We start from the raw sequence: 57,671 nt of genomic DNA on the forward strand, positions 1-57,671 counted from the left end.
AATAGAGATTCATTTCATCGAGTTGCCTAAACTAAAGCAAGAAATAGCGAGTTATACCAACCCGTTGGATAGATGGGTGGTATTTTTGAAAGGAGGATGGGATATGGAACTTATTGACAGGTTGGCTGAAGAAGATCCCGCCATCGGGAAAGCGAAACGGGTGTTGGAGCAAATGGCTTCCAATCCCAGGGAAAGAGAACTCTACGAACTCAGACGAAAAGCCATATTAGACAGAAATTCAGCCCTTTACGAAGCAAAGATGGAAGGTATAGCAGAAGGCAAAGCAGAAGGCAAAGTGGAAGGCAAAGTGGAAGGCATAGCAGAAGGCATAGCAGAAGGCCAGGCCAGCTTACTGCTGCGACAGTTGAAAAAGAAGTTTGGATATTTGCCGGTTGAAATGGAAAACAGGGTGATGTCTATGCCGGTGGAAAAACTGCAGGAATTGGCGGAAGCAATATTTGATCTGGAGACGATAGACGATGTCAATAGTTTCATAAGCAAATAGTGGGACAAGGGGACAGGTCCGCTGTCCCGCACTGTCCAATTGTCCACCAAAGCCGAGAAATGAGCTAAGTAAAGGTTAAATAAGTCTGGGGTCTGGCTCCGGACTTGTTGTCTTTTTTTAAATAGCTATTTACGATAAGATAAAACTATCGAGACTAACCCCGGAACTGAATTTCAAACAATTGTTCTATTTTATATGGATAAAAATGATAAGCTATGATACAATTCACCATAGGAACAAATGTTTGACAAATAGGAGGATACAAGTGTAAAGGGGTGGGGGGTTAGTTGTTGCCGGGTAGTACCCATAGCAGTATTCACTTACCCGGAGAAACGGAATGAACCGGACCGGTTTAAGCTATCAAGTTCTTGCAGCAGGAAATGTTTACGGATGTCACAAGGGGCGATAAACACAGGATAGACATCCTGGTGGAGACCAGGCTCAAAGGAGAAAGCGGAATAGTTCTGGTGCATGTAGAGAATCAGGCTAGCGCTGAAAAAGATTTTGCCGAGCGCATGTTTATCTATTTCAGCAGGCTTTATCAGAAGCATCGCTGTCGGGTAGTACCTATAGCAATATTTACTTACCCGGAGAAACGGAATGAACCGGACCGGTTTAAGCTGTTGTTCCCGTTTATGCCCGTGTTGGATTTTCATTTTTTAACCCTGGAGCTGAATAAACATAAGTGGCAGGATTATATCCAAAGCAATAACCCCGTAGCTGCAGCTCTGCTGAGTAAGATGGGTTATCAGAAGAAAGAACGGGTACAGGTAAAGCTGGAATTTTTGCGGATGTTGGTCAGGATGGAGCTGGATCCAGCTCGAATGACCCTGCTGACTGGATTTTTCGAGACCTACCTCATCTTAAATGAGGAGGAAGAGAGAAAACTGGAAGAAGAGATAGGCAAGGTAGATGAAAAGGAGGCCAAGAGAATGATAGAAATAACTACTTCCTGGGAAGAAAAGGGCAGAGTGAAAGGTAGAATGGAAGGTAGAATGGAAGGTAGAGTGGAAGGCAAAGCAGAAGGCCAGGCCAGCTTACTGCTGCGACAGTTGAAAAAGAAGTTTGGATATTTGCCGGTTGAAATGGAAAACAGGGTGATGTCTATGCCGGTGGAAAAACTGCAGGAATTGGCGGAAGCAATATTTGATCTGGAGACGATAGACGATGTCAATAGTTTCATAAGCAAATAGTGGGACAAGGGGACAGGTCCACTGTCCCACACTGTCCAATTGTCCACCAAAGCCGAGAAATGAGCTAAGTATAAGGTTAAATAAGTCTGGGGTCTGACTCCGGACTTATTTTTTTTAAAAATAGCTATTTACGATAAGATAAAACTATCGAGACTAACCCCGGAACTGAATTCCAAACGGTTGTTCTGTTTTATATGGATAAAAATGATAAGCTATGATACAATTCACTAAGGAACAAATGTTTGCTGATGTTCCCGTTTATGCCCGGGTTGGATTTTCATTACCTTGTTAGTAATTAGATATCCTATGATAAAATAAGATAATAAGGAAAGGGTGCTGATAGATGTGCCAGAGATATTAGACCCTAAGGTAGACCTGGCTTTTAAGAAAGTATTTGGCTCCCAGGAAAATAAAAGCATCTTACTCAGTTTTCTTAATGCAGTGTTAAACTGGACCGCAGAGCAAAAGATTGCAGACGTAAAAATCCTGAACCCTTACCTTGAACCGGAGAATATTGATGATAGTGTGGGCATACTGGATATCAAACTGCAATTAGAAAACGATGACCTGGTGGATGTAGAAATGCAGATTGGCAACCTGGGCAACATGGAGAGACGCAGCAGCTATTATGCCTGTCGCATGTTTGGCGACCAGAACATAAGCAGCGGAAGATATCAAGACCTTAACCGGGTAATCGCCATAAACATATTGGATTTTACCAGGATAAAACTTACTAAACGTTATCACACAATATTCAGGTTGCGAGAAACACAGGAGAATATAGACCTGACTGATGCAATAGAGATTCATTTCATCGAGTTGCCTAAACTAAAGCAAGAAATAGCGAGTTATACCAACCCGTTGGATAGATGGGTGGTATTTTTGAAAGGAGGATGGGATATGGAACTTATTGACAGGTTGGCTAAAGAAGATCCCGCCATCGGGAAAGCGAAACGGGTGTTGGAACAAATGGCTTCCAATCCCAGGGAAAGAGAACTCTACGAACTCAGACGAAAAGCCATATTAGACAGAAATTCAGCCCTTTACGAAGCAAAGATGGAAGGCATAGCTGAAGGCAAAGCGGAAGGTAAAGTGGAAGGCAAAGTGGAAGGTATAGCTGAAGGCAAGGCAGAAGGTAAAGCAGAAGGCAAAGTGGAAGGCCAGGCCAGCTTACTGCTGCGACAGTTGAAAAAGAAGTTTGGATATTTGCCGGTTGAAATGGAAAACAGGGTGATGTCTATGCCGGAGGAAAAGCTGCAGGAACTGGCGGAAGCAATATTTGATCTGGAGACGATAGATGATGTCAATAGTTTCATAAGCAAATAGTGGGACAAGGGGACAGGTCCGCTGTCCCGCACTGTCCAATTGTCCACCAAAGCCGAGAAATGAGCTAAGTAAAGGTTAAATAAGTCTGGGGTCTGGCTCCGGACTTATTGTCTTTTTTTAAATAGCTATTTACGATAAGATAAAACTATCGAGACTAACCCCGGAACTGAATTCCAAGGTGCGGAAGTCCGTTCTGCCGGTTTAAATCCACCTGGCTGATTAACAATGCTACGCCCTCGGTTTTAAGATAAGAAATTTCTTTTTGCGGCGTTTTCTTGACTGGAATACCAAGTATCCTTTGATATTCATGTAGATGTTCAGGAAATTCGTACATAAGGAAGCGGATGAAGCTGTTTAAGGCTGCCTGTCGCTGGTTCCTTGTTGACACGCCGTTTGACCGGATTTCCTTAAGCCAGTTTAGATAAGAAACTATATTTTCGTAAGTGAGATCGGATATATCCACCCTATCAGCTGTTTTATTTCCAGCTCTATCATAGCGAATTTGGAGGATTGTGGTAAATACTGTTCATTCTTATTTGTTGTTTTCTGTCCATTTTAGTTTAGCGCTTACAAACGGTTGAACAATAGCGGAAATGGTGGATAAATACCGAGCTGAAAGGCTATGTTTACTTCTTATTTGACCAAGGGATAGATGGCTTTTTAATGTAATTGTTAAATCTTAAGGCAGAAGTATGAAACGCTGGGGCAATAGCCCCCGCTTTTTTTAAAAAACACTTGCCAAATTCAACATTATGAGTAAAAATAGTACTCATAAATACATAATACTATGAAAAGGCACAAGAGGGTAGGACAACGGGGATGAAGCCGGCAATCATGAGGACAAAGCCGATGGCAAATGGAACAGAAACATAACATTGCCAAAAGAATACAATGTATTGATGATGTAAACTGATAGTAGTATAATCAAAGAAAAAGGAGTTGATTATATGGCTAAAACACCTACGCAAATTAGAATAGATGAAGATATAAAAAGACAAGCCGTTGCACTTTTTAGTGATTTAGGACTGGATATTTCTAGCGCAGTTAATATTTTTTTACGGCAGGTTGTTTTGCATGGAGGGCTACCCTTTGATGTAAAAATGCCACAGTATAAACAAGAAGTTATTGAAGCTATGAATGAAGCAAGGGAAATAAGTAGAGACACAACAGTTAAAGGATATACAGATATAGAAGAAATCTTTAGGGAGCTAGATAGTTGATGGAATATCAAGTCAAATGGACATCCAAGTTTAAAAACAGCTATAAATTAGCAAAAAAGCGAGGACTTGATATTTCACTGTTTAAAAGTGTCATACGTAAATTGCAACATGGAGAGCAATTAGATGAAAGATATCGTGACCATGAATTAAAGGGCGAGTACAAAGGACTCAGGGAATGTCACATTAAACCGGATTGGCTGCTGATTTATTTAATAGAAGATGAAATGCTAACACTAACTTTAATTGATACAGGGAGTCGATTTATTTAATATGTAATAAATCACATTAGAATGAAAAAGGGATAAGAAAGATGGAACCGTCCCCATGTCCCCATCCAAAAAGCGTAAAAAATAAACCGAAAGGAAGATAAAGAGGAAGAGACGGCTGAAGAATGAGGAACCCCCCTCACTTCTCACCCCTCACCCCTCACTAATATTGCTCGAATCATTAATAACATCAAAAACCCGTCTGAAACTAATACTGAAATTCTTTCTGAATCCCGAGACCACGGCTCACCTGCGCGGGCTGGCCACGGAATTCGGGGAATCCACCAATGGCGTCCGCGTGGAGTTGAACCGCCTGACCGAAGCCGGTCTCCTGGAGAGCAAGCAGAAAGGCCGCAGCATTAATTATAGAGTAAACAAGAAGCACACCCTATTCCCGGATATACAGAACATAGTCAAGAAGTACCTGGGCATAGATGAAATAGTGGAATCCATCATCAAAGAACTGGGCAATGTCGAAGTAGCCCTTATTACCGGCGACTACGCCCAGGGCATCGACTCCGGGCTCATAGACCTGGTACTGGTAGGGGACATAGACAAACCCTACCTCCAACAGCTGGTAGAAAAAGCAGAAGAACTGATAAACAGGAAAATACGCACCCTGGTGCTGGACCAGGAAGAATTCGCAAAACTTAGAGATAAATTCGAAAAAGAAAAAACCTTACTGTTGTGGAGAAGTGAGGAGTAAGTTGGAGACCATGGGCGATCATGGGTTACGGTTCGAAGGTCCAGCAGGGAGGGTAGATGAAGCAAGATGTAGATTTACCCAACTACTCGAATTTTTCGATGAGTTGGAATCCCTGATTTAAGGTGCGCCAATGTATTGCGGATACGGATGATGGCAGAATAGAAATAGTGGATGAAGGCACAACAATAGAGATTAGGCAGGTAATATTCAAAAGGATAAACACTGGTGGTGAATCGCTGATACCCTCTGAAAGTAGACGAGGTTCCTATCAAGGAATATTTAAAGATTTTCTAGAGAAATGTGTCAAAAATGAGTTATTTAATTCATTGGCACCAAGAACTGAATTAACAGAAAGAAGATATGAAGGTTTTGAACTTGTTACCAGGTTTTTTACATACTTAAATAATTATGGAAATCAATATAAATGATAACTTTAAAAAGCGTCAAGAGCTTGAAATCCAATATTACAAAGAAAAATGCAGAACTGGCTATGTCTAATAGTCTTGATACACCTAATGCATCTATGCAACATTTAGAAGAGCAGACTTAATAAACACAATTTTAATGTAGCCGAATTCGAGTACATTAAAAGTCAAGCGGGATTAAATAGTTTTGTTCATATATCAGGAAATTGAATTAACGAACAAATGATTGAAAATAAAGTATAATAGACATGGAACTGCAAGATTAAATTTCAATTACGGAAATATATAGAAAGGCGGTGCGATATTATGATGTCTATTAGAAAAAAAATTGGAAATGATGGAAGTATCGTAATTGAAGAGGCACTTAAAATAGCAAAAATAAGGCCTGGCGATTGGGTAAAAATTACCCCTACCGATAATAAAATAATAATAAAACTGACAACACATAAAAAACAAAAAGGGGTAGTTAGAGCAGCAGCAGGGATTTTAAAAGATAGTAATTTAGTTGAAGATATGTTGAGAACTCGGGAGGTAGAGGATGATAGACAGGGAAGTATCATATAAAAAGAAATATCTAGTTGATACAAATATCGTCATCTATACTCTAAAAGGTGAAAAAGAAGCCGTAGAGGCAATGGAAAGTTTTGAAGATGAAATGATTGAAATATTCTATTCGACAATAATTGAAGCAGAGCTATTTTCGTTTCATCAACTAACAAAAAATCAGAAGTTTAAGATCGGGCAATTATTAGACCTGGGAGAAATAATTGATGTTGACTCAGAAATAGCATTAAAAGCAGCGGAGCTAAGAGCACTAAGTAGTAAGCAATATAATCGCAAACTTAAACTACCGGATGCCCTAATTGCAGCAACATTCCCGAGGAGATAAATTATGAACCTAAAAAACAAAAAAATTTTAATCACCGGTTCAGATGGCTTTATCGGCTCTCACTTAACTGAAGCATTAGTAAGAATGGGCTGTAATGTTAGGGCTGTAGTTTATTATAATTCCTTTAACTCCTGGGGATGGCTGGATGATTCTCCTGAGGAAATCAAAAAAGAACTAAATGTATTTGCTGGAGATGTACGTGATCCCCACGGGATGAAAAATGCCATGCAGGGGTGTGATGTAGTATTCCACCTGGCAGCCTTGATCGCCATCCCTTATTCGTACCATTCCCCTGATACTTATGTGGATACAAACATTAAAGGAACTTTAAACATTTTACAGGCGGCTCGGGAACTGGGCATAGAGAAGGTTATTCACACTTCTACCAGTGAAGTCTATGGAACGGCCCGCTATGTTCCCATTGATGAGGAGCACCCATTACAGGGACAGTCACCTTATTCCGCAACCAAAATTGGAGCTGACCAGATTGCATTATCATTTTATCGTTCCTTTGATACCCCTGTTTCGATTATTCGTCCATTTAACACCTATGGACCGCGTCAGTCTGCCCGGGCAGTAATACCTACCATCATTACTCAGATTGCTGCCGGACAAAGGGAACTGCGTTTAGGTTCACTGCACCCAACCCGGGATTTTAGTTATATAAATGACACCGTCAAGGGATTCATAGCCGTAGCAGAATCGGAAAATTCACTTGGAGAAGTAATCAATATAGGAAGCAATTATGAGGTCTCCATCGCTGACCTTGTTCAAACCATAACTGCTATCATGAAGGCTGATATACAAATTAATACTGATGATAACCGCATCCGTCCTGAGAAGAGCGAAGTGGAACGCCTGTGGGCAGATAATAAAAAAGCAGCTCATTTAACCGGCTGGCAACCGCAATATGCAGGTATGGAGGGTCTCAAACGAGGCTTGCAGGAAACCATAGATTGGTTTAGCGATCCAAATAATCTAAAGCGCTACAAAACCGGGGTATATAACATATGAACGGCGCAGTTAAGGAATTTGTCCATAGTATAATTAATACTTTAGAATCCGTATTGCCAAGTAAGGAGTATATTCCGCTTCACGAACCTGAGTTTAGCGGCAGGGAATGGGAATATGTAAAAGATTGTCTGGACAGTGGCTGGGTTTCATCGGTTGGAGCTTATGTAGACCGATTTGAGCAGATGCTATGTGACTACACCGGTTCGCCTTATGCAGTGGCAGCAGTCAACGGAACTGCAGCTCTGCATATATGTTTGTTGCTGGCCGGAGTAAAAGCAGGAGATGAAGTCCTGGTTCCTGCCGCGACCTTTATTGCGACAGCCAATACCGTTACATACTGTAATGCTATACCTCATTTTGTAGATGTTGAAGAACGAACCCTGGGGCTAGACCCCCATAAACTTAATGATTATCTCAAGGAAATCAGCGAGTTCAGGAGAGGTATTTGCTATAACCGATTAACAGGAAGGCCGATACGTGCAGTAGTACCCATGCATACCTTTGGTCATCCGGTGGATTTAGACCCGCTGCAGGAACTGTGTGAGCGCTATCACCTGGTAATGGTGGAGGACGCTGCAGAATCCCTGGGTTCTTTGTATAAGGGACAGCATACCGGCACAAGGGGTTTGGTATCCAGTCTCAGTTTCAATGGTAATAAAACCATTACCACCGGCGGGGGAGGAGCCATCCTGACTAATAGTAAATCTATAGCCAAAGTGGCCAAACATATGACGACTCAGGCCAAGACTCCGCATAGATGGGAATTCAATCATGATTTGATAGGCTACAACTATCGTATGCCGAACATCAATGCCGCTCTGGGATGCGCTCAGTTAGAACAACTACCAGGTTTTATTGAAAAGAAAAGAAATCTGGCCAGGTGCTATCAGGTAGCCTTTCAAGATATTCCCGGTATCAGATTTTTTACCGAACCGGATTTTGCTCGCAGCAACTACTGGTTAAATGTACTGATTTTAGACGAAGAATTTGCCCGTGAACGGGACAATCTCTTGGAGTCAACCAATAACGCAGGCATCATGACCCGTCCACTCTGGACGCTGATGCACAAACTAAGTATGTATCACGATTGTCCGAGGATGGATTTAAGCGTAGCCGAGGATTTGGAAAGCAGGGTTATAAATATTCCGAGTAGTGCTTATTTAGGAAAATAGTATAATTTTATCATCAGTATTTATATTAAAAAATTCGGTTAATATGGGAGGCAATAATGACTAAGAATTTATCTTATAAAGAAAGGGAAAACGCCTTAAGAATAAGGATTGAAGCTCATAAAAAATATTCAACTAATCCACTGGATAAATGGCTTGAAATAAATTTAAATCTTAAGGAAGGTGGATATTTATTAGACTTGGGATGTGGTACAGGTAATTTTTTCCCTATTTACGCAGATAAACTACAGAATAATGGTCTTATTGTTGGAGTTGAAAAGGAATTATCATTAATAAAAGGTGCACAGAGTTTAAATTTGCTTACTCCTAAAATACTACTGAATATGGATATGGATGGTTATTGGCCATTTACTGAAGGTACGTTTGATTACGTTATATCTACCTTTGCAATTTATTATGTAGATAGCTCGAAAAAAGTACTTGAAAACATCTATAAAATATTAAAAAAAAGAGGGGAAATACTTTTAATTGGTCCTTCTGTTAATAATGCAATTGAATTATATGATTTTAACCATGATTTATTTGGTATAAAACATACAGAAGAAGCAATGGAAAGGAGCAAAAGACTAAAAGATGAGTTTTATCCTTTAATTAAGCAATTATTTGGTGAAGTTACCTATTCATTAATTGACAATAAAGTTGTTTTCCCAAATAAATTCGAATTTATTGAATATTATAGAGCTACCCCCTTATTTGAGGGAAGTTGTGAAATAAACAAATATAAACCTCAATATAAAGAAATGTTAGAAGCAGTTCAGGCTGAAAGTCCTATTATAACCAAGGAGATGTCTGTAGTATGGGGGAGAAAATAAATATCTTAGTGTTTACTGGAAATAGAGCTGAGTATGGATTATTATACCCGATTTTGTATAATTTGAAACTTGATAAAACTTATAGAGTATCATTGATGATATCAGGAAGTCATACAACTGAATTATTTGGTAGTACTTTAGATGAAATTGATAAAAATGGATTTGAAAGTATTGAAATAATTGATTTAGGGGATTTTACTTCATTCAATAATATTAATACTATAAAAGTAATTAGTAAAATAATAGAAACTAGTTCAGCTGTTTTTAACAATATCAAACCAGATATTGTTTTAGTTGCGGGAGATAGATATGAAACATACGCAGTAGTAACTTCAGCTTTTTATAATAATATACCTATTGCTCATTTTTTTGGAGGAGATTTATCACAAGGTGGTCATTTAGATGATTCAGCTAGACATGCAATAACAAAGCTATCTCATCTTCATTTTGCTACAAATGAAGATTCATATAATAGAATAATAAAACTCGGTGAGGAAGAATGGAGAGTTTTCAATGTTGGATCAACTTTTGTGGAAAATATTCTTAGAAACGATTATTCAACACCAGAAGAATTAAAAAATGATTTAAACATTGATTTAGAAAAAAAGATAGTATTATTTACGCAGCACCCATTAACTACTGAGCCCCAAAAAGCCTATGACCAAATAAAGATAAGTCTACAGGTTTTAGCTGATTTGGGAATACAAAGTATAATAACATATCCTTGTAATGATAATGGAAGTGAACAAATGATAAAAGCTATTAATGAGTTTTCGAACGTATCTCATTTTAGAATTGTAAAAAGTTTAGGAATGAAAAAATATTTGGGATGCATGTCAATAGCTTCATGTGTAGCTGGAAACTCTAGTAGCGCTCTAACAGAAAGCATTCCCTTTGGCATACCGTGTGTCAATATTGGAAAAAGACAAGAGGGAAGATTACAATCAGAAAATGTTTTAAATGTAGAGCAAGATTATATCCAGATTAAAAAAGCTATTCAAAAGGCATTATATGACGAGGAATTTATAAGCATTGCAAGAAATTGTCATAATCCATATGGCGATGGAAAAACATCGATTAAAATAGTGGAATTGATAAAAATATTAATGAGCGACAAAAAACAAAGCCTATTAAAAAAAAGGATGACTTATTAACAATGCAAGAGATAAGAGCTAAGAAATGCCTGGTTGTAGCACCTCATCCCGATGATGAAACACTCGGGTGCGGAGGCACACTTTTAAAGCATAAGGCATCAGGAGATAAGATTCATTGGCTGATTATTACCGGAATAGATAAAGAAGCTGGCTATAGTGCTGAAAGAATTAGTGCTCGAAGCCAGGAAATTAAGGCCGTATCGGAAATGTACGGCTTTGAGTTGGTTGTTAACTTAAACCTCCCTACAACAAAATTGGATATTATACCCATGCAGCAGTTAATTGAAATGATTGGTGATGTCATAATAAAAATCAAGCCGGAAATTCTCTATGTTCCCTTTCCGGGGGATATACATACAGATCACAAAGTTGTTTTTCAGGCAGTTGCTGCTTGCAGCAAGTGGTTTCGGTTTGAATCGATTAAGAGAATATTAGCGTATGAAACCTTATCCGAAACGGATTTTGCTATTAGTCCTGATATAAATGATTTCACTCCTAATGTTTTTGTGGATATTAGTGAATTCTTACAAGAAAAATTACAAATAATGCAGACTTACAAATCGGAGATGGGCTTATTCCCCTTTCCGCGAAGCGAAAAAACAATTATAGCACTATCGCAAATTCGGGGTGCAGCTGCAGGTTGTGAAGCAGCAGAGGCATTTATGTTGCTTAAGGAGATTATTTGACAATGAATAATGTATTTATTATTGCCGAAGCCGGTGTAAATCATAATGGCTCTTTGGACATGGCGCTCCAACTAATTGATGCGGCAGTAAATGCAGGAGCAGATGCTGTTAAGTTCCAGACTTTCAAAGGGGAAAAATTGGTCAGCTGTTTTGCGTCCAAAGCCGAGTATCAAACTCGGAACACAGGAACTGCAGAATCGCAGCTAGAAATGATTAAGAAACTCGAACTTGACGAAGAACAACATATGATATTAGCAGAACGCTGCATGGAAAGCGGTATAGAATTTATGTCCACTCCCTTTGATTCTGATAGTGTTGACTTTCTCGCCAATGTGGTAAATGTCTCCCGGCTTAAGATATCGTCAGGAGAGGTAACCAATGGGCTTATACTTCTAAGATTTGCCCAAACCGGTAAGTCGCTCATATTATCTACTGGTATGAGTACCCTGGATGAGGTGGAAACGGCTTTAGGGGTATTGGCCTTTGGTTTTATAAATAGTAAAGAAAAGCCTTCCATAGGAGCTTTTACAGAAGCATATTCATCCAGAGAAGGACAATCATTTTTAAAGGAAAAAGTGAGCCTCCTACACTGTACAACTGAATACCCGGCACCATTTGAAGAGGTAAACCTTAAGGCCATGGATACATTAAGAGATAAATTCTCATTACCCGTAGGGTATTCCGATCATACTATGGGGATTGCAGTTCCCATAGCTGCAGTTGCCAGGGGAGCAGTAATAATAGAAAAGCACTTTACCCTGGATCGCAATCTGCCCGGGCCGGATCACAAGGCATCCCTTGAGCCAGGAGAGTTAAAGCAAATGATCAGTTCAATTCGCCAAATTGAACTTGCATTGGGAAACGGGGTCAAGCAACCAACCACATCAGAAAGAAAAAATATGGTTGTAGCGCGAAAAAGCCTGGTAGCCACTAGAGATATTAAGAGTGGAGAAATGTTTACAGAGGCTAATTTAGGCGTTAAGCGGCCGGGTACAGGACTTTCACCATTTGAATACTGGAGTCTATTAGGAAAAACAGCTGATAAAGACTATAAAGCCGATGAGGTGATAAAGTGAAAATAGGATACTTTGCTGATGGCCCATGGTCTCATTATGCTTTAGAAAAGATTATAAAAGATCCTCGATTGAAAATTGTTTTTATTGTAGCACGATATCCACAACCTGACGAAAAACTCCGTTTATATTCAGAACAATTGAAGGTACCATTTTTAGTAGATTTAAATGTTAATTCCGTAGAATTTATTGATATTATAAAAGGCTGTGCGCCTGATATTAATGTATCTATGTCATTTAATCAAATATTGAAAGGGGATATTTTGAAGGTTGCGCCTCTTGGCTTTATCAACTGTCATGCTGGACAATTGCCGTTTTATCGTGGCCGTAATGTTTTAAACTGGGCATTAATAAATGGAGAATCGCACTTTGGGGTTACAGTACATTACATTGATATAGGAATTGATACAGGAGATATTATTTTACAGAAGTTAGAACCTATAGAAAATACGGATGATTATCAAAGCCTATTGAATAAGGCATATAGGCTTTGCGGAGAAACGCTTTATGATGCATTATTAATGCTACAACAAGGTGATAATCAAGTTATTAAACAATCGTCCATACACCCGGTGGGATTTTATTGTGGAAGGCGTATTATTGGTGATGAATATATTGATTGGAATTGGAATAGCCGCCTTATCTACAATTTTGTTAGAGCTATTGTTCCTCCTGCTCCCGGCGCACGAACATTTTTGAATGATTCGGAAATAGTAATTCTTAAGACTGAGTTAATTGATAATGCACCTACATATATAGGTGTTCCTGGTGAGGTTATAGGAACTAATGATAAAGGAGTTGTAATAAAGACAGGAGATTCAACAATTCAGATTACCCAAATCGGAGAGCTGGATCAAAACGGAGAATTAATTAATATAAGAATACCTTTAATGAAAATAGGAACTCGATTAGGATTTTTTAATCCCTGGATAGAGTTAAGAAACCTAAGACAAAAAGTTAATCAACTACAAATTATGTTAAATACTGAGGAATAGTATAGATTTCAATTTTGTATTGCAAAAGGGCTCATGTAATGGCCGGGGCCGTAATACAGGCATTAGTAACTATAGGGGTTAACACCATAATAAATACCAGGGCCAGTGTAGATCACGAATGTTTAATCGGTGACCATGTACATATTGCTCCGGGTACTACCATATCCGGTGGTGTAAAGATAGGGGATAATGTTTTGATTGGAGCAGGAGCTACTATAATTCAGGGAATTCATATTGGAGCTAGTAGTATAGTAGGAGCCGGAGCGGCGGTAACTAAGGATGTTAGGGAAGGGGTTATTGTGATGGGTATTCCGGCGAGGGTGGTGAAATATAGTTAAACAGAGTAATTAGGGTTGTTTTTCAAAAACAAATAATATATAAAGGGTGATTAATTATGAGGTATTGCACAAAATGTATTCTTCCCGAAACCCACCAGACCATCAAGTTTAATCAAGAAGGCGTTTGCAGTGTTTGCGAACAAATCGATTATAGAGATACCGAAATTGATTGGGACGAGAGACGTTGTATGCTTCAGGAATTGGTAAATGAATACCGCGATAAGGGCGAATATGATTGTATTGTTCCATTCAGTGGCGGTAAAGATAGTACTTTTCAGCTCTGGTATGTAGTTAAGGAATTGGGATTAAAGCCACTGGTGGTTCGTTTCGACCATTGGGGTTATCGCCCCAAGGTAGCCGAAAATAATACCCGCACTTTCAAATTACTGGGGGTCGATGTTCTTCAGTTTACACCAAGCTGGCATGTTGTAAAAGAACTAATGTTGGAAGCCTTAAAGAGAACTGGAGATTTTTGCTGGCATTGCCATACAGGAGTTTATGCCCATACAATGCAGATTGCTATCCGTTATAATACCCCTTTAATAATTTGGGGGGAAACCTTGGCTGAGTATGCTTCGTGGTATTCTTATGATGAATTTGAAGAAGTGGATGAGACGCGTTTTAACCGGGTTATGAACCTGGGAATTACAGCAGATGATATGTATGAGTTCCTGAACGGTAAAGTAAGCAAGAGAGACCTTTACCCATTTGCTTATCCTCCCCGGGATGAATTAATGAAAATTAAATGTCGGTCGATTTGTCTGGGTAATTATATCAAGTGGGATATAAAGAAACAGGTAGAAATTATTAAGCGTGAAATAGGTTGGGAAGGCCAGGAGGTGGAAGGGATACCTCGAGAATATGAATATGAAAAGATAGAGTGCCAATGGCAGGGTATTAGGGATTACTGCAAATATATTAAGCGGGGATACGGTAGAACCAGTCATTTGGTGTCCATTGATATACGCAATAAACGTCTAACCCGGGAAGAAGGATGGGCCTTGGCTGAGAAATATGATGGTAAAAGACCTGCTTCTCTGGATATTTTTCTGGAAAAACTAGGTTTGAGTGAGGAGGAGTTTGTTAATATATTATCTCGTCATCGGATAGAGCCGTGGCAATTCGACCAGGAACAAGTAGAACCAGGGCAACCATTACCTGATATGGGTCAATGGACTCGTGGTTAAAATCGTGAAACAGAAGGTGTTTTAAATGCGAATGTCATTGACCAGGGAAAGGCTATTATCTTATTTGTGTGCCCAACTAAACAGTTTTTTCCCGGATGGTAGCCTGGTAAAACCAGAACATATGGAGAATTCATTTGATCACATATTAAAAAGAGTGGAATATTGTTTTTCGCAAGTTAATAACAAGTACTTTCGCAGTGATGGGAAAGCGGTATTTAATCATCTGAATGGTGATCAGTATGCCATGTTTCTATACTTTGCAGCTAATACGGTATATAAGGACAATAATCATGTAGAACTGGCTACTAAGATTTTTTTACTTAATAAGTATCTGCACGGTATTGATGTTTTTTACGAGGTCGAGCTACCGAACATTTTCATTTTTGTTCATCCCCTGAGTACCGTTTTGGGCAGGGGAAACTATTCAAATTACTTTGTTGTCTATCAGAGGTGCAATATTGGCAGTAATCACGATATTTACCCCTGTATGGGCGAAAATCTTATTATGCATCCTGGCTCGGCGATTCTTGGAAATTGCAAGGTTGGGGACAATTGCAGGCTAGCTACCGGTTCATTGTTGCTAGATATGGATTTGGAAGAGAATAGCATCTATATCGGTAATCCAAGCAACTACTTTATTAAGAAGGCAGAAGCTCTGCCCAATATCTGGCTATAATCCTGAATGTTGTTATCATTTTTGGATAAGGATGATTATCTGATGAGCAAAAAAGAGTATGGAAAATTCCTGATTCCTAAAGGTACGACTTTACTTAAAGCAATGGAGCAATTAGAAAATGCTGCATCACGTAATTTGTATGTAGTAGACGAAAATAATTGCCTGCAAGGATCATTAAGTGATGGTGATATTAGGAGAGCATTGCTTAACGGTGCCAACATGGATGCTTCGATAGATGCTTATATGAATAAAACCCCTCGTTTTATTGAGTACATAGATAGGGAAAAGACGAAACATATCAAAGCACTTATGCTGGAACTGAACATTGAAACAATACCAGTTTTGGACAATAACCGTGTAGTAGTTGGTATCATTACGTGGATAGACTTATTTTCTTCTCACAAAGCAGTGGCGTATCAACCGAAATCCAACCTTGTTTTCATACTTGCGGGCGGAACTGGCTCCAGGCTTGATCCATTTACTAGGATACTCCCGAAACCACTTATTCCGATAGATGATCAACCTATTATTGAGAAAATAATGGATAAATTTTCTTTCTATGGTTTCGATAGTTTTATTTTGTCTTTATTCTATAAATCGGACATGATCAGAGCGTATTTTAGTGATAAAGATGTGATACGCAAGTATCAGACGGTTAATTTTATCCAGGAAGAGTTTCCTCTGGGAACCATAGGTAGCATAGACTTTGCCAGGAGCAAATTAACTGATAGCTTTTTTATTAGTAATGCGGATATTCTTATTGAAGCCGACCTGAACAGTATTCTTCATTATCATCAGGATTCGGGGGCAATATTAACCGCAGTTGGTTGTGTAAAAAACAGCGTTATTCCTTATGGGGTTCTACAGACTGATGAGAGGGGTTTGCTGGTAAATATCCGGGAAAAGCCCTCTTGTAAGAGCATTATTAATACGGGGGTTTATGTAGCTGAACCAACATTCTTGAGTTATATAGAAGCAAATACTAAACAAGATATGACCGATGTGCTCAAGTCTATGTTAACTGCTGGTGAAAGAATCGGAGTTTATCCAGTATTAGAGGAACAATGGTTTGATATAGGTCATTGGCTGGAATACGAAAGAACCCGGAAATATTTTGAACTTAGAAAATAGAAGAGGTACGTTCAATGAATACTCTTTTCCTAATTACAGCCCGCGGTGGCTCCCGTGGTGTACCAAAGAAAAATATCTGTAAAATCGGAGGGTTGCCTTTGCTCGCATACAAGGCAATAGCAGCCCGTAAATCTAATTATTGTACAAGACTTATTATAAGTACAGATTCAGATGAAATTGCTGCTGTAGCAAGGGAATATGGTGTTGAAGTTCCATTCACGAGACCTGCCGAACTTGCTACTGATAGTGCCAACAGCATGGATGTAATACTTCACGCTATGGATTGGATTGAAAAAAATGACCCGGTTAAGTACGATGCTCTTTGCCTGCTTGAACCCTCAACACCTTTTTCAACTCCGGATGATGTGAACCAGGCTATTCTCTTATATCAAAATAAGAACGCCCTTGGTGTACTTGGCGTCAAACAGGTTAAAGACCATTCTATTTTTGTTTCACCTATTGGTGATGATTTAAATATGGCTCGGCACTATGAAAAAATGCGGGGGAATTATCATACTCCCCGCCAGGTTTTAATCCATGAATATACAATGAACGGAGCTATATACCTGGCAGCATGGGATTATTTAAAGGAGTATCATACTTTCCATAGTCCTAGAACTTATGCTTATATCATGCCGGAAGAACGGTCAATTGAAATAGATGAAATGAACGATTTATATTATGCTATTTTTTTGGTTGAAAAAGGATTGATAGATATAAATATTTGGAAATGAGGCGTATGATTTTATGAGTATCAATCGGTATTATCAAGAAATGGCTCATCGTTACATTCCAGCTGGAGCCCATACCTATAGCAGGGCAGATGATGGATACCCGGTAAATGCTCCTCCTGTACTGGAAAGGGGAAAAGGGGCTTATATATGGGATTTGGAGGGTAATCGCTATTTGGATTATGGCATGGCTCTTAGAGCTGTTACAGTTGGATACGATTATGAACGAATATCTAATGCTGCTATAGAGCAGATACATAACGGCAATAACCTGACCCGGGCCTCCAAGATTGAAATAGAGGCCGCGCGAGATATTTGCGAGTTAATACCCTGGGTTGATATGGTTAAGTTCGCTAAAAACGGTTCCACCGTTACATCTGCGGCATTAAAGCTTGCACGTGCTTATACCGGTAAAAAATACGTTGCCAGGTGTTTTCAGCATCCATTTTTCTCCTATGATGATTGGTTTATCGGTGATACGGTTATGAATGCCGGCATACCGGAGGAATACAAATCACTCACATTAAACTTCAATTTCAACGATTTGGCATCAGCTGAACAACTTTTTCAAAAATATCCTGGGCAAATAGCTGCTGTTATTCTTGAACCTGCCACTACGGAGGAACCGAAAGACAATTACTTGAATCGATTGAAGGATTTATGCCATAGGAATGGCGCGGTGTTTATTCTGGATGAGATGATTACCGGGTTCAGGTGGCATCTACAGGGAGCATCGGCTTACTATGGGGTTCAACCGGATATGGTTACCTTTGGTAAGGGAATGGCCAATGGGTTTTCTGTTGCTACCCTGGGTGGCAAACGGGAGATAATGGAACGGGGAGGTCTATTTAGCGACAAGGAACGAGTCTTTTTGATTTCTACCACGCATGGAGCAGAAATGTGTGGATTAGGGGCCTTTGTTGAAACACTCAAGGTATATAAGGAATTAGATGTAATCAGCCGGATATGGCAATCAGGTAGAATGCTGGTAGATGGTGCAAACGCTATAGCGAAGGATATGGGGATAGGCGAATATTTTGAGTTCATAGGAGTGCCGTGTTCGCCTAATTTTATTACTAAAGATAAAACTGGAGAGGCTTCCCTGGAATTTAGAACCTTGTTTGTACAGGAAATGATAAAACAGGGAGTGCTAATGCCCTGGGTAGCTATAAGTTATTCACATGGGGATGAGGAGATTAACATAACGCTGGAAGCTATTAAACATAGTCTGCTGGTCTATCGCAAAGCGCTGGATGATGGTGTTGGCAAATATCTGGAAGGAAGGCCCATAAAACCAGTATTTAGGAAGTGGAATTAGAGTCAGACAGGCCATACTTGAATAAGATTTAAAATAATGGGGTGAACAGGTGAACAAATATATTAGCAGATTTTCCCTGGATAATAAAACTATAATTATCACGGGAGCATGTGGTCTATTAGGCCGGGAAATATGCAAAGCCCTGGCCGAATTACATGCCCGTATTGTGCTTGCAGATATAGACATAATGGCTGCTGAGAAGTTACAGGAGGAGCTGCGGGATGTATACGGAGCATCAGTAACAGCTTTTCCGCTGGATATTAGCTCGGAAGATTCCGTTAATAAATTAGTCGATGAATTATCCAAACAGGAAGTTAGTATTGATGGCCTGGTAAACAACGCCTATCCTCGGAACATTACTTATGGAACCATTTTTGAAAATATTACAATGGATAGTTGGCGAGAAAATATTGATATGCATCTTAATGGTTATTTTAATGTAAGCCAAAAAATAGCCCGCGTTATGATGCAGCAGAGGCAGGGTAATATTGTAAACATTACCTCGATTTATGGAATGCTAGGTCCTGATTTTAGTATCTATGAAGGTACAACAATGACGATGCCGGCCGAATATGCAGCAATAAAAGGCGCTATCATTAATTTCACTAGATATTTGGCCACCTACCTGGCAGCATATAATATTCGTGTTAACTGCCTTAGTCCAGGTGGGATATTTAACGAACAACTGGTATCGTTTGTTGAAAAATATAAGCAGAGAACCCCGATGGGTAGAATGGGGAAGCCGGAAGACATTGCCGGGGGGGTTCTGTTCTTGCTCAGTAACCTCTCCAGCTATATGACGGGACAGAACCTGGTAATTGATGGGGGATGGAGTGCGTGGTGATTGACAAGAATTCTAGGATGAACAAAATAAACAAGATAATTTTTTTTATTTCATCACCATTTAATCAGAGAGATTATTCGCGCTTTGGTATTGAAACATTAGAGAAAAATGGATTTGATGTGGAAGTTTGGGATTTTACGCCTATAGTTTATCCGCAAGTAGAGGGTGTAGTTATTCCCAATGATCCAGTAAATTATGATAAACACCATAAATTCGAATATAAAAAAGATGTTATATTAGCTGTCGGCAAGTTAAAAAACGTATTTGTAATTAACTTTTGTCCTTATACCCCTGCTGCCCTGTTCATTTACCGAGCACTATCTAGATTTAAGATTCCATATAGTGTATTTATGGCAAATGCAATTCCATTTGGACAAAAGAGAAAATTAAATATCGCATGGTTTTATTCAAAAATAAAAAAATTTACTTTCAGAAAACTGTTTGGTTTTATTTTCTCCTTAATTCCAAGTTCCTATTTAGGAGTACATCCAGCAACATTTATTTTAGCTGGAGGAGAAAAATCACTAATTTATAAATACCCAGTATCTAAAAAGACAGAAATTATTTGGCTACATACGTTAGATTATGATATTTATTTGGAAGAGAAGGAGTACGTTGAAACTTCTAATAATACTGCAGTTTTTTTAGACGAATACTTACCTTTTCACGAAGATTATTTTTTTCTTTCCATGACCCCATATAGTACGGCTGATAAGTATTACCCAGCACTTTGTAATTTCTTCGATTATGTCGAAGATAAATGTGATGTAGAGTTGATTATTGCTGCTCATCCACGTTCTCATTACGAACAACTACCCGATTATTTTAACTCTAGAAGTGTTATCAGGGGAGATACAATAAATTTGGTAAAAAAATCTAGATTTGTTATAGCCCATGCCAGCACTTCAATCAATTTTCCAGTTTTATTAAGGAAACCTATTGTTTTTATAACAACGAATGAGTTGAATAATTCACCTGAAGGTTATGCAATAAGATCATTTGCAGGTTTATTAAATAAGAAAACAATTAATATAGATGAGGAATACAATATTGATTGGGAAAAAGAGCTTTGTGTAGATGAACAAGCTTATAATAACTATATTAATTCCTATATTAAGATAAAAGGTAGTAAGGAAAAACCCTTCTGGGAAATAGTAGCCGAAAGGCTGAAAAACTATGACAGAACATAATGATTCTCTGGGGAAAAGGTACAAATATAAGCTCTTAACAAACCTTTTGGGGCTACTAATAAACCTGTTTACCCAGGCTATCATTCCCCGTGGTTTAGGGCCGAAGGCTTACGGAGACTTTAATTTTTTAACAAATTTCTTTAACCAGATTATCGGTTTTTTGGATATGGGAACATCAATCGCTTTTTATACCAAGCTTTCCCAGAGACCGAAAGAAAATGGTTTAGTAGTTTTCTACTTATATTTTTCAGCCCTGGCTTCTGGCATTACGTTAATATTTGTATTAATCACTCATCTTTCTAACAGTTATTTTAGTATATGGCCGGGACAAGGAATCTTTTACATATACCTGGCAGCGATTTGGGGAATTCTGACCTGGTTTATTCAGGTTCTAAATAAAATGACAGATGCTTATGGATTAACGGTTCCTTCAGAAATAGCCCGGATGATACAAAAGCTGTTAGGTCTTATTTTGATTGTAATATTATACTTTATTCATAGGCTTAATCTGGTTAATTTCTTTTATTATAATTTTGCAATTCTCATTTTCTTGGTAATAGGGTTTATTTGGATAATTGAAAAAAGCAATTATTCAATCGCGGAAAATTGGAGAATTAATTCAGAGCAGGTCAGAAAATATTTTTATGAGTTTTATGAATATAGTGCACCATTAATAACTTTTGCTCTAGTAGGGTTAATTGTAGGAATTTTGGACCGATGGCTCTTACAGCAATTTGCCGGGAGTGAGCAGCAGGGATTTTTTAGTCTATCTTTTCAGATTGGTACTGTTTGTTTTTTATTTACCAGTGCAATGACGCCGTTACTTATGCGAGAATTTTCCATTGCGTATGCCAATAGAGATATTATTTTAATGGTCCATTATTTTCGCAGGTATATTCCGATGTTGTATTCTATCGCGGCTTACTTTTCCTGCTTCATAGCGGTACAGGCCTCAACAGTTGTTCATTTTTTTGGAGGGGGAGAGTATCAGGGAGCAATTATAGCTGTCATGATAATGGCCTTTTATCCGATTCACCAGACTTATGGGCAACTAAGTGGTTCGGTATTCTATGCGACCGGGCAAACCCGGCTTTATAGAAATATTGGAATATTGTTTATGGTATTGGGATTACCTATTACTTATTTTCTTATTGCTCCCGAAGGATACTTGGGGTTAAATGCAGGAGCAACCGGGTTAGCGATTAAAATGGTGGCCCTGCAACTAGTCGGAGTAAATGTACAGCTTTATTATAATGCTAAATTTTTAGGCTTAAACTTCAAGCGTTATTTAGGACATCAGGTAATAAGTGTGGGTTCTATGCTGGTAATTGCATGGGGAACGGTTGTATCCATAAATCAGATAAGCTGGATGAATCAGCATATGCTAGTTAGTTTTTTGACTACGGGCTTTATATATTCGTTAATGGTTATGGGATTAGTATATAAATATCCTATCTTATTCGGATTAAACCGGGAGGATATTGTTGCTTTAGTCAAGTCAGTTAGAGAACAGTTAAATAATTGAGGGGAATGAGCCATTTTGCTAAAAGAAAGACTATCGAAAAATCAGTTTACAATCGGTTCCTGGCTTACCCTGGCACATACAGCAATTGCCGAGATAATGTGCCAGGCAGGTTTTGATTGGCTTACTATTGATATGGAACACAGTGTGATTGAATTAGCGCAGGCACAGGAGTTAATTAGGACAATTGAGTCTTATGGAGTAACACCATTAGTAAGGGTAGGGGAAAACAATCCTACCATAATTAAAAGGGTTATGGATGCTGGTGCTACAGGGATTATCGTACCTATGGTGAATTCACGGGCAGATGCCGAAAGAGCAATTGAAAGTATTCACTATCCTCCATCTGGAAAAAGAGGTGTGGGGCTAGCCAGGGCGCAGAAATATGGCCTGGGCTTTGAAGAATATAAACTCTGGCTGGCAAAAGAGAGTATAGTTGTGGTTCAAATTGAACATATAAAAGCGATTGAAAATCTAAATGAAATCCTAAGTATACCGGGAATTGATGCCTCCATTATTGGGCCTTACGACTTGTCGGGTTCCCTGGGCTGTCCGGGAGAATTTGGAAATGAACGGGTTGTCGAGGCCATACAGGAGTATGAAAAAGTGTGCTATAATCTGGGCAAACCAATGGGGTTTCACCTGGTTGAGCCGGATATTTGCCAAGCGAATGTAATGAAAAAACAGGGATATAACTTTTTAGCAGTTGGATTAGATACTTTATTTTTAGGTTTAAAGTGTAGGGAGACCCTACATGGAATATATGAATAATTTAAAAACAAGAAGGGAAGCGATTAATTTGAATATAGTTGGTATAATTCCTGCCCGTATGGCATCTTCTCGTTTTCCAGGTAAACCAATGGCAGATCTGCAAGGCTTACCCATGATTGCTCATGTTTATTATCGCAGTAAAATGTCCAGCACACTTGAGCAGGTATATGTAGCTACCTGTGATGAGGAAATTGTTGATTATATTGAGTCTATTGGTGGACAGGCCATTATGACCAGCGATTTGCATGAAAGAGCCAGTGACCGTTGTGCCGAAGCTATGCTAAAAATTGAAGAACAGACAGGGAGAAAGATTGATATAGTAGTGATGATTCAGGGAGATGAACCCATGCTGTTCCCCGAAATGATTGACGAAGCAGTTAGCCCATTGACCGAAAACAAAGACATTCAGGTGGTTAATTTGATGGCGCCGTTGAGTAATCGAGAAGAACATGAAGACCCCAATGAAGTCAAGGTTGTAGTTGACCTCTATAATAATGCACTCTATTTTTCGCGTGAACCAATTCCTTCCTGGAAAAAAGGTGCCAGTAGCCTGCCCATGTTTAAACAGGTTTGCATCATTCCATTCCGAAGAGATTTTTTACTAAAATTTAACGAATTAACGCCCACTCCCCTTGAGACTGCTGAATCTGTAGATATGCTACGTGTCTTGGAGCATGGTTATAAGGTACGGATGGTACCCAGCAATTTTGAGACTTACAGTGTGGATACTAACGAGGATTTACTGAAAGTACAAGAATTAATTAAGAATGACCCGTTGTTGAAATTATATATAAGGAATTATGGAAAGGGTTAATTATGCGAGAAGAAGATATTAGAAAAAGGGACGTTTTTAACCGCTATCTTGACTTATCGAGAAAAGATGCCGAAAATTTTTTTGCAAACCACAACAGGTTTATTGATATTCAATGTCCAGCCTGTAATTCTGGAAATTACCAATATGAGTTTGACAAGTATGGTTTTACTTATGTTTCATGCCCGGTTTGTCATACTTTATTTGTTAATCCCCGACCAGCATTTGATGATTTAATTCGTTTTTATGCCGATTCTCCGTCTACTCATTATTGGGTGGAAGAGTTTTTTAAACCGGTTGCTGAAGTCAGAAGGGAAAAAATATTTCGCCCCCGGGCTGAATATGTTACCGAGGTTCTTCCAAACTTGAATAATGGTGTTATTGGGGATATTGGAGCAGGTTTTGGAATATTTTTGGAGGAAATTAGGAGATTATGGCCAAGCAGATTAATTGCTATTGAACCATCTATAGATCAGGCTGAAATTTGTCTAGGTAAGGGAATAGAAGTACAATGCTGTGCTTTGGAGGAGTTGCAGGGATTTGAAAACGAGTTTGATTTACTTACCTGCTTTGAATTATTTGAGCATTTACATACTCCAGTCGATTTTGTTCAAAGAGTATTCAAGCTTTTAAAGCCGGGGGGCCATTTTTTAATGACAACTCTTAATGGGCAGGGTTTTGATATCCAATTACTGTGGGATAAGTCAAAAAGTATAAGCCCTCCCCAGCATATAAATTTCTTTAATACTACATCAATAACATTATTATTACAAAGATGTGGTTTTCAAATAGTTGATGTATCAACACCTGGAAAACTTGATTGGGATATCGTAGAAGGCATGATTAAAAACGAAGAGACAAGTCTTGAACGCTTCTGGCACCTTTTATCTCGGCAGGGCAACGAGTTATGCAAAAATGAATTCCAAGATTGGATAGCCAGGAATAAGTTCTCATCTCATATGCGAGTATTAGCGAGGAAATAGGTTCTTTAAAATATTATATAAAAATTTCAGAATTCTCAGAGTCCCCTAACATTATGAAAAAAGTGCAGCTATTGGAAACAATAGTCTTATTCTTCGGAAACGGAGTTGGTTAATAAAAATGAAAGTGTTAATTGCCATATATCCGTTCCTCAGCCAACTTGAAGGGTTTGATAACATTCAATTTGTTTGTAATCCCTGGGGGAGGGATCCATTGGCTGAAGAAATCGAAGAGGAAATGATTAATGGACAGTATGATGCCCTTATAGTTGGAACTAAGGAAGTAAGAAAATCCATAAGCTATAAATGTCCTTCATTAAAGGTCATTTCCCGGGTCGGAGTGGGATATAACAATATTGACGTAGAATATTTTAAAAAGCATGGGGTTATTACTACCTATACTCCTTTTGGGCCTACCGATTCAACCGCAGAAATGGCTCTGGCCTTTATTCTGGCTGGGACAAGAAAACTGAGAAATTATGATAGTTTGATGAGGCAGGGAATTTGGAGGCGGGAGTTTGGTTTACGCTTAAAGGATGCTACGGTTGGGATTGTGGGGTTTGGCAGGATAGGAAAAAGGTTGGCAACCCTTCTTTATGCGTTTGGTTGTACAATTTTATTACATGATATTAAGCCCGATTTGGCTACTGCACATGCTATGGGTTGGGAGTTTGTTGGAAAAGAAGAAATATTAGAAAAATCAGATATTATTTCATTTCATGTTCCCTTAAAAGACAATACCAGGGATTGGCTGTCATATGATGAACTGCAGTTATTGAAGCATCCTGTTACCCTTGTTAATACAGCCCGGGGTGGAATAGTAAATGAACAGGCTATTTATGAATACTTAAAGGAACAGCCTGATAGTTATTATTGCTGTGATGTATTTGAGGACGAACCCTATAAGGGAAATCTAATAGAATTGGGAAATACACTGTTGACCCCGCATGCTAGTTCCTTTACAGAAGGCTCCAGACGTCAAACCGAATTGCTGGCTATCGATAACTGTATAAGGGTACTAAGGGGCGAACCCTGTGAAAACATTGTGGAGAGGAATGAATGAGGCGTATAGAATATTTATCCTACCCCTTGGAACAGAATAATCCTGTTTATGGCAAACCCGACCAACCTATGACAATAAACCCGGTAAAATCCATAGAATCAGGTGATAGCTGCAATGTTTATAGTTTTGCCATGGAAAACCACTGGGGAACTCATGTAGATGGTCCGGCCCATTTTTTTTCTAATGCTCCCGGAATAGCGGATTATCCAGCTGAGTTCTGGCTTTTTAGTAATCCCCAGGTAATAAATATTAAAGTTAAAGCCGGGCAGATTATTTCGCCTGGTGATTTACTGGAAATAGTGGCGGAAACCACGGATTTATTAATACTCAAAACCGGGTGGTATAAATATAGAAAGAATTCCTGTTATTGTTTGGAGAATCCGGGTATATCCCCGGAGCTTGGAACATTGCTGAGAAAAAAAAGGAAGAATATTAGAGCTATAGGGTTTGATTTTATTTCGCTATCATCTTATGTCAATCGAATGATAGGCAGACAAGCCCATCAGGTTTTTCTTAATCCAGATAGTGAAGGAAACCCGATATTGATTATTGAGGATATGTGTTTGGGGGCTGACTTAAAAGGATTAAAAGAGGTATGGGTAGCTCCTTTACGGCTTTCATCGGCAGATAGTTCTCCTTGTACAGTGATAGGAGTTTTTAATGATTAATACCATTATTTTTGATTTTGATGGGGTAATACTGGAATCAGCAGAAATTAAGACCGTTGCCTTTAGAAAGCTATTTGAGAATGATTACCCGGAAGAGGTCGAGGAAATTGTTAACTATCATATTAACAATATGGGAATATCACGCTATGTAAAATTTAGACATATATTCAACAACATTATCATGCAGCCGCTAACACTTAAACAGGAGGAAGAACTGGGTCAACGGTTTTCCACCATAGTATTTGAAGAAGTCCTGAAAGCTCCCATAGTATCAGGATTGCTGGAATTCTTAGAGGAATACTATAAAACAATCCAGCTTTTCATTGCTTCGGGAACACCGGAAGACGAGCTGCACACTATAGTTAAACACCGTGGATTGGGAAAATATTTTCAAGGAATATTTGGGACCCCTAAAACTAAGGCCGAGATTATTTTTCATATAATGAATACGTGTGATTTGTCTATGGCAGATATTGTTTTTATTGGTGATGCCAACAGTGATAAACAGGCTGCCGAAGAAACCGGGGTGCATTTTATCGCCAGGATTCATTCCGGGGGCAATGAACTGGACTCATGTCCGTATAAAATAAGAGATTTTTATGCATTCAGTGAAATCCTCAAACACTTGTAGTGCCATTTTACTTAAGGGGAGAGATACATATCATGAAAGCGATCGTTTTTGGCGGTTCGGGATTTTTGGGAAGTCATGTAGCCGATGTTTTGAGTGGCAGAGGCTATGAGGTTATAGTTTTCGACTTGCAGTCATCACCATATCTGAGGGATGGGCAAAAGATGATTGTAGGAGATATTTTGGACGAAGAAGCAGTTAAGGCTGCTACGACCGGATGTGACTATATTTTTAACCTTGCCGGCATAGCGGATCTGGATGATGCCACTACCAAGCCATTGAAGACTTTAGAATTAAACGTCAAGGGCAATTTAAATATTATGGAAGCTGCCCTGCAGGTTCCGGCTAAAAGGTATGTGTACGCCAGTACTATTTATGTATACAGTCAAAAAGGCGGATTTTACCGGTGCAGTAAGCAGGCTTCGGAGATATATATTGAAGAATATAATAATCGTTACGGGCTCGATTATACTATATTGCGCTATGGCACCCTCTATGGTCCGCGGGCCGATAACCGGAATAGTATCTATAGATATTTAAAACAGGCTTTGGAAGATAATGTGGTTCGGTGCGATGGTACTGGTGATGAGATGAGGGATTACATACATGTACGGGATGCAGCTCGTCTGAGCGTTGACGTATTAGGTGAAGAATACCGTAACCAGCATATAATCATCAGCGGGCAACATACCATGAGATTCAGAGATATGCTGTTGATGATTAAAGAGATAACAGGTAAGGATATGGAGATAAGGTTCAGTAATAAAAAAAATGATGACCATTATGCCTATACCCCATATTCCTATGCGCCTAAAATTGGCTCCAAACTGGTAAATCACCTTTATGTAGATATGGGGCAGGGGCTTCTGGAGTGCATGCTTGATATGGACCCTAATGGCAAGGTTGGGATAACATAAGAAGCTTGATACTTAATTAATGATATAGAATATTTATAATTAATTGTATTGATTTTTATCAAATAAAGTGAAAAGCGAGCTATAATGAAGGTTTTGTTGGTATTTGATTCACATAAAATTTTATATCCTTGGGATAAGCTTGAATGTAGGCATTTAGATGTTTTTCCTCTTACGTCCAATTCAGACATTAATCAAGTAGTGTCAGAATTGGGTGAGCAGTTAAATATACCGATTAATCTTTTGGATTCTGGAGAAATCGTAAACTATAAAGCCCAGAATCTGCGTGACGAATATATTGAATGGGCGGCGGAGATTGGTAATTGTAAGATTGGGTCTAAGAAGCTTAGAGAATTATTAATGCTTTCTGATGGGAATGTATCTGCTTGGTGGTTCAGCCTTTTAGCAGATAAAGATCCAGCCAAGAGTAATGCGTTTTTTCGTATAGTACAAACTGCGGCAGTAATTGACCAAGCTCAAAATGGCCATTATGACCTGGTTATTTTGGCACTGAAGGACGGAAATTTTGGCGAAAAGCTAAAATTAGTCCTAAGTTCAGAATGTATTAAATGCCAGTTATGGAGAGTCAACAAAGAGCGCTTATTTTATAGGGTTAAAGATAAAGTTAAACAAAATGGATTTATCCGTGCAGCATGGGCTTTGTTAACAATATGTGGTAGGCTACTTCATTTAAGAATAAAATTACCATCGCTAAAACAACGAAATTTAGAAACTGAAAATGCTTTGTTATTTATATCATATTTTCCTTATGTGTTGCCAAAGGAGGCTCAAGAAGGGATTTTCAGAAATAGATACATATTGCCGCTACAGGATATATATCATGAGCATGGGAAACCAATAGTTTCCGGACTGATTTATACATATATTGACAACTATTCTTTCGCAGATGCTGTAAAGTTAGCGAAACGATTCATACATAATGGTGAACCGTTATTTTTTTATGAAGAATTTCTTTCGTTAAAACTGATTGCTAATGCATTTATAGAATACATGCGGATCAGAATAGCTTGGAGCAAGGTTAGCAATAAACTATCAGAACTGGTTCTGGAAAAAAAACCAGGAAATGATTTCGCACTACCGTTTTTGTTGGAGTTATTGAATCAATCTTTTACAGGCTTTTATCTGATTCAAGGCATACTCCAATATTATGCTTTCAATAATATGTTTAGAAAACTAAATAATCAGACTTATTGTTTATATTATTCCGAAATGATGAACTGGGAATATGCTTTAATTGCTGCCAAAAGGTATTCTGATAGTGGGATTACTACAATTGGATATATGCACTCATCCCTTTCAAGAAATTATCTCCAGATGTATCATTCTCAAAAGGAACTTGAGGATAAAAACACCCCTGCCGGCATTCCAATGCCTGATATCTTCGCATGTAATGGGAAGGGGCCTAAACGTATGCTTTCCCAATATTATCAGGATATCGTAGAATTAGAGGCTCTGCGGTATCTGCACATTTACGAATATCTACAATTCGATCATTCTAAGCAACAACCGCAAAGAAAAGATAAGTTTATTCTATTAGTATGTACTACTATTGATGCTAAGGAATCAATTACAATAGTAGACCTGGTAGTTGCGACTTTTTGGGGTAATCAGGATGGTGTGGAGATATGGTTCAAAGGGCATCCATCACTTTCAGTAGATAGTTTTATGCCTCAAACAGGGGCAGGATATGATTTCACGAACTATGAAATTAAGTATGAAGCAATAGCAGATCTGATGCCAGAATGTGATGCTGTACTTGTAGGAGCGAGTACGGTTGCAATTGAGGCACTTGCGTTTGGCCGGGAAGTTCTAGTGTATATCAATGCAGGAACACTTAACCAATCACCACTTATAGGATATAATGAGTGCTACCATGAAATATATGATCAGGCCAGTTTTCGCGAGGCAATTGATAATATTCGAACACAGAAAGAACATGATACACTTATACAAAAGCTAGAATTTGTTAAAGAATATTGGAGTTTAGATCCTCATCTGAATGCTTGGAAGCAGTTGTTAGGCTTCAAAATAATGGATTCATAGCATAGAGGTCTGGAGGGTTTAGTTGTTTGGGTAAGGTTTTGGTCACCGGCGGAGCTGGATATATTGGCAGCCATGTCGTAAAGGCATTGGGAGAAAAAGGTTATGATATTATAGTATATGATAATCTGTCTACCGGGAATCAATGGGCGGTTCTTTACGGTGAATTGGTAATAGGAGACATTCTGGACCTAATTATGATGCGTAAAGTTTTTATTAATAATAAAATTGATGTGGTCATTCATTTGGCCGCCTGTATAATTGCTCCTGAATCGGTAGAACAACCTTTAAAATACTATATGAATAATGTGTGTGGGACCCTTAATCTTCTGCAAGTTATGGCCGAAACCAAAGTTAATAAGTTTATTTTCTCTTCTACTGCTGCAGTCTACGGTATACCTCAAGAAATACCTGTTACAGAAAATTCCGCAATTGCCCCAATTAGCCCTTACGGCCAAAGTAAGGCAATCATTGAAAAAATAATTAACGATATAGCAAAAGCCGCTGATTTACAATACATAACGTTACGTTGTTTCAATGTTGCTGGGGCCGACTTATATGGACGTATAGGCGAAGGAAAACCCCAATCCACTCATTTGATTACGTCCTGTGTAAGAACTGCATTAAACCCAATATCATGTCTAAATGTTTATGGTAATGATTATCCAACTACAGATGGAACGGGAATCAGAGATTATATTCATGTGGACGACTTGGCTTCTGCATTTACTATGTCTTTACAATATCTTCTAGATGGTGGAAAGAGCCTGGTTTGTAATTGCGGTTATGGCCGGGGTTATTCAGTACTGGAAGTAATGGAGGCCACAAAGAAGTTAACCGGTGTAAATATTAACGTAGCCTTCAAGGAGCGACGACTGGGTGACCCTCCAATACTTATTGCCGATTCCCAAAAACTAAAACAAAGTTTAAACTGGCAACCTCGGTATAATGATTTACACTGCATTATAGAAAGCGCCTTGCGATGGGAACAGAAGATTATGAAGAATGGAAATTTTATTGTAAAATGTTAAAAGAGGGTTCAACGTGATAGTGTTGGGTGTTAACTTTGAGACTCACGATAGTTCAGTGGCTTTAATAAAGGATAATGAAATTTTATTTGCGGCTGCAGAAGAACGTTTTTCCAGAATTAAAATGGATGACTCAGCCCCTATTTTGGCTATACAAGAGTGTTTGAAACAAACTGGATTAAAACCAGACGACATTAATATAGTTGCAATATCTGGCTTCCCTCCAATGAGAAATTGGTGGGTTTATGCAAAAAGTTTTATTGTGCGGAAAACCTTTTGCAAGGGCAAGGACTTCAAAATATTTGTACGAAGAATCAAAGGTGAAAAGTTAGTATTTAAACGAGGCGGGGCATTAATTGTCAACAGCCTTTTCTGTACAGGTGTACCTCAGTTTTTGTTTTTGTATTTAACTAAACGTATACGGGTGGGACACTTATTAAAAGGCTTTAAAGGAAAATTTGTATATACACCACATCATTATGGTCATGCAGCTAGCGCCTGCTTTACATCTGGTTTTAGCGACGCCTTATCAATTGTTATTGAAGGATATGACTGGGAAAACAGCATTGTAATTGATGAGTTTGAAAATGGCAATTTTAAGCAATTAACCAAAACTTCGTGGCCTCATTCTCCAGGAATGTTCTATGAATTGGCTACAACAATACTTGGTTTTGATTATCTTAAACACGCAGGCAAAATAACCGGTTTGGCTGCATTTGGAGATCCAAATGTAGCCTACGATAAGGTTGCTGCATTAATATGGTCAAATGGCGTGACATTAGAAGTAAATCCGCTTATCTACGGTTTTATACAAGACTATTATTTGAGTAATCAAATTCCTGGATACTTCGCTAATTGCTTAAAGGAAGATATAGCAGCTGCTTTTCAAAAACGTCTAGAAGATGTGCTTATTGACTTGCTTAAGAACGCCCTTAAGATCACTAATAAAAGAAAAATTGTCTTATCCGGAGGGGTTGCTGCTAATGTTTTGTTAAATCAGAAGATACACGAAATAGAAGGCGTTGAAGAGATCTATATCCACCCTGCCATGAGCGATGCGGGCCAGGCATTGGGAGCGGCCCAATATGCATATAACCAGGAGTTAAAAAAGCAAGGAAAATATTTGCCATCGAAATGTCTTAAAAATGTATACTTTGGATCGGGGTACTCTGATGAAGAAATAAAATATTGTCTAGATAAACAGAACATAAAATATTGTTATTATGATGATATCGAAAGGAAAATTGCTAGATTATTGGCTGATAAAAAAATTGTTGCGAGATATAACGGACGAATGGAATACGGGCCTAGAGCATTAGGCAACCGTTCAATACTCTTTCATGCAGGTGATAAAACAGCTAATGATTGGTTAAACAGCAGACTAAAGAGAACTGAATTTATGCCCTTTGCGCCCTCGGTGTTAATGGAAGACCGTTTTGAATATTTCCTGAATATACAAGGAGCCGAATACACAGCTGAATTTATGACTATAACATTTAATTGCACTAACAAAATGAAGCAGGAATGTCCTGCTGTGGTGCATATTGATGGTACTGCCAGACCAAACTTTGTTAGTAAGGAAAACAACCCTAGTTATTATAGAATAATAAAAGAATATAAAAACATAACAGGCATAGGTGTTATTTTAAATACAAGCTTTAATATGCATGAAGAACCAATAGTATGTACACCCGAGGAAGCTATCAGAGCGTTTAAACAAAGCGGTCTTGATTATCTCGCGATAAGTCGCTATCTTGTTCAAGCACAATAAATTGCGGCAAGTTGATTCAATCTTGTGGAGAGTCTTATGAACTTAAATTTGAAGTTTCTTCTAATTGTACAAGATGAGTCTGAATTAGTACCAATAATGCTCTCACGTGTTTTAGATGAATTTAGAGAAAATATTGTTGGAGTAATGATTATATCACCCTTTAAACATCTGCCTCATCCATTAAGGACAATAAGACATGCCTTTAATCTTTTAGGACCAGTTGAATTTGTTAGGACAGCTGTTAAACAAATATTTTCCAGTAAATCAGTTAAATCAATTTGTCTAAAGAATAATTGCAATATTACCAGTTATATATACCCTAATAGTCCTAAGTTCAGAGAGATTATAAGAAATTATGAAGTTGATATTTTGATTTCTCTGGCTTGCCCTATAATATTGTGCCGGGAAACAATTGAGGCTCCAAATTTATGTTCCATTAATGTGCATGGCTCCTATCTGCCAGATTTCCGAGGCGTTTCCACTGTCTTTTGGGCAATGTTAAAAGGAGCTGATAGGACGGGGACCACGGTCCATAAGATGACCACTAAAATTGATTCAGGTGATTATTTTTACCGCGAATCAATTCCCATTACCCAAGAATCGACTCTGTTTGGTTTATATAAAAACGTAGCCGATAAGGGAGGAGAACTCCTTGTAAGAACATTGCATGATGCATGTAACGATAAGATGAAAACTTACCCGATACCTCATGGGGGACAATATGTTTCTTTTCCTCAATGGACTGATGGTTTGGAGTTTAGACGAAAAGGACTAAAATACAGATGATGATTCGAGGGCAATATGATTAATGCTTTATCTATAGATTTCGAGGATTGGTATCAAGCTTCTTTTGTTAATATACCATCTAAAGAATGGGTTAATTGCAGACCTGCAATTATAGAGGCAACTGATTTGATCCTGGATTTCTTGGCTATTCATGCGATAAAGGCAACATTTTTTGTTTCGGGATATATTGCTCAGCGTCATGCTGATTTAATAAAAACTATTCATAGGGCTGGACATGAAATTGAATCTCACGGATTTTGGCACCAACTAGCGTATAAACAAACTCTTGAACAATTTGCTGAAGATATCTCTATGAGTAGTACTGTAATTTATGAAATAGTGGGAGAAAAACCAATTGGATACAGGTCCCCCTCCTGGAGCACCACGCATATTCCTGATCAAGCAGCAAAAATATTGTTGGAAAATGATTTCATTTATGATAGTAGTCTTTTTCCGGCAAAAAACTTTTTTTATGGCAATAACAACTTCAAAACCGATATTCATTATTATAAAGATACTAATCTGCTTGAGGTGCCGCCTTCTACATTATCATTAGCAGGCTTAAGGATTCCTGTAACTGGGGGGTTTTACCTGCGATTTTATCCAATTCCGGTAATGAGAAAACTCATTGAACTAGTCAATACTAGCAAACCAGTACAATTATATTTTCATCCATGGGAGGTTTTAAATTCATACCCCAAGCGATCGATGCCTTTGACGCAACGATTTATACAATATTACCGTTGCGGGTCAATGCTCGTAATACTGAATGAACTTAGTAAACGTTGTCAGTTTGGAAGTCTTAGACAAGCTTACCCTGAAATCAATCAAGCTATTATTAACAGGCATAATTAACCTATACCAGTGAGGTGTTTTTGGGGTTATATGGGATATACACCGAGGAGTAAACAACAATTAATTAAAGACTTTATTACTTTTCCTATTCGGGCTGTCCATATTTTTGAAGATGATAAATGGGGATTAACTTCTCTAGCTTCGGAAAGATTTGATTATGTAAAGCATGAAGTACAGGGATATTGTCTTGATGTGGGATGCGGAAGATATAACAGATTTATAAATAAATATTTAGAAGGACATGGAATCGGAATAGATGTATTTAAATATGAAGGATTAACCGAGGAGAATCTTGTTGAAGATATTAAAAAGTTTCCTTTCCCAAATGAAACATTTGATACAGTAACTTTTATTGCAAATATAAATCATATACCACCTTCAATGAGAGATAATGAACTATCAGAGGCTTATCGATGTCTTAAATACGGGGGAAATGTTCTGGTTACTATAGCTAATCCAGTTGCGGGAATAGCTGTTCATAAAGTGGTACGTTTCCATGATATAGTATTTGGTACGAATTATGATATGGACCATGCTCGAGGTATGGCAGAGGGAGAAGAGTACTATCTGAAAGATAAAGAGATAGTAAGTCGATTAGCAAAGGCGGGATTTATCAACATACGAAGGAAATACTTTTGGACCCAGTGGTTTTTAAATCACATGTTCATAGGTTACAAATAGATATTATTAAGAACAGGATTTATTGGATAAATGGATGATATTATTATAATTATCCCTGCTTATAATGAGGCCAAGAATATTTTCGAATTGGTTAAAACCATAAAAGAATATGGCTTAAATGTACTTGTCATTGATGACTGCTCCAGTGATAAGACTGCTTCATTAGCCTTGATGGCTGGCGCAATGATTGTAAAACACCCTACCAATATGGGTTATGGAGTTGCATTACAGACCGGTTATAAATATGCCCTCAGCTGTAAATATAAGTACTTAGTCCAGTTGGACGGTGATGGACAACATAATCCTCAGGATATATTAACTGTGCTTCAGCCAATACTTGATGGAGAAGCTGACCTTTGTATAGGATCTAGATTTTTAGATTCACAAGAATATAAACCCCCATATTTGAGAAGATTGGGCATGAAGCTATTTAAGAAAATTCTCAAAGTGTTGACAAAAAGCATTATAACTGATCCTACGTCAGGTTACCAAGCTATGAACAGTAAAATATTTCGTTATCTGTCTCTAGATACTTTCCCGGACGATTACCCGGATGCTGATGTTATTTACATGTTGCTGTGTGCTGGTGCCAAGATTAAGGAAGTACCTATTAAAATGAATTATAATAATGAAAAATCAATGCACGCAAATCTCTTTAACAATATATATTATGTTCTAAAAATGAATCTACTCTTGTTAACTTACTGTTTTAAAAATATAAAGAAGATTGAGGATGAGTAATGAACAATAATCAGTTTTATATACCAATTATTGCTAGTTTGATATTCATAATCATTAATATTGAACTTATTAAAAGAGAAAAACTTAAAGAAAGCTATGGTGTATTTTGGATAGTCATTAGTATAGGTATGCTAGTCGTTGCTTTAAATATAAAATCATTCTATATCATGGGAGCTTTTTTAAAAGCCGGAAACATAGCTTGGGGATATGCATTAGCTACATTTATGCTATTTCTGTTAGGATTGTTTTTTTCAGTTAAAATGTCTTTATATGCAAAACATATTAAGAACTTAAATCAACAGGTTGCAATACTAACACTTAAAATAGAGGAAATAATCAATCAATCAAAATAAGAGAGGTTTTTTTCAATGGATAGAATATCCGCTATAACAGCAGTTATTGTTATTCTTATAACAGCTCATTTTTTGGGATATTTTACCTTAAAACCCGTCAAAAAATATTTCAACTCAGAGTTTTTTTTAAATTTATCGTCTATAGTTTTCGGTATAGGGATAATCGGATTGTTAACTGCAATAATTGGAGGAACAATTGGTTATTCAATTATAGGGTTTAGGATATTTTATAGTGTTGCCGTTTTGGGTATATGCCTCTATTGGATTTTTAATTATAAAAAGCTAAATCTTAAATTTAATCACATCAAAATCGACTTAATATTTATATTAATACTACCTGTTCTTTTATACCATTTCATAAGCTATCTACTGATTGGATTGGCATATCCTAATGGATCTGATTCTTTTAGCTATTTGTTAGTTGCTCAGGAATATCTTCGAAAAGGTCATTTTTTTCCAATGCTATTAGAACCACTTAAAGATATTATGCCAATGCAAGATACAACCTGTTTATTCGAAATGGTATACATTAATTTGCTGTCTATATCTAATCTAATAGCAACTTCACTTTTTGCAAAACTCCAATTTCTTATTGCTGTCCTTATTACTTTTTTTATTTCTAAGGAGATGGGAAGTAAGAAAGCTGCTTGGATCGTAGTAGCAATAATACTTACCGCACCTATTCTTGCATATTTTGCATCGGAATCAGCAGATAATTATTTTATTGCAATATCTTTTGAGATCTTATGTATCTATTTTCTGTGGCTTTTTTATAAGAATAGAGACTTTATTTTACTATTATATTCCGGTATATTGGCCGGCATGATGGTTGCCGCAAAATTGACCACTTGCTATTATGCGGTTGCATTAATAATTGCTTTACCCTTCCTATTAAATTTGCGATTAAATGAAACAAAAGAATTGATAGATAATAAGAATAAAGGTAAACATTGGAGATTATTTAACTATAGTTTAATATTTATGATACCTGTATTGATCATTTGTAGCGTATTTCCTATACTAATTTATTTAAAAAGCGGCCAGCTCATTTACGGTTTAAATTGGGTTCCAGCTGATGCAACAGTAAGTTCATGGTATGGTCCATACCAAAAAATGATGTTCAACCATTATCTAAGATACAGTGATATATTTATTAAATATACTGAATTCCCTTACTGCTTTGCTGGAATTTTGTCATTATTTAAATACTATACCTTTAACCCGTTTATTGTTGGTAACATTTGGAGTTTGCAGTTCTTTCACTCACCTTTATCATTATTAGTAATACTATTTTCACTAACCATCATATTTAGTCGGAAGGTAGAGCCTTTTTATAAATGGCTCGCCTCTGTGATTATGCTCGGTTATGTAGCAAAACTAATAAACTATCCGTTTTTACTTCCTCCGAAAAGCGAGGTATTTCAGATAGTACCTGCAACAATATTGTTTGCATGTGTTCTCAACAATAGCCTAACCATTAATACAAATAATAAAAAGAAATTAAATAAAAATAATAAAAAGCTTGAAAATAAGCAATTTTTGAACAAGTTAACCAGCAATAATCGATTACTGGTTAACTTGTTCATTGTGTTGCTTTTACCATTAATCTACATAAACGCTTTTCGTGTTTGGCCTATGTATTCTTATGTTATCGACAGATATTCATTCGCAAGTAAGAAGGAGGTAGCCTCAGACTTTCGTCAGCAGTGGTATAATGATAACCTTACTAATAAAAACGTAGTCTTCGGCAGAGGACAAAATGAAATATGCTATATTGTTAAATCTAAGGCAATACCATTTTTCTGGGAGTCAATGTATTTCGTTTCCTGGAATGTAATTGAAGAACGGATGAATAAGCTTCATGTTGATGTAATCTATGATTCGAGTGCTGAACCGAATAGTATTAAGCCAAGCTACGAAAAGATACTTCCTGTTATAAAGAAAAGGGACCATAAACTATACATGGAAATCAATAAGGCGTTATTATTATACGAAAAAAACTATGGCCTCAAACAAGTGTACTTAAACAATCATTACAAACAAGTTACCAGTGATGGTCTGGGATTGATTTATGTTAAAGAATAATAATTTTTTATAGTTCTATGCACTCATTTGTTATTAAATATTTTAGGAGGGGGATTAATGAATATATCAGTTATTGGAACGGGATATATCGGATTAGTAGCTGCCTGTTGTTTGGCGAATTCAGGTCATCAGGTTTTTTCAGTTGATAAGGACCTGGATAAAATAGAAAAACTGAATAGAGGGGTAATACCTATCTACGAAGAAGGTTTGGAGACACTATTAAATAAGGCACAACAATCAGGTAAAATCACATTTTCTTCCGAGATTGGGCCAGCACTTATTAATACCGATATGGTAATAATTGCTGTGGGAACACCAGCAACTGCTGACGGACGGGTTGACATGAGCTATGTAAATGATGTTGCAGAGTCCATTATTGATTTAGCTGCTTATCCATTAACAGTAATAATGAAAAGCACTGTACCGCCAGGTACGGGTAAATTGCTCTGTAAACGTTTTTTTTCACGGGCTAAAGTGCCTATAAGTTATTCGTCTAACCCGGAATTTTTAAGAGAAGGAAAAGCAGTTTGGGATTGGTATAACACGGATAGAATTGTTATCGGGACTGAAAACCAGGAGACAGCAGAAAAAGTAATGGAATTATACCGTGATATAGATGCTCCCAAGATATGTATGGATATAACCAGCGCGGAGATGGTTAAGTATGCTTCAAATGCTTTTTTAGCCACAAAGATATCTTTTATTAATGAAATTGCTAATCTATGTGAACGTGTAGGAGCAAGCATAGATGCAGTTGCGCCAGCTATTGGTATGGATCAACGAATTGGTCCCCATTTTTTACAAGCCGGATTGGGTTATGGTGGTTCTTGTTTTCCCAAAGATACTACTGGTTTAGATTATATTTCATCCTTTAATGGTTATCATTTTAGTCTTTTAAAGTCGGTAATAGAGGTTAATACCAATCAACGGGTAATGATTGTTCGGAAGATTACACAAGCTTTGGATGATTTGCATGATAAAAAAGTAGCAGTCTGGGGACTTTCCTTTAAACCTGACACTGATGATGTTCGAGAAGCCCCTGCTGTTGATATTATAAAACACTTAATTGCTGAAGGAGCTCATGTTGTTGCCTGTGATCCTGTTGCTATTGATCAAGTAAAAGGAGTATTTACTCATAATCGCTTAGATTTTAATACCAATCCTTATGAGACATGTAGGGAATCTAATGCGATACTGTTAGCTACTGAGTGGTCACAATTTTTGAACCTGGATTGGATTAGGATTAAAGGTTTGATGAAGTCACCTTATCTAGTTATTGATGGGCGTAATGTTTTGGATGATAAGACTCTACAAAATATGGGATTTTCTTATATCGGAGTAGGGAGAAGCTGATAAAGTGTTAGCGATGAATAAAATTGCTTACTATATTTCCCGGGCATTCAAATTAATAGTTGATCCTGATTTCCGTGCATTTATTGGCTACTTTTTAAAAAATAGAGCGGGGGCGATAAACAAACTACCACAATCAAATTGCCAGCAGTATTTATTAAATATGGATATAGATTTCCCATTTTTTAATCCCACAACACCTTCAAATTTGTTTTCTGGATGGAATCAAAAGAATACCGAATGGCCGAAGAAAGTAAATGTTCATTTAGCTTCAGAATCGCTTGACATGGAAAATTTGGGGACTATACCCTGGAATAAAAAATTTAGAGATATGGAAGACACTGCAGCTTTGCATAGATTTGCCTGGTTACTTCCATTAATAATTAGCAATGCATCAGCGGGAGTTAATAAGGATGTGATTTGGGAGAAAATATGTATTGCAATAAATGACTGGATTTTTTTGCATCCTAATCCTATAAAAATAGAAGAGGCGTGGCATCCGTATACCGTATCAGAGCGTCTGGTTAATTGGATTTTTGCATCCCTTGCTTGTGGCAAACAACCAGCGCAATGTTCATTCTTAATTGAGAGTATTGGTTTGCAAGCTAATTATCTGAGTAGTCATTTAGAATATCATGGAGAAGTGTTCACCGGCAATCATTTGAGTAATAATGGAAGAGCCCTATATATTGCTGGTTTAGTTTTGAAAAATGCAAGGATAGTAAATATAGGACGGTATATTTTATTGAATGAACAAGAACGAATTTTGGAGGAGAGAGTTTTCCTTCGTGAAGGATCCAGTCATTATCAGTTTTTAATTACACGAAATTTTTGTGAGGTATTGTGGTTTGCTCAACAATGTGGAGACCAATATATGGAAGAAAGGTTAACCAAAATAGTTGAGCAGCTTACCAGAGGTTGTATATTTTTTCTTATTAATAAGGAAACAAAAAAATGGGATTTACCGCTTATTGGTGATATTTCTCCAGATTGTTCTCCACATTGGCTATTAGGGGTACCTTGGGTGGGCTCCTTATTGACAGGAATCGAAAATTATCTTGGAGAACCTCCCGATGATGGTTGGCACCAGTTATTTTGGCCAGCTAATAGACAGAAAAAGATTTCAGATTTTGATTCAGGACACAATATAGACAGAGTAGTCTTCGGGAGAGAATGGGCGCGTATAACTCATAAAAAATGGGCAGTATTTTCGCATATAAATCCAAAGGGTTATCCAATTGTTGCAGGTCATGCCCATCAAGATACTGGCGGAATTACTGTTCATTATGATGGTTTCCCTTTACTAGTAGATTGCGGACGAAAACACTATTTGGATGATGCAGAAGGGAATAGAGGTAGAGATTGCTGGTCTCATAATATTTTAGTTGTGGATAATTTGAATCCAGCACCTTACTATAGAAAGGTATATACAAACGAGTTTCTTGCATTGCGGACTGGTACTATACCTGAATATGTTAACGAAAATGGAACCCAAGACCTGGAGATTAGACATGGCGGATATGCACGTTCAACAGGAGTGGGTTTATACTCTCGTAAGATTACATGTAATGAAAGATATCTGCAAATAGTTGATAAAGTGGCCGGTCAAGGTTTTCATAATATAACTCTTATATTCCATTTGGACATTAATGTTGATGATATTCTTGATCCAGGTGAAGTAATAGTATTTCGTTCTGGTTTCAATAGATTTAAATTAAGCATATCGAAAGACTTAACAAGTAGAAAGATTTGGCATAATCCATCAGCTGACCTGCTATATGGATGGGGTTCACACCGCTATGGAGAAAAAAATCCATTGTGTTCTGTTGTATATACAGGACTTGTAGAACTGCCATGGATGGGAATAACAACTTTGGAATTGGAGATATAGCAATGTGTGGTTTTTTAGGGAATTATCATGGAGATAATGGTACCAATATTCCACTAAGATCACTTTTACATAAAGTTTTCCGTAGTTCTGATTGTGAATCATTCTATTTTGATAAAGAGGGGCGACTTGAGTTAGCTTATGTAAGCTCCTCTCTTATAGATATTAAGTCTGAAAAACAGCCTATATTAAACGAAACAAACGATATAGTTACAGTCTGTAGCGGAGCGATTTATAATTATATTGAGCTTACTAAGCTACTTAAGCAAAAAAATCATAAATTTAAGTCTGAAGAACAACCGGAGATAATTCCCCACCTATATGAAGAATATGGGAAGGGTTTTCTGGATTATCTAAATGGAATGTATGCCTTAGCATTATGGGATGAAAAAAATGGACGGCTTATTCTTGCTCGTGATCGCCTGGGTATTAAATCGATGTACTATTCCATAAGCAACGGAAATGTTAGATTTGCCACTGAAATTAAACCGTTACTTCGATTCCCGGATATTTCTCTGGAAATTGACGTAATAGGACTTACGCAATATTTGTCCTATGGTTATACACTGGCACCGAGAACTGTGCTTAAAAATATACATAAGCTTCCGGCAGGGTGCTGGATGGCTATTGAAAATGGTACTATTACCAATGGAACCTACTGGGATTGTAATAATCCTGGGGAGCGGAAAACTGCATTTAAGGAGATTCAGACTGAATTACTAGAAGCATTTGATGCATCCATACAATTACATTTGAGAAGCGATGTTCCTGTCGGAGCTTGTTTATCTGGAGGCATCGATTCAGGATTGCTTGTAGCAAGGGCTTCATATTATTACCCTCACTTGAGGACATATACGCTAAGATTCACAGGTAGTCAATTTGATGAAAGTCCACTTGCTGAGCAGGTGGCCAGGAAATATGATACGAAACATAAAACATTTTCTGTTGATTCGGATGCTTTGATTAGTCTTCTGCCAAAAATGGTATGGTATTGCGATGAACCATTGGCTGATTCAGGATTATTACCCAATTTTATAATTAATCAGCTTGCGGCTGAGGATGGCGTAGGAGTAGTCTTGAATGGTGCCGGTGGGGATGAATTATTTGCGGGTTATACTTATTATTTTCCTAGTTCAATCGAAAAAAAGCTCTTGCAATTTCCATTGATGACCAAAGTATTATCCAACATATTTAAATTGCTTAACCCTGAAATTGCTAATAAATTAAACCGGGCTGTAGCATTCGAAACTAATCAAATAGAACATTATCTTGGGCATATAACGGTAATGTCAAAGGAAAAAATAAATAAAATTATAAAAGGTATTGATTTAGAACAGGAATTACATGAAACGCGAAAAGCCTATGCAGAAAATTTTAGGGGAGATAGATTGAATTCCCTTCTATATGCCGATCTTAAGACTTACCTGACGGATAACTTAATGTTATTGCTTGATCGGACAAGTATGGCGCATTCTATTGAAGCAAGGGGACCTTTTTTGGATTACTTGTTTGTAGAAAAAGTTATGGCAGTGCCAGGGAGTATTAAGACACCCGGCGGGGAACGCAAAGCGTTACTTAAAGAAATATCCCGTCCTTTCTTACCGATGGCCGTGATTGAACAATCAAAGAGAGGTTTTAATTCACCGATCCAACAATGGATTAGAGGAAGATTAGGAGATTTAAGTGATAGAATCCTTCTTAGTAAAAGAACACTGCAACGACCATGGTGGAATGGCGATTATTTGAAAAAAATTGTTATGAACCCCAAGGCGAGAACGTTATATTTTCACCAATTGTATACAATTTTTATGTTGGAGATCTGGTTTCGCATACACATGGATAACAGTTTACCTGAACCGCCAGATGTTTGGCTAGAGGATTTATAAATGAAAGATACGAGTATTTCTGTGGTAATTCCTGTTTATAATCTTGAACACTATATTGGGACAACAATTGATAGTGTTTTAAATCAAACAGTTCTACCTGATGAAGTTATCATTGTAGATGATGGTTCAACAGATAATTCAATTAGTGTCATAGAGGAATATATTAACAAGAACCCTGATAACTTTATCCGATTAGTTCGTCAAAAAAATTCCGGTCCAGGGGCTGCTCGAAATCGAGGAATCGAAGTAGCTCAAAGCGAGTGGATTGCGTTTTTAGATGGAGATGATATTTGGTTACCGGAAAAAATCAACATGATACGCAAGGCTATTTCGCAATATCCTGATATTAGTATATTTACCCATGATGAATATGAAGTGGATATAGCGGGGAATGAGAAACTGAAACTTCTCCATAAATACTACGACAACCGAAAAGCACTTTTTCAACAGTTATATCGTGGATGTTTTTTATCTACTAGTTGCATGGTTGTTAAGAAAAGTGCTCTTATGGATGTTGGGGGCTTTAATATCAATCTTCCCTCTGCTCAGGATTATGATTTATGGCTTAAGCTTGCCAGGAATAATCATTTAGTTTTTATTCCAATTCCACTTGAGAAATACATATTACGAGCTGATAGTATTAGTTTTAATGCTGAAAAGAGATATAAATGTTCACTTGAAATCGCATATTTTCATTCTGAACATCTCGCTCAGATAGTAGGAGGTACTAAAGCACGATGGCAACTCTTGCGGCAAGTATTTATTTGTCATTATAATGCTATTACGACATTATTAAACCAACGTAAATATGTAGAGATGCTGGAAATATGTATAAGGTTACCGATAGAAATATTTAAGGTTATGCTAAAAAAACTCAAAAAGGAAAACATATGAGAATTCGTAATACACTAGGTGCTTTCACTTCTTTATTAAGAAGTGTCAATATAATATCAAAGATTAATAAGAATTCTGTCAGAATAATAATATATCATAACATATTACCGGAACATTTTAGTATACTGGAGAAGCAGTTACGGTATTTAAAGTTATATTATAATTTCTTAAATGATAGAAAATTCCGTGAAATAATGGACGGGCAGAGTCAAACATCAACTAGAAATAATTTACTATTAACTTTTGATGATGGTTTTAAGTCGAACTTTACTGTTGCTAAGAAAATTTTGGATACGTTGGGTATCAAGGCAATATTTTTTATTCCACCAGATTTTATCAATTGCATAGAGCGAAACCAACAGAAGGAATTTATTGCCCGGAATATATATGATGGAATTGTTTCGGTTGATACAGTATCCGATGATGAGGAACCCATGAGTTGGGGAGATTTGGAATATCTATTGGAGCATGGACATACTATTGGCTCCCATACCCGGACCCATAAAAGACTATCTGAAATTAAGGATACTGCTGAACTCGAAGATGAGATTGCTGGGGCAGGAGATATTTTGCAAAAAACCCTGGGCATATCTATTGAGCATTTTGCTTATCCTTTTGGGGATATAAACAGTATTAACTCTCAGGCCCTGGCTATAGCTGGAAAACGCTATCGATATATTTTTTCGGGGGTAAGGGGTTTTAACAATACTTATGTTAGTCCTAGAGCAATTAGGCGTGATGTTATTTCCTTGGATGACTTGTTATCGTATAACCATTTTATTTTGGAAGGTGGGCTCGATCTCTACTACTATTATGACCGCAAACTACTGAATTCTATGATTAGAGACTAATATGAGAGGCAATTAATGTAAGGCTTAGGCAATAGATATAATCTGTGGTGAGAGGGAAGAAAGATTTTATGGGGGATAACAACAAAGATTGGCTTTTGCCAGAAAAAATGTTGGGGAATCAAAAAACAATTCAAACCAGGATGTCGGCGGGCGAGATTTCAGAGGAGCTTGGTAAAAATGATTTTGGTGCTTATTATGCTCTTTTAAATGATTTACCGGTTGCACAGAGATGGATAGAACAGCATAACATGACGGATTTACTAGCGAAAGCATATATTAAAAATTTTCATAATGAGTTTAAAAGGGCTCAGAGTATCTTGGATGTGGGTTGTGGAGCCGGTTTTATTACTAAATGTATTAAAGAAGCATATCCCTTAGTATATGTTGTGGGTGTGGATTTGGCTGAAGATGCTATTAAATATGCTAACAAAAGTTTTTCGAATGTAGTGTTTATTCAGCAAGCTATAGATTGTAATTTTAATATGAAGGATACTTTTGACATAATTCACACCAGAGAATTTTACCCCTTTTCAAGAACTAATGATTACGAGTATATTTGCGGAATATTAACTGCCCTGTTGAGAAACCTGAATACCCCCGGAGAATTGCTTATAGTTGGTAGCACAGCACCTGAGCATTTAAATTACAGTATATTTGGCTTTGTGGATAGAATTAGAAGAGATTCCAGATTTAATAATTGCAAAATACAGCAAAGAAGAATCATCAAAACAAAGGTAGTCCACTTATTAGGAAGTAATCCTGTAGCCGGGTTAATCAGTATGTGCCTTGACCATCTGCAAGGGAGTCATGCAGGATGCCTTTTATTTGAGAAAAAGTTTTGAATGCGTATAATTAAATACGCAGCGGATTAATATCCGAAGATAAAACCAAAGGAATAGATTTTTATTATGATAACAACTGCTCCTTTACCTGAAGTAAAAATACTAATCCGTGCTTTAAATAGATTTAATATCCAGGACCAAGATCTGGCTAAACCATGGGCTAGAAAGGGAGATATTGCATTCTGGTTTTCTCGTTCAGCCTGGGCAATGAAGGCAATTGTTTTATGGTGGGAAATGTACCATAAAACAATTGCGCCTTTAGTTTGGTTGCCGGATTATTTTTGTAATGAATCGTTGTGGCCATTGAGGCATTCATCAGCAAAATTAGTTTTTTACCCGATTGATTCCAATCTGATGCCCGATTGGGATAAATGCCATGAATTAGCCCAATTAAGCCGGCCCGACATTTTTTTTCAGGTCCATTATTTTGGCTATCCTTCCGAAGCACGTCAAGCTCGATTATTCTGCAATGAGAACAATTCCATTCTGGTAGAAGATTCTGCTCATGTGTTACTTCCAATAAGGGGAATTGGAGAATTTGGGGATTTTGTTTTTTATAGTCCTCATAAATTGCTTTCAATACCAGATGGAGCGGTATTGCTCCTTCGTACCACAAGCAATTTTTTTAGCAAGAGTAACTTGGATAAGAATTTACAGATTATGCAAAAGGTTATTGAACAATTAGGCGATACATCTCCTTCTCCCTGGTGGTGGCTTACCAAGCGTCTTATTCAGAAGCTGCCATTTTATAATTGGTTTAGACTTCGCCCCAATAAAGTTGAATTTTTAGAAGATTCAGTTTCTAGTGCTTATATTGCAAAAAGCAAAATGAGTAAGTTTAGTCGCAGAATTCTGTTGCAAATAGCAAGTCAATTACCAGAAATAATACAGAAACGGCAAGAAAATGATGCAATCACAAAGCTATTGCTTGGACAAAAATATGGATTGGAACCTCTAAAAATGCCTACTGAAAAAGCAACACCCTATCTTACAGTTTTTCAATTGTCTGATGCACGAACATCGGCAGAAATGTTTAGAAAAATTATTAAAAATGGTCATAATGTGACAAGTTGGCCGGACATAGCTCCAGAGGTAATGAGCAAGCCTGCTGAACACGAAAAAGCTATATACAAGAGACAGACAACATTAACCTTTCCGATTCACCAATCCATAAAGCCAATTCACCTTATAAAAGAATACTCCATCTCTAGTAATGAAAAACCTGTATGCGCTGAGCAATACAACATTATTTGGGATGAGTGTAATCAATCTAAATGGGAAAATAGTCTTATGGCAGTTGGTAAATCCAACTTGCTACAATCTTGGGCCTATGGTGAAGCAAAGGCAGAAGTCGAAGGTTGGAAGGTTCATCGGGGAATGATTCAGAAATCTGGTTCAAATATTGCTATGTGTCAAGCATTGGTGAAAAGTTTACCATTCGTTGAGATAATTCGCATAAATCGTGGACCGTTATGGTTACGTAATCCTGAAGCCAGCGAAGAAATAAGTATGGTTCTTAAATTAATTATTGGGCAGCACCGATGGAATAAAAAGAAGGTATTATTAATTGCTCCTGAACTAAATGACCAGGCTGGGAACCTGGTAAGTTTGTTTAATGCCAGATATCATAAATATGGTAAAGAATGCTGGTGTTCGGCTTGGTTGGATTTGCAAAAAACAGAAGGTGAATTAAGGCGTGGATTAAATGGAAAGTGGCGTAATATGGTAAGCTTTGCTGAAAGGGCCGGACTTGTTTTTAAAATAAGCCATACTGATGAAGACTTTTTTGGGTTAATGGATAAATACCAACAGCAGATGTTGGAAAGAAATTTTAAAGGAATTTCCATTAATCTATTAATTGCTTTAAGAAAGCAAGGTGATTCTCGACAACTCCTGGTAATGCAAGCAATTTATAATGAAACGCCAGTGGCAGGTTTAATAATTGCCAAACATGGACTTGCTTGTACCTATTTAGTAGGCTGGAATAGTACTGAAGGACGTCAACAGAAGGCTAATAATTTTTTGCTTTGGAATTCTTTGCTGGAAATGAAGAGTCGCGGATGCCTGTGGTTTGATCTTGGCGGTATAGATGAAGTTAATACCCCTGATATAGCCCGGTTTAAACGAGGTTTAAATGGACAGGAGTATAGATTGGTCGGTGAATATTTTTGCATATAAACACCAAGAAAGTTTTCGCTTTATTTTTATGGATATTTATTCTACAGTTTTCTATTCTTCTAATCCATTCAGTTTTTGGGGATAGATTAATAAAGGTAATATCTTTTGTTATGCTGGTTATATTAGGAAGGTATTATAGAGTAGTAGGCAAAGAAACCAGAATCCTAATTTTATATTTGCTGTTGTTTACGATAACTTGTTTGTCTAGTTTAATATTTGACCCGTTAGGCGTAGTTCAGACCATTAAAGTTTTCTGGCCATGTGTTATTCTACCATTAATATTGTTAAAAATGCGACCCAATGAAACTAATATTAATTTGTTATTAAAAATTCCGTTGACCTTGGGAGTTATTTTTTCACTTCAATCAATTGCCCTTTTCATTGTGATATTTTTTGATTTACCGTTGGAACCACATTATATATTTCTCGAAAAATTACAGAATATGCCTGAACTTAGCTATGGCATTTTAGGTTATGCCAATGCCTACCAATATGGATTCGATGGAAGTCGTATATTAAGAGCACAATCTTGGTTTATAGAACCGTCCAAATTTGCAGCCTTTTTACTATTCCCGGTATTGGTTTCTTTTGGATATTACTTGCGTACGCGAAGAAGGAAGTATTTGCGAATATTTTTAGTGTGTATTATCGGATTTCTTATTACTTTTTCTATGGCCGGATTCTTTGGCTTAATTTTTGCTATTCTTTTTATTATTTTAATGCGTCTATTTAAAAAATCAATTAATTCAAACATACTGATAAGGTATTTTGTCCCAGTTATTGTTTGTGGTTTGTTTTTTGTAGTAGCAGTATCAGTGCTAAATTATTCCAATCAGCTTTACGAAAATACTATTGGAAGTCAATCTAGGATTGAAAAGGTATTAAGTAGGGACCCTGGATCACAAAAAATACTTCGAGATGCATCAAACTTGAATATCACCGTTGATACAATTAAACAGAATCCCTTTGGGGTTGGTCTTGCCCATACTTTGGGAGAATCTAAGCTAACTAGTCCTAATGCATTAGTTTATTGGGTTGCGGCAGGTGGAGTCGCGGCGTTTTGTATATTAATATTGTTATATTTATCGTTGTATTATTTCTATTTATCTCCGTTATTAACATCAAATAATTCAGTATATTGGTCTGTAGCTGCGGCATTTATTGGAATGACAGTTCAAGGATTATCGTATGGAACCTGGATGGATCCGTTCTATATGTATGTTCTGGCAGTAATGATTTTATGCAACAATCTTTGGAAAAATCAAAAACGAATTAAAATAGATTAAAATCAAGGGTGGCCAAAATTATCTTTAAACCGTGACCGAGGTTGCATTTTTATTACATCCTCAAAATCCATTTTTTTAAGAGTCACATTTAACTACAGTAGGGATGATATTGGAAATAATTATTTCGGGTGGTAATAGTGGTGAATAAAATTATTGCGATTGCCTGTGTAACAGGTGCAACGGGCATGGTAGGTTCAAAAATAGTTCAACACTTACTTGCTCACGGATATCAGGTAAGGGTATTAACACGGAAAACCAATTATCATGATTCTAAGGTTACTGTATTTCGAGGTGGGCTTGAAGATGAAGAAGTCCTGAAAAGGTTTTTGAAAGATGCCAATCTCCTGTTCCATTGTGCAGCTGAAATCCATGATGAATCTAAAATGTGGGCAACCAATGTTAAGGGAACTGAGAATTTGCTAAATTGTACTAGAGACAATAATATTCAATATTTATGTTATATAAGCACTTGTGTAGTTGTTGGGAAAACCGATCAAATCAAAGTTACTGAAAATACTCCTTGTAATCCACAAGATATATATGAAAAGAGCAAATGTACTGCTGAGCAAATGGTAGCCCAAGGTATAGATGGATGTCGTGTTATTATTCTGCGTCCGACAGAAATATTTGATGAGAGCAGACCAGGTGCTATCGAGTTGCCTATGCGTAATTCATGGATGGATCGAATCAAATTATTTATTAAGGGTGGAGAATGCATTCATTTAATTCATGCAGACAATGTTGCAGCAGCTGCAATATATTTTATTTCTTATCCATTTGAGAAAACTCAATGCTATTTTGTCTCATGTGATGAAGACCCCCTAAATACACTCGCAGGTCTTTGGGCATTTTATGATACCATAAAAAATGGCCGTAATAGTGAAAACATAATACCCAAGAGGCATTTACCCATAATAATTCCACATCTGCTAAGACAAATCTGGCGTGGAAAAGGGAATAAAGGGAATGTGAAATATTCCTCTGAAAAGCTTCTCTCCACAGGTTTTGTTTTTCCTCTTGGCTTAGATAGTGCTATAAAAAAGGTGATATTAGAAAAGGGGGCTAAAAATTATAAAAATACTGAATGTTAATATGTCCCTTGATTCTATTAGAGGGGGGGGGACTGTTGAGAGAACCATTCAAATGAGTAAATCTCTAGCTAAGGCAGGTCATGAATGTACTATTTTAACAACTGACGTCGGTTTTAAGAATGAACAGGTTGATAACCTGCCCGGGATAAATATTGTTGTTTTTCCAGCTATGCTTGACCGGTTTTATGTACCCAAATTGTCATGTGCGTCATATACTCAACTCAAGAAGTTAGTACAAGAAGTTGATGTTATCCATTTCATGGGGCATTGGATTTTCCTTAATGTGTTAGTTTTTCATTTGGCCCAACGATTTAATAAACCTTATGTTGTTTGTCCTGCCGGGGAATTGGCTATATATGGACGTTCTGTTTTAATTAAAAAAATATTCAATTTGCTTATCGGTAAGAAAATTATTAGGAATGCCAGCGGACATGTGGCTATAGCTGATAATGAAATACCCCGGTTTAATGAATATGGAATTGAAACAAAAAGAATTACCGTTATTCCCAATGGAATCGCTGTTGAAGATTTACAATTCCGTGACGATTATGGTTTTAGAAATAAGTATGGTATTGGGAATGCCCCATTCATATTATTTGTAGGGCGATTGAACCACATTAAAGGACCTGATTTGCTTTTAATTGCTTTTAATAATATTAAGAAAAAGAATGATTACCATGTAGTATTTGTTGGTCCTGATGGAGGTATGCTTACTGAGTTAAAGAATATGGCTGCCAAGTTTGAGATTGAGGATCGAGTACACTTTATTGGCTATTTGGGTGGGGAAGAGAAATCATATGCTTATTATGCATCTGACCTGTTAGTGATACCTTCGAGACAGGAAGCCATGTCAATAGTAGTACTTGAGGCGGGATGTACTGGGACGCCAGTTGTAATAACCAACCAGTGTGGCTTTGATGAGATAGAAAGTATAGGAGGCGGGCTTGTAGTTCCGGCTACGGTTGAAGGACTACAAGCGGGAATTGAAAGTATTTTAGAAGATCGTGTTAAGTTAGGTCTTATGGGCTGTAAACTGAAAGATTTTGTATATAAGGAGTTCCTTTGGAGTTCTGTAGTGAATAAATACATTGAACTATATAATCGTATTTTGGAAGGTTAAATTATTTCTTATTTTATAATTGTAAAGGCTGGGTTAGATAACATCCAGGGAGGATTTGTTTATGTTTAAAGGCAAAACCTTACTCATTACCGGTGGGACAGGTACTTTTGGTAATGCAGTATTAAAGAGATTTCTTGATACCGATATTAAGGAAATCCGTATCTTCAGCCGGGATGAGAAGAAACAATATGATATGCGAACCCAGTTAATGAATGACAAGATAAAGTTTTACATCGGCGATGTTCGTAATTATGAGAGCATAGAGTCTGCGCTGTATGGCGTGGATTATGTATTTCATGCGGCAGCCTTAAAGCAGGTTCCTTCCTGTGAGTTTTATCCCATGGAAGCGGTACGGACTAATATATTAGGTACTGAAAATGTGCTTAATGCGGCGATTAAAAACCGGGTGAAGAACATGATTGTGCTCAGCACTGACAAAGCAGTTTACCCCATAAATGCGATGGGAATTTCAAAAGCCATGATGGAGAAGGTAATGGTGGCTAAGGCCCGGACTATGGATGAAAAGGGAACTGTATTTTGCGGGACACGTTATGGTAATGTGATGGCCTCCAGGGGGTCGGTTATCCCTTTGTTTGTTGAACAAATTAAGAGTGGACAGGCCCTAACTGTAACTGATCCTAATATGACCAGGTTTCTAATGTCTATAGAGGATGCCGTGGAATTGGTACTCTATGCTTATGAGCATGGCTCTCAGGGGGATATTTTTGTACAGAAGGCTCCGGCTGCTACTATCGGAGATTTGGCGTTGGCAGTTAAAGAACTGTTTAATGCTGACAACGATATTAAGATAATTGGCACCCGGCATGGGGAAAAGCTATATGAAACCCTGCTGACCCGTGAAGAAATGGTACGGGCCGAGGATTTGGGCGGGTATTACCGGGTACCGGCCGATAATCGAGATTTGAACTATAATAGATATTTTGTTGAAGGTCAGGAACAGTTGTCCTATCAGGAGGATTATCATTCACATAATACCAGACGCCTAAATGTATCGGAAATTAAAGAAATGTTGTTAACACTTGATTATATTAAACAACAGCTGGGAAGCAGATGAAATGTGTAGGAAACACATATCAGGGGAGGAAAAATTAATGAAAACTAGAGTTCTTATTTTAGGTGGAACCGGTATGTTGGGGCATACTCTGTTTTCACAGTTAATGTTAGAATCTAATCTGGATGTTTACGCAACTGCTAGAAGTTCCGAAGGTTTGAAGGAATGGTTCCCCGTTGATATGGTTAGTAAAATTCGTACTGGTGTTGATGCTGACAATTTCGATACTGTAATAAGGGCATTGGCGTCAATTCAACCTGATGTAGTCATTAACTGTATCGGTCTCATTAAACAGTTGCCCATCTCCAGTGATCCTTTATCTGCTATAACAGTAAATTCTCTTCTCCCCCATAGAATCTCTTTGGTATGCCGGACTGCCGGGGCCAGATTGATACATATCAGTACTGATTGTGTTTTCAATGGCAGCAAGGGTAACTATACCGAGCAGGATCCCTCAGATGCCCAGGATTTATACGGTCGTTCCAAGTTTTTAGGAGAGGTTTCGTATCCCCATTGTGTTACCATGCGGACTTCTATAATAGGCCATGAACTGAAGGGAAAGCTTGGTTTGATTGAATGGTTTTTAGCCCAGAAAAGCTCAATATGTGGTTTTACCAAGGCTATTTATTCTGGTTTTCCCACAGTTGAACTGGCTCGTATTATCCGTGAGGTAGTTTTACCCAATAAAGAATTGTCCGGGGTCTATCATGTTTCATCTGAACCGATATCGAAGTATGATTTATTAAATCTGGTAGCAGCAAAATATGGTAAGATAGTGAAGATTGAACCTTTCCCAGATTTTGTCCAGGATCGTTCCCTGAATTCAGATTATTTTCGACAGGTTACAGGCTATAAGCCACCTTCATGGGAAGAACTGATTAATGGGATGTACAGTGATTTTTGTAGAAGATATAAAGGAACTTCGCTTAATCCAATTAGTAACGAAAGGATTATGTAATGAAATTTAAGGTGATGACTATTGTCGGAACCCGACCTGAAATAATTAAACTCAGCCGGGTAATTCCACAGCTAGAACTATATACTGAGCATGTACTGGTACATACCGGACAGAATTATGATTTTGAGCTTAATGAAGTGTTTTTTGAGGAAATGGAAATCAAGAAACCGGATTATTTTTTAAATGCTGTAGGGAATAGTGTAGCTGATACGATTGCCAATGTTATTGCCAAGTCTGATCTTGTTATGGCAAAGGAAAAACCGGATGCGGTTCTATTTTACGGTGATACTAACAGTTGTCTGGCAGTTATATCTGCTAAACGCCGGAAAATTCCTATTTTTCATATGGAGGCAGGAAACCGTTGTTTTGATCAGCGTGTGCCCGAAGAAATTAATCGTAAAATTGTAGATCATTTAAGTGATATTAATATGACCTTGACGGAACATGCCCGCCGATATTTATTGCAGGAAGGTATTGCTGCTGAAACAGTTATAAAAACTGGTTCCACCATGAAAGAAGTTTTACAATATTATATGCCAAAGATTCAAGAGTCTACAGTGCTGGAACGCTTGGGTCTAAAACGAGGGAAATATATCTTGGTGAGCGCTCATAGGGAGGAAAATATAGATTCCGATAAGAACTTTAAACAACTGGTTTTAACATTAAATTCTTTAGCTCAAACGTATAAATATCCTGTTATTGTATCCACTCATCCGAGAACCAGGAAGCGAATCGAAGAACAACCGGAGTTGCTTTTCGATGAGATGATTCATTTTCTTAAACCATTAGGTTTCTTTGATTATGTTAATCTACAGGTGAATGCATTTTGTGTTGTTTCTGATAGTGGAACAATAACTGAAGAATCATCAATTCTGGGTTTCCCGGCAGTTACCATTAGAGAAGCTCATGAACGTCCTGAAGGAATGGATGAGGGAACGCTGATTATGTGCGGTTTGAAGGAGAGCAATGTAATTAATGCAATTGCTGTTGTCACCGCTCAATTTAAGGCCCATCCCCAAGGAATTCAGATTGTTAAAGATTATGATGCTGATAATATTTCCCAAAAAGTAGTGCGGATTATTCTCAGTTATATTGATTATATTAATCGGACGGTATGGTATAAATAACGCCAAGGGAGCTTTAAATGCTTTATGTTACGGGTATAACCGGGCATTCTGGTCGCTGGTTTGTCAAAAGATTAGTTAGTGAAGGCTATAAAGGCAAGATAAGGTGTATAGTTCTTCCGGAAAGTGATACTGATTTTTTAAATGAAAGCGGTCTGGATATTGATATAGTAATCGGAGACCTTAATGATCGGAAATTTTTAACATATACTATGGTCGGGTGCAGCACTGTATTACATATTGCATCTATCGATTTTTCCAGGAATGTGGTTAAGGCTGCATTAGATAATAATGTAGATTGGGCGATACTGGTTCATACCACGGGCAGGTATTCAAAATATAAGAGTGCTTCAGCAGAGTATATAGAAATTGAAGAATATGTTTTAAAATTCCGGAATCGTATGGGGATTACGGTATTAAGGCCTACCATGATATATGGTTCCTCCCGGGATCGAAATATGTATAAACTTATTACCTTTCTACATAAGATTAAGTTTTTCCCCATGTTTGGTAAAGGTGAAAACTTGATGCAACCTGTTCATGCCCGGGATCTGGGTAATGCGTATTATGATGTTATAGTAAATCGGAGTACTACATTTAATAAAGGATATAACTTGCCTGGGAAAAGGCCTATGACATATATGGCACTGGTCCGTACTGTTTCTGATACTTTAGGAAGAAAAAACATAATCATAAAGATTCCATTGTGGTTTTCAATATTGGCTGCCAAGATTTACAATGCTCTTGTTAAAAATGCCATTATATCAGTTGAACAGGTGCTGCGGATGCAGGAAGATAAGGCCTTTGACTATGAAGATGCAATACGTGATTTTGCTTATTCACCGGTATCATTTGAGGATGGGATTGTTGAAGAAGTAAATGAATATCTGGCTAAACATAATTCCCTAAGGACAAAACAGCAATGAAATTATTAGTTGTCTGCCAATACTTTTATCCTGAGCAATTCAAAGTAAACGATATATGTTTTGAATTGGTGAAGCTGGGTTACGATGTTACTGTTTTAACCGGCCTTCCTAATTATCCATATGGAGTTATTCCTAAGGACTATCGATGGTTTAAAAGGCGCTACGAGGATATTAATGGAGTCCGGGTTATTAGAAGCTGCTTAATTGGACGCGGCCAGGGGCAGATAAGACTTGCCTTAAACTATGTTAGTTTTGCGGTATCTTCTTCCATTACGGCTTTATTTATGAAAAAAGATTTTGATCTGGTTTTAGTTTACCAATTATCACCAATAACTATGGCTTTACCGGCTTTGTTACTTAAGAAGCTTACTGGCAAACCCTTATTGTTGTACTGCCAGGATTTGTGGCCGGAAAGTATAGTCGCTGCTGGTTTAAAAACAGAAGGTTTCATATACACAACTTTGTTGGGACTCAGTCGTTATATATATAAACGGGCTGATAAATTAGCTATTAGTTCGAAACTGTTTGAAAAGTATTTCAAAGAGGTCATTGGAATCAACGGTGATATTCAGTATTTACCTGTTTATGCGGAGAGCCTGTTTGAAAATATCGAAGCAGGAGGAACTAAGGGCAATGTTATTAATTTGGTTTTTGCCGGAAACATCGGTGAGATGCAGAGTGTTGAGACTATAATTAAGGCAGCTAACGAGTTAAAGAACTTGGATAAAATTATATGGCATATTGTCGGGGATGGATCGGACCGAATAAATTGCGAAGAATTAGCCACAAAATGTGGCTTAAATAATGTAATATTTTATGGCCAACGACCTATTGAGGAAATGCCTGATTTTTATTCTATGGCCGATGCATTTTTGGTAACGTTAAAAGCAAATAAAGAGATATCATATACCCTGCCTAATAAAGTGCAATCCTATATGGCAACTGGGAAACCTATTATCGGTGCAATTGATGGGGAAACACGTCTAGTTATTGAAGAAGCAGGCTGTGGCCTTTGTTGTAAGGCTGAGGATCATATTGCACTGGCTGGACTTGTCCGGGGTTTTGCTTTTAATACCGAAAATCATAGTATCATGGGTAAAAATGCCCGCAAGTATTATCGAGAAACTTTTGATAAAAAGATTTTTATGAAAAGTTTAATTGAGTTTCTAACGATAGAAAACAGGGTTTCAGATTACTTGAGATAGTCAGAATTTCATTAGTGTTAAAGTTAATGAAATGAGTTGAGGGGGAGGGCGATTTGACCAGAGTTATATTGGGCTTGATTTTGGTTGTGCTGGCTTCATATTTCCTTACGGCTCTGGTCCGTTTCTATACGATAAAAAAAAACATACTAGACATTCCCAATGAACGTAGCTCACATTCGATAGTTACTCCCCGGGGGGGAGGACTGGCGGTAGTAGCTACTTTTATTTTTGCACTGGTATTTATAGCTGCCTTCGGGATAGTCTCAGTAAATGTAGCGGCAGCATTGGGCGGGGGCGGTCTTATGATTGCTGCCATTGGCTGGATAGATGATAAGAACAGTGTTAGCCCTCGCTTAAGATTAGCAGTGCATTTCCTGGCGGCTACATGGGCTTTGTACTGCTTGGGTGGATTT

General features: G+C 37.5%; 58 protein-coding genes (1 of these 58 running past the window's edge). 57 read left to right on the forward strand and 1 reads right to left on the reverse strand.

Going from position 1 to position 57,671, the window contains the following annotated elements; genetic code table 11:
- The 3 genes from AWB54_RS12635 to AWB54_RS12645 form a co-directional block, all read left to right on the forward strand.
- Positions 1–505: Rpn family recombination-promoting nuclease/putative transposase (locus AWB54_RS12635; protein ID WP_153014736.1), on the forward strand; the 505-nt coding region annotated here is incomplete at its 5' end.
- Between the two features lie 380 nt (positions 506–885).
- A complete protein-coding gene (locus AWB54_RS12640) occupies positions 886–1,698 on the forward strand; it encodes a DUF4351 domain-containing protein (RefSeq protein ID WP_061214964.1) in 813 nt (270 codons plus the stop codon).
- Between the two features lie 345 nt (positions 1,699–2,043).
- Positions 2,044–3,024: an Rpn family recombination-promoting nuclease/putative transposase gene (locus AWB54_RS12645; RefSeq protein WP_160328958.1), complete on the forward strand. Its 981-nt coding sequence runs from the start codon at positions 2,044–2,046 to the stop codon at positions 3,022–3,024.
- Positions 3,025–3,178: 154 nt separating this feature from the next.
- Here AWB54_RS12645 and AWB54_RS12650 read toward each other — a convergent pair whose 3' ends face one another.
- Positions 3,179–3,487 (reverse strand): hypothetical protein, encoded by a 309-nt coding sequence (locus AWB54_RS12650; protein WP_061214966.1) that lies wholly within the window; start codon positions 3,485–3,487, stop codon positions 3,179–3,181.
- A 484-nt stretch (positions 3,488–3,971) separates the two neighbouring features.
- Between AWB54_RS12650 and AWB54_RS12655 the strand changes: the two genes are divergently transcribed.
- From AWB54_RS12655 to AWB54_RS12920, 54 genes are all read left to right on the forward strand, one after another.
- Entirely contained in the window at positions 3,972–4,244 is a 273-nt protein-coding gene (locus AWB54_RS12655; RefSeq protein ID WP_061214967.1) for a type II toxin-antitoxin system RelB/DinJ family antitoxin, read from the forward strand.
- Entirely contained in the window at positions 4,244–4,513 is a 270-nt protein-coding gene (locus AWB54_RS12660; RefSeq protein ID WP_061215025.1) for a type II toxin-antitoxin system YafQ family toxin, read from the forward strand. The genes AWB54_RS12655 and AWB54_RS12660 overlap by 1 nt, the downstream gene beginning before the upstream one ends.
- Before the next feature lie 166 nt (positions 4,514–4,679).
- Entirely contained in the window at positions 4,680–5,216 is a 537-nt protein-coding gene (locus AWB54_RS12665; RefSeq protein ID WP_061214968.1) for a helix-turn-helix domain-containing protein, read from the forward strand.
- A gap of 167 nt (positions 5,217–5,383) precedes the next feature.
- Positions 5,384–5,644: a hypothetical protein gene (locus AWB54_RS12670; RefSeq protein WP_153014737.1), complete on the forward strand. Its 261-nt coding sequence runs from the start codon at positions 5,384–5,386 to the stop codon at positions 5,642–5,644.
- A gap of 303 nt (positions 5,645–5,947) precedes the next feature.
- Complete coding sequence (locus tag AWB54_RS12675; protein WP_061214970.1) at positions 5,948–6,205, forward strand: hypothetical protein; 258 nt, start codon at positions 5,948–5,950, stop codon at positions 6,203–6,205.
- Positions 6,180–6,530, forward strand: a complete 351-nt coding sequence (locus AWB54_RS12680) for a type II toxin-antitoxin system VapC family toxin (RefSeq protein WP_061214971.1) — start codon at positions 6,180–6,182, stop codon at positions 6,528–6,530. The genes AWB54_RS12675 and AWB54_RS12680 overlap by 26 nt, the downstream gene beginning before the upstream one ends.
- A 3-nt stretch (positions 6,531–6,533) precedes the next feature.
- Positions 6,534–7,544, forward strand: coding sequence for an NAD-dependent 4,6-dehydratase LegB (locus AWB54_RS12685; protein ID WP_061214972.1), 1,011 nt, complete (start codon positions 6,534–6,536; stop codon positions 7,542–7,544).
- Positions 7,541–8,716, forward strand: a complete 1,176-nt coding sequence (locus AWB54_RS12690; protein WP_061214973.1) for a LegC family aminotransferase — start codon at positions 7,541–7,543, stop codon at positions 8,714–8,716. Before AWB54_RS12685 ends, AWB54_RS12690 begins: the two co-directional genes overlap by 4 nt.
- A gap of 56 nt (positions 8,717–8,772) precedes the next feature.
- Complete coding sequence (locus tag AWB54_RS12695) at positions 8,773–9,546, forward strand: class I SAM-dependent methyltransferase (RefSeq protein ID WP_061214974.1); 774 nt, start codon at positions 8,773–8,775, stop codon at positions 9,544–9,546.
- Positions 9,531–10,700 carry a UDP-N-acetylglucosamine 2-epimerase gene (gene neuC / locus AWB54_RS12700; RefSeq protein WP_061214975.1) on the forward strand — a complete coding sequence of 390 codons (1,170 nt, stop codon included), beginning with the start codon at positions 9,531–9,533 and terminating at the stop codon, positions 10,698–10,700. Before AWB54_RS12695 ends, neuC begins: the two co-directional genes overlap by 16 nt.
- Positions 10,701–10,702: 2 nt before the next feature.
- Entirely contained in the window at positions 10,703–11,386 is a 684-nt protein-coding gene (locus tag AWB54_RS12705) for a PIG-L deacetylase family protein (protein ID WP_061214976.1), read from the forward strand.
- 2 nt (positions 11,387–11,388) lie between these two features.
- Positions 11,389–12,462 (forward strand): N-acetylneuraminate synthase, encoded by a 1,074-nt coding sequence (neuB, locus tag AWB54_RS12710; RefSeq protein ID WP_061214977.1) that lies wholly within the window; start codon positions 11,389–11,391, stop codon positions 12,460–12,462.
- Positions 12,459–13,454, forward strand: coding sequence for a methionyl-tRNA formyltransferase (locus AWB54_RS12715; RefSeq protein ID WP_061214978.1), 996 nt, complete (start codon positions 12,459–12,461; stop codon positions 13,452–13,454). The genes neuB and AWB54_RS12715 overlap by 4 nt, the downstream gene beginning before the upstream one ends.
- Before the next feature lie 38 nt (positions 13,455–13,492).
- Positions 13,493–13,792, forward strand: coding sequence for a DapH/DapD/GlmU-related protein (locus AWB54_RS12720; RefSeq protein WP_061214979.1), 300 nt, complete (start codon positions 13,493–13,495; stop codon positions 13,790–13,792).
- Positions 13,793–13,848: 56 nt separating this feature from the next.
- Positions 13,849–14,979, forward strand: a complete 1,131-nt coding sequence (locus AWB54_RS12725) for an N-acetyl sugar amidotransferase (RefSeq protein WP_061214980.1) — start codon at positions 13,849–13,851, stop codon at positions 14,977–14,979.
- A gap of 25 nt (positions 14,980–15,004) precedes the next feature.
- The gene (locus AWB54_RS12730; RefSeq protein WP_061214981.1) at positions 15,005–15,655 is read left to right on the forward strand and encodes an LbetaH domain-containing protein; all 651 of its coding nucleotides are present in this window, start codon (positions 15,005–15,007) and stop codon (positions 15,653–15,655) included.
- A gap of 42 nt (positions 15,656–15,697) precedes the next feature.
- On the forward strand, positions 15,698–16,786 hold the full coding sequence (locus tag AWB54_RS12735) for a sugar phosphate nucleotidyltransferase (RefSeq protein ID WP_061214982.1): 1,089 nt from the start codon (positions 15,698–15,700) through the stop codon (positions 16,784–16,786).
- 14 nt (positions 16,787–16,800) lie between these two features.
- Positions 16,801–17,520 carry an acylneuraminate cytidylyltransferase family protein gene (locus AWB54_RS12740; protein WP_061214983.1) on the forward strand — a complete coding sequence of 240 codons (720 nt, stop codon included), beginning with the start codon at positions 16,801–16,803 and terminating at the stop codon, positions 17,518–17,520.
- Positions 17,521–17,533: 13 nt separating this feature from the next.
- Positions 17,534–18,835 carry a glutamate-1-semialdehyde 2,1-aminomutase gene (locus tag AWB54_RS12745; protein ID WP_061214984.1) on the forward strand — a complete coding sequence of 434 codons (1,302 nt, stop codon included), beginning with the start codon at positions 17,534–17,536 and terminating at the stop codon, positions 18,833–18,835.
- Positions 18,836–18,884: 49 nt separating this feature from the next.
- Positions 18,885–19,679, forward strand: a complete 795-nt coding sequence (locus tag AWB54_RS12750) for an oxidoreductase (RefSeq protein WP_061214985.1) — start codon at positions 18,885–18,887, stop codon at positions 19,677–19,679.
- Positions 19,673–20,869, forward strand: coding sequence for a hypothetical protein (locus AWB54_RS12755; RefSeq protein WP_061214986.1), 1,197 nt, complete (start codon positions 19,673–19,675; stop codon positions 20,867–20,869). The genes AWB54_RS12750 and AWB54_RS12755 overlap by 7 nt, the downstream gene beginning before the upstream one ends.
- Entirely contained in the window at positions 20,856–22,394 is a 1,539-nt protein-coding gene (locus tag AWB54_RS12760; protein ID WP_061214987.1) for a lipopolysaccharide biosynthesis protein, read from the forward strand. The genes AWB54_RS12755 and AWB54_RS12760 overlap by 14 nt, the downstream gene beginning before the upstream one ends.
- Before the next feature lie 15 nt (positions 22,395–22,409).
- Positions 22,410–23,162 carry an HpcH/HpaI aldolase family protein gene (locus tag AWB54_RS12765; protein ID WP_201785628.1) on the forward strand — a complete coding sequence of 251 codons (753 nt, stop codon included), beginning with the start codon at positions 22,410–22,412 and terminating at the stop codon, positions 23,160–23,162.
- 28 nt (positions 23,163–23,190) lie between these two features.
- Positions 23,191–23,976 carry a 3-deoxy-manno-octulosonate cytidylyltransferase gene (gene kdsB / locus AWB54_RS12770; RefSeq protein ID WP_061215026.1) on the forward strand — a complete coding sequence of 262 codons (786 nt, stop codon included), beginning with the start codon at positions 23,191–23,193 and terminating at the stop codon, positions 23,974–23,976.
- A gap of 2 nt (positions 23,977–23,978) precedes the next feature.
- Positions 23,979–24,956 carry a methyltransferase domain-containing protein gene (locus AWB54_RS12775; protein WP_061214989.1) on the forward strand — a complete coding sequence of 326 codons (978 nt, stop codon included), beginning with the start codon at positions 23,979–23,981 and terminating at the stop codon, positions 24,954–24,956.
- 211 nt (positions 24,957–25,167) lie between these two features.
- Positions 25,168–26,016 (forward strand): NAD(P)-dependent oxidoreductase, encoded by an 849-nt coding sequence (locus tag AWB54_RS12780; protein ID WP_061214990.1) that lies wholly within the window; start codon positions 25,168–25,170, stop codon positions 26,014–26,016.
- Positions 26,013–26,684, forward strand: coding sequence for a cyclase family protein (locus AWB54_RS12785; RefSeq protein WP_061214991.1), 672 nt, complete (start codon positions 26,013–26,015; stop codon positions 26,682–26,684). The genes AWB54_RS12780 and AWB54_RS12785 overlap by 4 nt, the downstream gene beginning before the upstream one ends.
- Positions 26,677–27,315, forward strand: coding sequence for an HAD family hydrolase (locus tag AWB54_RS12790; protein WP_061214992.1), 639 nt, complete (start codon positions 26,677–26,679; stop codon positions 27,313–27,315). Before AWB54_RS12785 ends, AWB54_RS12790 begins: the two co-directional genes overlap by 8 nt.
- A 32-nt stretch (positions 27,316–27,347) precedes the next feature.
- Positions 27,348–28,229 (forward strand): NAD-dependent epimerase/dehydratase family protein, encoded by an 882-nt coding sequence (locus AWB54_RS12795; protein WP_061214993.1) that lies wholly within the window; start codon positions 27,348–27,350, stop codon positions 28,227–28,229.
- Positions 28,230–28,313: 84 nt separating this feature from the next.
- A complete protein-coding gene (locus tag AWB54_RS12800) occupies positions 28,314–30,290 on the forward strand; it encodes a hypothetical protein (RefSeq protein WP_061214994.1) in 1,977 nt (658 codons plus the stop codon).
- A 26-nt stretch (positions 30,291–30,316) separates the two neighbouring features.
- Positions 30,317–31,318, forward strand: coding sequence for a UDP-glucose 4-epimerase GalE (gene galE, locus AWB54_RS12805; RefSeq protein ID WP_061214995.1), 1,002 nt, complete (start codon positions 30,317–30,319; stop codon positions 31,316–31,318).
- Between the two features lie 13 nt (positions 31,319–31,331).
- Positions 31,332–33,086, forward strand: a complete 1,755-nt coding sequence (locus tag AWB54_RS12810; protein ID WP_061214996.1) for a carbamoyltransferase family protein — start codon at positions 31,332–31,334, stop codon at positions 33,084–33,086.
- A 36-nt stretch (positions 33,087–33,122) separates the two neighbouring features.
- Entirely contained in the window at positions 33,123–33,872 is a 750-nt protein-coding gene (locus tag AWB54_RS12815; protein ID WP_061214997.1) for a formyltransferase family protein, read from the forward strand.
- A 15-nt stretch (positions 33,873–33,887) separates the two neighbouring features.
- Entirely contained in the window at positions 33,888–34,727 is an 840-nt protein-coding gene (locus AWB54_RS12820) for a polysaccharide deacetylase family protein (RefSeq protein WP_061214998.1), read from the forward strand.
- Positions 34,728–34,757: 30 nt separating this feature from the next.
- Positions 34,758–35,408 (forward strand): class I SAM-dependent methyltransferase, encoded by a 651-nt coding sequence (locus AWB54_RS12825; protein WP_061214999.1) that lies wholly within the window; start codon positions 34,758–34,760, stop codon positions 35,406–35,408.
- Positions 35,409–35,438: 30 nt separating this feature from the next.
- Positions 35,439–36,149, forward strand: a complete 711-nt coding sequence (locus AWB54_RS12830) for a glycosyltransferase family 2 protein (RefSeq protein WP_061215000.1) — start codon at positions 35,439–35,441, stop codon at positions 36,147–36,149.
- On the forward strand, positions 36,149–36,502 hold the full coding sequence (locus AWB54_RS12835) for a DUF2304 family protein (protein ID WP_061215001.1): 354 nt from the start codon (positions 36,149–36,151) through the stop codon (positions 36,500–36,502). Before AWB54_RS12830 ends, AWB54_RS12835 begins: the two co-directional genes overlap by 1 nt.
- Positions 36,503–36,517: 15 nt before the next feature.
- Entirely contained in the window at positions 36,518–38,587 is a 2,070-nt protein-coding gene (locus AWB54_RS12840) for a hypothetical protein (RefSeq protein ID WP_061215002.1), read from the forward strand.
- Between the two features lie 57 nt (positions 38,588–38,644).
- Positions 38,645–39,940, forward strand: a complete 1,296-nt coding sequence (locus AWB54_RS12845; protein ID WP_082736214.1) for a UDP-glucose dehydrogenase family protein — start codon at positions 38,645–38,647, stop codon at positions 39,938–39,940.
- A gap of 13 nt (positions 39,941–39,953) precedes the next feature.
- Complete coding sequence (locus tag AWB54_RS12850; protein WP_235811186.1) at positions 39,954–41,828, forward strand: heparinase II/III domain-containing protein; 1,875 nt, start codon at positions 39,954–39,956, stop codon at positions 41,826–41,828.
- Between the two features lie 2 nt (positions 41,829–41,830).
- Positions 41,831–43,711, forward strand: coding sequence for an asparagine synthase (glutamine-hydrolyzing) (gene asnB, locus AWB54_RS12855; RefSeq protein WP_061215004.1), 1,881 nt, complete (start codon positions 41,831–41,833; stop codon positions 43,709–43,711).
- Positions 43,712–44,605, forward strand: a complete 894-nt coding sequence (locus tag AWB54_RS12860) for a glycosyltransferase family 2 protein (protein WP_061215005.1) — start codon at positions 43,712–43,714, stop codon at positions 44,603–44,605. It begins immediately after the preceding gene.
- Complete coding sequence (locus tag AWB54_RS12865; protein WP_061215006.1) at positions 44,602–45,456, forward strand: polysaccharide deacetylase family protein; 855 nt, start codon at positions 44,602–44,604, stop codon at positions 45,454–45,456. Before AWB54_RS12860 ends, AWB54_RS12865 begins: the two co-directional genes overlap by 4 nt.
- A gap of 68 nt (positions 45,457–45,524) precedes the next feature.
- Positions 45,525–46,298 carry a class I SAM-dependent methyltransferase gene (locus AWB54_RS12870; RefSeq protein ID WP_061215007.1) on the forward strand — a complete coding sequence of 258 codons (774 nt, stop codon included), beginning with the start codon at positions 45,525–45,527 and terminating at the stop codon, positions 46,296–46,298.
- Positions 46,299–46,364: 66 nt separating this feature from the next.
- Positions 46,365–48,476: a GNAT family N-acetyltransferase gene (locus AWB54_RS12875; RefSeq protein ID WP_061215008.1), complete on the forward strand. Its 2,112-nt coding sequence runs from the start codon at positions 46,365–46,367 to the stop codon at positions 48,474–48,476.
- A gap of 110 nt (positions 48,477–48,586) precedes the next feature.
- On the forward strand, positions 48,587–49,762 hold the full coding sequence (locus tag AWB54_RS12880; RefSeq protein WP_153014738.1) for a hypothetical protein: 1,176 nt from the start codon (positions 48,587–48,589) through the stop codon (positions 49,760–49,762).
- 140 nt (positions 49,763–49,902) lie between these two features.
- Positions 49,903–50,853, forward strand: a complete 951-nt coding sequence (locus AWB54_RS12885; RefSeq protein WP_061215010.1) for an NAD-dependent epimerase/dehydratase family protein — start codon at positions 49,903–49,905, stop codon at positions 50,851–50,853.
- A 1-nt stretch (position 50,854) separates the two neighbouring features.
- Positions 50,855–51,973, forward strand: coding sequence for a glycosyltransferase (locus tag AWB54_RS12890; protein WP_061215011.1), 1,119 nt, complete (start codon positions 50,855–50,857; stop codon positions 51,971–51,973).
- 61 nt (positions 51,974–52,034) lie between these two features.
- On the forward strand, positions 52,035–53,048 hold the full coding sequence (locus AWB54_RS12895; RefSeq protein WP_061215012.1) for a nucleoside-diphosphate sugar epimerase/dehydratase: 1,014 nt from the start codon (positions 52,035–52,037) through the stop codon (positions 53,046–53,048).
- A 37-nt stretch (positions 53,049–53,085) separates the two neighbouring features.
- On the forward strand, positions 53,086–54,003 hold the full coding sequence (locus AWB54_RS12900; protein ID WP_082736216.1) for a dTDP-4-dehydrorhamnose reductase family protein: 918 nt from the start codon (positions 53,086–53,088) through the stop codon (positions 54,001–54,003).
- Entirely contained in the window at positions 54,003–55,130 is a 1,128-nt protein-coding gene (gene wecB / locus AWB54_RS12905; RefSeq protein WP_061215013.1) for a non-hydrolyzing UDP-N-acetylglucosamine 2-epimerase, read from the forward strand. The genes AWB54_RS12900 and wecB overlap by 1 nt, the downstream gene beginning before the upstream one ends.
- A 17-nt stretch (positions 55,131–55,147) precedes the next feature.
- A complete protein-coding gene (locus AWB54_RS12910; protein ID WP_061215014.1) occupies positions 55,148–56,053 on the forward strand; it encodes an NAD-dependent epimerase/dehydratase family protein in 906 nt (301 codons plus the stop codon).
- Entirely contained in the window at positions 56,050–57,258 is a 1,209-nt protein-coding gene (locus tag AWB54_RS12915; protein ID WP_061215015.1) for a glycosyltransferase family 4 protein, read from the forward strand. Before AWB54_RS12910 ends, AWB54_RS12915 begins: the two co-directional genes overlap by 4 nt.
- 53 nt (positions 57,259–57,311) lie before the next feature.
- Positions 57,312–57,671, forward strand: partial view of an MraY family glycosyltransferase gene (locus AWB54_RS12920; protein WP_061215016.1) — the 5' portion only. Its footprint extends 771 nt past the window's final position; 360 of the gene's 1,131 nt are visible here — the first part of the coding sequence; its start codon is at positions 57,312–57,314; its stop codon lies beyond the right edge, outside the window.

Origin of the sequence: Syntrophomonas wolfei subsp. methylbutyratica (genome assembly GCF_001570625.1) — a bacterium.
Taxonomy (GTDB): Bacteria; Bacillota; Syntrophomonadia; order Syntrophomonadales; family Syntrophomonadaceae; genus Syntrophomonas; species Syntrophomonas methylbutyratica.

Excerpts from the sequence above, each read along its gene's own strand:
- AWB54_RS12640 (WP_061214964.1), top strand. The coding sequence starts at position 886 with ATGTTTACGGATGTCACAAGGGGCGATAAACACAGGATAGACATCCTG.
- AWB54_RS12655 (WP_061214967.1), top strand. The coding sequence starts at position 3,972 with ATGGCTAAAACACCTACGCAAATTAGAATAGATGAAGATATAAAAAGA.
- AWB54_RS12660 (WP_061215025.1), top strand. The coding sequence starts at position 4,244 with ATGGAATATCAAGTCAAATGGACATCCAAGTTTAAAAACAGCTATAAA.
- AWB54_RS12675 (WP_061214970.1), top strand. The coding sequence starts at position 5,948 with ATGATGTCTATTAGAAAAAAAATTGGAAATGATGGAAGTATCGTAATT.
- AWB54_RS12680 (WP_061214971.1), top strand. The coding sequence starts at position 6,180 with ATGATAGACAGGGAAGTATCATATAAAAAGAAATATCTAGTTGATACA.
- AWB54_RS12685 (WP_061214972.1), top strand. The coding sequence starts at position 6,534 with ATGAACCTAAAAAACAAAAAAATTTTAATCACCGGTTCAGATGGCTTT.
- AWB54_RS12690 (WP_061214973.1), top strand. The coding sequence starts at position 7,541 with ATGAACGGCGCAGTTAAGGAATTTGTCCATAGTATAATTAATACTTTA.
- AWB54_RS12695 (WP_061214974.1), top strand. The coding sequence starts at position 8,773 with ATGACTAAGAATTTATCTTATAAAGAAAGGGAAAACGCCTTAAGAATA.
- neuC (WP_061214975.1), top strand. The coding sequence starts at position 9,531 with ATGGGGGAGAAAATAAATATCTTAGTGTTTACTGGAAATAGAGCTGAG.
- AWB54_RS12705 (WP_061214976.1), top strand. The coding sequence starts at position 10,703 with ATGCAAGAGATAAGAGCTAAGAAATGCCTGGTTGTAGCACCTCATCCC.
- neuB (WP_061214977.1), top strand. The coding sequence starts at position 11,389 with ATGAATAATGTATTTATTATTGCCGAAGCCGGTGTAAATCATAATGGC.
- AWB54_RS12720 (WP_061214979.1), top strand. The coding sequence starts at position 13,493 with ATGGCCGGGGCCGTAATACAGGCATTAGTAACTATAGGGGTTAACACC.
- AWB54_RS12725 (WP_061214980.1), top strand. The coding sequence starts at position 13,849 with ATGAGGTATTGCACAAAATGTATTCTTCCCGAAACCCACCAGACCATC.
- AWB54_RS12730 (WP_061214981.1), top strand. The coding sequence starts at position 15,005 with ATGCGAATGTCATTGACCAGGGAAAGGCTATTATCTTATTTGTGTGCC.
- AWB54_RS12735 (WP_061214982.1), top strand. The coding sequence starts at position 15,698 with ATGAGCAAAAAAGAGTATGGAAAATTCCTGATTCCTAAAGGTACGACT.
- AWB54_RS12740 (WP_061214983.1), top strand. The coding sequence starts at position 16,801 with ATGAATACTCTTTTCCTAATTACAGCCCGCGGTGGCTCCCGTGGTGTA.
- AWB54_RS12745 (WP_061214984.1), top strand. The coding sequence starts at position 17,534 with ATGAGTATCAATCGGTATTATCAAGAAATGGCTCATCGTTACATTCCA.
- AWB54_RS12760 (WP_061214987.1), top strand. The coding sequence starts at position 20,856 with ATGACAGAACATAATGATTCTCTGGGGAAAAGGTACAAATATAAGCTC.
- AWB54_RS12775 (WP_061214989.1), top strand. The coding sequence starts at position 23,979 with ATGCGAGAAGAAGATATTAGAAAAAGGGACGTTTTTAACCGCTATCTT.
- AWB54_RS12785 (WP_061214991.1), top strand. The coding sequence starts at position 26,013 with ATGAGGCGTATAGAATATTTATCCTACCCCTTGGAACAGAATAATCCT.
- AWB54_RS12790 (WP_061214992.1), top strand. The coding sequence starts at position 26,677 with ATGATTAATACCATTATTTTTGATTTTGATGGGGTAATACTGGAATCA.
- AWB54_RS12795 (WP_061214993.1), top strand. The coding sequence starts at position 27,348 with ATGAAAGCGATCGTTTTTGGCGGTTCGGGATTTTTGGGAAGTCATGTA.
- AWB54_RS12800 (WP_061214994.1), top strand. The coding sequence starts at position 28,314 with ATGAAGGTTTTGTTGGTATTTGATTCACATAAAATTTTATATCCTTGG.
- AWB54_RS12815 (WP_061214997.1), top strand. The coding sequence starts at position 33,123 with ATGAACTTAAATTTGAAGTTTCTTCTAATTGTACAAGATGAGTCTGAA.
- AWB54_RS12820 (WP_061214998.1), top strand. The coding sequence starts at position 33,888 with ATGATTAATGCTTTATCTATAGATTTCGAGGATTGGTATCAAGCTTCT.
- AWB54_RS12825 (WP_061214999.1), top strand. The coding sequence starts at position 34,758 with ATGGGATATACACCGAGGAGTAAACAACAATTAATTAAAGACTTTATT.
- AWB54_RS12830 (WP_061215000.1), top strand. The coding sequence starts at position 35,439 with ATGGATGATATTATTATAATTATCCCTGCTTATAATGAGGCCAAGAAT.
- AWB54_RS12835 (WP_061215001.1), top strand. The coding sequence starts at position 36,149 with ATGAACAATAATCAGTTTTATATACCAATTATTGCTAGTTTGATATTC.
- AWB54_RS12840 (WP_061215002.1), top strand. The coding sequence starts at position 36,518 with ATGGATAGAATATCCGCTATAACAGCAGTTATTGTTATTCTTATAACA.
- AWB54_RS12845 (WP_082736214.1), top strand. The coding sequence starts at position 38,645 with ATGAATATATCAGTTATTGGAACGGGATATATCGGATTAGTAGCTGCC.
- AWB54_RS12850 (WP_235811186.1), top strand. The coding sequence starts at position 39,954 with ATGAATAAAATTGCTTACTATATTTCCCGGGCATTCAAATTAATAGTT.
- asnB (WP_061215004.1), top strand. The coding sequence starts at position 41,831 with ATGTGTGGTTTTTTAGGGAATTATCATGGAGATAATGGTACCAATATT.
- AWB54_RS12860 (WP_061215005.1), top strand. The coding sequence starts at position 43,712 with ATGAAAGATACGAGTATTTCTGTGGTAATTCCTGTTTATAATCTTGAA.
- AWB54_RS12865 (WP_061215006.1), top strand. The coding sequence starts at position 44,602 with ATGAGAATTCGTAATACACTAGGTGCTTTCACTTCTTTATTAAGAAGT.
- AWB54_RS12870 (WP_061215007.1), top strand. The coding sequence starts at position 45,525 with ATGGGGGATAACAACAAAGATTGGCTTTTGCCAGAAAAAATGTTGGGG.
- AWB54_RS12875 (WP_061215008.1), top strand. The coding sequence starts at position 46,365 with ATGATAACAACTGCTCCTTTACCTGAAGTAAAAATACTAATCCGTGCT.
- AWB54_RS12880 (WP_153014738.1), top strand. The coding sequence starts at position 48,587 with ATGCTGGTTATATTAGGAAGGTATTATAGAGTAGTAGGCAAAGAAACC.
- AWB54_RS12890 (WP_061215011.1), top strand. The coding sequence starts at position 50,855 with ATGTCCCTTGATTCTATTAGAGGGGGGGGGACTGTTGAGAGAACCATT.
- AWB54_RS12895 (WP_061215012.1), top strand. The coding sequence starts at position 52,035 with ATGTTTAAAGGCAAAACCTTACTCATTACCGGTGGGACAGGTACTTTT.
- AWB54_RS12900 (WP_082736216.1), top strand. The coding sequence starts at position 53,086 with ATGAAAACTAGAGTTCTTATTTTAGGTGGAACCGGTATGTTGGGGCAT.
- wecB (WP_061215013.1), top strand. The coding sequence starts at position 54,003 with ATGAAATTTAAGGTGATGACTATTGTCGGAACCCGACCTGAAATAATT.
- AWB54_RS12910 (WP_061215014.1), top strand. The coding sequence starts at position 55,148 with ATGCTTTATGTTACGGGTATAACCGGGCATTCTGGTCGCTGGTTTGTC.
- AWB54_RS12915 (WP_061215015.1), top strand. The coding sequence starts at position 56,050 with ATGAAATTATTAGTTGTCTGCCAATACTTTTATCCTGAGCAATTCAAA.